The organism is Bradyrhizobium sp. (assembly GCF_030646015.1).
Taxonomy (GTDB): Bacteria; Pseudomonadota; Alphaproteobacteria; order Rhizobiales; family Xanthobacteraceae; genus Bradyrhizobium.
Genome location: NZ_JAUSLT010000128.1, coordinates 1 through 57,671, shown reverse-complemented (window position 1 = coordinate 57,671; position 57,671 = coordinate 1). Strand labels below are relative to the sequence as shown.

General features: G+C 64.5%; 47 protein-coding genes and 3 pseudogenes. 22 read left to right on the top strand and 28 right to left on the bottom strand.

The features are described from left to right. Positions 1-52 precede the first annotated feature (52 nt). On the top strand, positions 53-907 hold the full coding sequence (locus tag Q7T45_RS19880; RefSeq protein ID WP_304872896.1) for a sulfite exporter TauE/SafE family protein: 855 nt from the start codon (positions 53-55) through the stop codon (positions 905-907). A 169-nt stretch (positions 908-1,076) separates the two neighbouring features. Here the strand turns inward: Q7T45_RS19880 and Q7T45_RS19875 are convergent, their stop codons facing one another. Then, a complete protein-coding gene (locus tag Q7T45_RS19875; RefSeq protein WP_304872894.1) occupies positions 1,077-2,603 on the bottom strand; it encodes a malonyl-CoA synthase in 1,527 nt (508 codons plus the stop codon). A gap of 86 nt (positions 2,604-2,689) precedes the next feature. On the opposite strand from Q7T45_RS19875, the gene Q7T45_RS19870 reads away from it, so the two are divergent. The 4 genes from Q7T45_RS19870 to Q7T45_RS19855 all read left to right on the top strand — a co-directional run bounded on the left by Q7T45_RS19870 (position 2,690) and on the right by Q7T45_RS19855 (position 6,039). Then, positions 2,690-3,451 (top strand): SDR family oxidoreductase, encoded by a 762-nt coding sequence (locus Q7T45_RS19870; protein ID WP_304872892.1) that lies wholly within the window; start codon positions 2,690-2,692, stop codon positions 3,449-3,451. Positions 3,452-3,813: 362 nt separating this feature from the next. Next, positions 3,814-4,401 carry a fasciclin domain-containing protein gene (locus Q7T45_RS19865; RefSeq protein ID WP_304872891.1) on the top strand — a complete coding sequence of 196 codons (588 nt, stop codon included), beginning with the start codon at positions 3,814-3,816 and terminating at the stop codon, positions 4,399-4,401. Between the two features lie 195 nt (positions 4,402-4,596). Further along, positions 4,597-5,229, top strand: coding sequence for a cytochrome b/b6 domain-containing protein (locus tag Q7T45_RS19860; protein ID WP_304872889.1), 633 nt, complete (start codon positions 4,597-4,599; stop codon positions 5,227-5,229). 24 nt (positions 5,230-5,253) lie between these two features. After that, the gene (locus tag Q7T45_RS19855; protein WP_304872888.1) at positions 5,254-6,039 is read left to right on the top strand and encodes a molybdopterin-dependent oxidoreductase; all 786 of its coding nucleotides are present in this window, start codon (positions 5,254-5,256) and stop codon (positions 6,037-6,039) included. A gap of 188 nt (positions 6,040-6,227) precedes the next feature. On the opposite strand, the pseudogene Q7T45_RS19850 reads toward Q7T45_RS19855, so the two are convergent. From Q7T45_RS19850 to Q7T45_RS19840, 3 genes and pseudogenes are all read right to left on the bottom strand, one after another. After that, positions 6,228-7,103 (bottom strand): annotated as a pseudogene (locus tag Q7T45_RS19850) (shikimate dehydrogenase); the annotation flags it as partial. Between the two features lie 44 nt (positions 7,104-7,147). Next, the gene (locus tag Q7T45_RS19845; RefSeq protein ID WP_304872887.1) at positions 7,148-8,338 is read right to left on the bottom strand and encodes a YbfB/YjiJ family MFS transporter; all 1,191 of its coding nucleotides are present in this window, start codon (positions 8,336-8,338) and stop codon (positions 7,148-7,150) included. A gap of 101 nt (positions 8,339-8,439) precedes the next feature. Then, entirely contained in the window at positions 8,440-9,303 is an 864-nt protein-coding gene (locus Q7T45_RS19840) for a DMT family transporter (protein WP_304872886.1), read from the bottom strand. Between the two features lie 218 nt (positions 9,304-9,521). Here Q7T45_RS19840 and leuB point away from each other — a divergent pair, with 218 nt between their 5' ends. Beyond that, positions 9,522-10,634, top strand: coding sequence for a 3-isopropylmalate dehydrogenase (leuB, locus tag Q7T45_RS19835; RefSeq protein ID WP_304872884.1), 1,113 nt, complete (start codon positions 9,522-9,524; stop codon positions 10,632-10,634). A gap of 114 nt (positions 10,635-10,748) precedes the next feature. Here leuB and Q7T45_RS19830 read toward each other — a convergent pair whose 3' ends face one another. Both Q7T45_RS19830 and Q7T45_RS19825 read right to left on the bottom strand, forming a co-directional pair. Next, positions 10,749-11,129, bottom strand: a complete 381-nt coding sequence (locus Q7T45_RS19830) for a hypothetical protein (protein ID WP_304872883.1) — start codon at positions 11,127-11,129, stop codon at positions 10,749-10,751. Between the two features lie 302 nt (positions 11,130-11,431). Next, positions 11,432-12,136, bottom strand: a complete 705-nt coding sequence (locus Q7T45_RS19825) for a hypothetical protein (protein WP_370691320.1) — start codon at positions 12,134-12,136, stop codon at positions 11,432-11,434. A 206-nt stretch (positions 12,137-12,342) separates the two neighbouring features. On the opposite strand from Q7T45_RS19825, the gene Q7T45_RS19820 reads away from it, so the two are divergent. Further along, the gene (locus Q7T45_RS19820) at positions 12,343-13,377 is read left to right on the top strand and encodes an aspartate-semialdehyde dehydrogenase (protein ID WP_304872881.1); all 1,035 of its coding nucleotides are present in this window, start codon (positions 12,343-12,345) and stop codon (positions 13,375-13,377) included. Positions 13,378-14,435: 1,058 nt separating this feature from the next. Here Q7T45_RS19820 and Q7T45_RS19815 read toward each other — a convergent pair. Beyond that, the gene (locus Q7T45_RS19815; RefSeq protein WP_304872879.1) at positions 14,436-15,083 is read right to left on the bottom strand and encodes a carbonic anhydrase; all 648 of its coding nucleotides are present in this window, start codon (positions 15,081-15,083) and stop codon (positions 14,436-14,438) included. A 98-nt stretch (positions 15,084-15,181) separates the two neighbouring features. On the opposite strand from Q7T45_RS19815, the pseudogene Q7T45_RS19810 reads away from it, so the two are divergent. Then, positions 15,182-15,730, top strand: a pseudogene (locus tag Q7T45_RS19810) (CoA ester lyase); the annotation flags it as partial. 24 nt (positions 15,731-15,754) lie between these two features. Here the strand turns inward: Q7T45_RS19810 and Q7T45_RS19805 are convergent. Continuing rightward, positions 15,755-17,449: an AMP-binding protein gene (locus Q7T45_RS19805; RefSeq protein ID WP_304872878.1), complete on the bottom strand. Its 1,695-nt coding sequence runs from the start codon at positions 17,447-17,449 to the stop codon at positions 15,755-15,757. Between the two features lie 126 nt (positions 17,450-17,575). Next, a complete protein-coding gene (locus Q7T45_RS19800; RefSeq protein WP_304872877.1) occupies positions 17,576-18,775 on the bottom strand; it encodes a serine hydrolase in 1,200 nt (399 codons plus the stop codon). A gap of 361 nt (positions 18,776-19,136) precedes the next feature. Between Q7T45_RS19800 and Q7T45_RS19795 the strand changes: the two genes are divergently transcribed. Both Q7T45_RS19795 and Q7T45_RS19790 read left to right on the top strand, forming a co-directional pair. Further along, complete coding sequence (locus tag Q7T45_RS19795; protein ID WP_304872876.1) at positions 19,137-19,457, top strand: hypothetical protein; 321 nt, start codon at positions 19,137-19,139, stop codon at positions 19,455-19,457. Positions 19,458-19,542: 85 nt separating this feature from the next. Beyond that, entirely contained in the window at positions 19,543-21,039 is a 1,497-nt protein-coding gene (locus Q7T45_RS19790; protein WP_304872875.1) for an NAD-dependent succinate-semialdehyde dehydrogenase, read from the top strand. 147 nt (positions 21,040-21,186) lie between these two features. Here the strand turns inward: Q7T45_RS19790 and Q7T45_RS19785 are convergent, their stop codons facing one another. The 4 genes from Q7T45_RS19785 to Q7T45_RS19770 all read right to left on the bottom strand — a co-directional run bounded on the left by Q7T45_RS19785 (position 21,187) and on the right by Q7T45_RS19770 (position 26,459). Then, the gene (locus tag Q7T45_RS19785; protein ID WP_304872874.1) at positions 21,187-23,385 is read right to left on the bottom strand and encodes an SLC26A/SulP transporter family protein; all 2,199 of its coding nucleotides are present in this window, start codon (positions 23,383-23,385) and stop codon (positions 21,187-21,189) included. A 150-nt stretch (positions 23,386-23,535) separates the two neighbouring features. Beyond that, positions 23,536-24,336, bottom strand: coding sequence for a crotonase/enoyl-CoA hydratase family protein (locus Q7T45_RS19780; protein WP_304872873.1), 801 nt, complete (start codon positions 24,334-24,336; stop codon positions 23,536-23,538). Between the two features lie 228 nt (positions 24,337-24,564). Beyond that, a complete protein-coding gene (locus Q7T45_RS19775) occupies positions 24,565-25,479 on the bottom strand; it encodes a phosphoribosylaminoimidazolesuccinocarboxamide synthase (RefSeq protein ID WP_304872872.1) in 915 nt (304 codons plus the stop codon). 62 nt (positions 25,480-25,541) lie between these two features. Beyond that, positions 25,542-26,459 (bottom strand): pirin family protein, encoded by a 918-nt coding sequence (locus Q7T45_RS19770; protein ID WP_304872871.1) that lies wholly within the window; start codon positions 26,457-26,459, stop codon positions 25,542-25,544. Positions 26,460-26,800: 341 nt separating this feature from the next. Between Q7T45_RS19770 and Q7T45_RS19765 the strand changes: the two genes are divergently transcribed. The 4 genes from Q7T45_RS19765 (at position 26,801) to Q7T45_RS19750 (ending at position 31,891) form a co-directional block, all read left to right on the top strand. Continuing rightward, positions 26,801-28,549: an ATP-binding protein gene (locus tag Q7T45_RS19765; RefSeq protein ID WP_304872870.1), complete on the top strand. Its 1,749-nt coding sequence runs from the start codon at positions 26,801-26,803 to the stop codon at positions 28,547-28,549. 40 nt (positions 28,550-28,589) lie between these two features. Then, complete coding sequence (locus Q7T45_RS19760; protein ID WP_304872869.1) at positions 28,590-29,162, top strand: GNAT family N-acetyltransferase; 573 nt, start codon at positions 28,590-28,592, stop codon at positions 29,160-29,162. Positions 29,163-29,251: 89 nt separating this feature from the next. After that, positions 29,252-30,310 carry a helix-turn-helix domain-containing protein gene (locus Q7T45_RS19755; protein WP_304872868.1) on the top strand — a complete coding sequence of 353 codons (1,059 nt, stop codon included), beginning with the start codon at positions 29,252-29,254 and terminating at the stop codon, positions 30,308-30,310. A 147-nt stretch (positions 30,311-30,457) separates the two neighbouring features. Further along, the gene (locus Q7T45_RS19750) at positions 30,458-31,891 is read left to right on the top strand and encodes a serine hydrolase (protein WP_304872867.1); all 1,434 of its coding nucleotides are present in this window, start codon (positions 30,458-30,460) and stop codon (positions 31,889-31,891) included. A gap of 164 nt (positions 31,892-32,055) precedes the next feature. On the opposite strand, the gene Q7T45_RS19745 is transcribed toward Q7T45_RS19750, so the two are convergent. The 12 genes from Q7T45_RS19745 to rpsT form a co-directional block, all read right to left on the bottom strand. Next, complete coding sequence (locus Q7T45_RS19745) at positions 32,056-33,426, bottom strand: MmgE/PrpD family protein (protein ID WP_304872865.1); 1,371 nt, start codon at positions 33,424-33,426, stop codon at positions 32,056-32,058. 81 nt (positions 33,427-33,507) lie between these two features. After that, a complete protein-coding gene (locus Q7T45_RS19740) occupies positions 33,508-34,023 on the bottom strand; it encodes a hypothetical protein (RefSeq protein WP_304872864.1) in 516 nt (171 codons plus the stop codon). A 55-nt stretch (positions 34,024-34,078) separates the two neighbouring features. Then, positions 34,079-34,732, bottom strand: coding sequence for a 2-hydroxychromene-2-carboxylate isomerase (locus Q7T45_RS19735; protein ID WP_304872862.1), 654 nt, complete (start codon positions 34,730-34,732; stop codon positions 34,079-34,081). Between the two features lie 90 nt (positions 34,733-34,822). Further along, positions 34,823-35,296 carry a DUF2867 domain-containing protein gene (locus Q7T45_RS19730; RefSeq protein WP_304872909.1) on the bottom strand — a complete coding sequence of 158 codons (474 nt, stop codon included), beginning with the start codon at positions 35,294-35,296 and terminating at the stop codon, positions 34,823-34,825. 9 nt (positions 35,297-35,305) lie between these two features. Next, complete coding sequence (locus Q7T45_RS19725; protein ID WP_304872861.1) at positions 35,306-36,727, bottom strand: MATE family efflux transporter; 1,422 nt, start codon at positions 36,725-36,727, stop codon at positions 35,306-35,308. A gap of 60 nt (positions 36,728-36,787) precedes the next feature. Further along, positions 36,788-38,089, bottom strand: a complete 1,302-nt coding sequence (gene murA / locus Q7T45_RS19720) for a UDP-N-acetylglucosamine 1-carboxyvinyltransferase (RefSeq protein ID WP_304872860.1) — start codon at positions 38,087-38,089, stop codon at positions 36,788-36,790. A gap of 11 nt (positions 38,090-38,100) precedes the next feature. Beyond that, positions 38,101-40,542: a DNA topoisomerase (ATP-hydrolyzing) subunit B gene (gyrB, locus tag Q7T45_RS19715; protein ID WP_304872859.1), complete on the bottom strand. Its 2,442-nt coding sequence runs from the start codon at positions 40,540-40,542 to the stop codon at positions 38,101-38,103. A 261-nt stretch (positions 40,543-40,803) separates the two neighbouring features. Continuing rightward, entirely contained in the window at positions 40,804-41,943 is a 1,140-nt protein-coding gene (gene recF / locus Q7T45_RS19710; RefSeq protein WP_304872858.1) for a DNA replication/repair protein RecF, read from the bottom strand. A gap of 84 nt (positions 41,944-42,027) precedes the next feature. Continuing rightward, a complete protein-coding gene (locus tag Q7T45_RS19705) occupies positions 42,028-42,393 on the bottom strand; it encodes an endonuclease domain-containing protein (protein WP_304872856.1) in 366 nt (121 codons plus the stop codon). An 86-nt stretch (positions 42,394-42,479) separates the two neighbouring features. Further along, entirely contained in the window at positions 42,480-43,598 is a 1,119-nt protein-coding gene (gene dnaN / locus Q7T45_RS19700) for a DNA polymerase III subunit beta (protein WP_304872855.1), read from the bottom strand. Positions 43,599-43,878: 280 nt separating this feature from the next. After that, positions 43,879-45,309: a chromosomal replication initiator protein DnaA gene (dnaA, locus tag Q7T45_RS19695; protein ID WP_304872853.1), complete on the bottom strand. Its 1,431-nt coding sequence runs from the start codon at positions 45,307-45,309 to the stop codon at positions 43,879-43,881. Between the two features lie 1,207 nt (positions 45,310-46,516). Next, on the bottom strand, positions 46,517-46,783 hold the full coding sequence (gene rpsT / locus Q7T45_RS19690; RefSeq protein WP_213775729.1) for a 30S ribosomal protein S20: 267 nt from the start codon (positions 46,781-46,783) through the stop codon (positions 46,517-46,519). Positions 46,784-47,138: 355 nt separating this feature from the next. Between rpsT and Q7T45_RS19685 the strand changes: the two genes are divergently transcribed. The 4 genes from Q7T45_RS19685 to Q7T45_RS19670 all read left to right on the top strand — a co-directional run bounded on the left by Q7T45_RS19685 (position 47,139) and on the right by Q7T45_RS19670 (position 50,490). Then, on the top strand, positions 47,139-47,456 hold the full coding sequence (locus Q7T45_RS19685; protein WP_304872849.1) for a hypothetical protein: 318 nt from the start codon (positions 47,139-47,141) through the stop codon (positions 47,454-47,456). Between the two features lie 158 nt (positions 47,457-47,614). Next, on the top strand, positions 47,615-48,271 hold the full coding sequence (msrA, locus tag Q7T45_RS19680) for a peptide-methionine (S)-S-oxide reductase MsrA (protein ID WP_304872847.1): 657 nt from the start codon (positions 47,615-47,617) through the stop codon (positions 48,269-48,271). Positions 48,272-48,582: 311 nt separating this feature from the next. After that, entirely contained in the window at positions 48,583-49,287 is a 705-nt protein-coding gene (locus Q7T45_RS19675; protein WP_304872846.1) for a polysaccharide biosynthesis/export family protein, read from the top strand. Positions 49,288-49,551: 264 nt separating this feature from the next. Continuing rightward, positions 49,552-50,490, top strand: coding sequence for a tripartite tricarboxylate transporter substrate binding protein (locus Q7T45_RS19670; protein WP_304872844.1), 939 nt, complete (start codon positions 49,552-49,554; stop codon positions 50,488-50,490). Positions 50,491-50,677: 187 nt separating this feature from the next. On the opposite strand, the gene Q7T45_RS19665 is transcribed toward Q7T45_RS19670, so the two are convergent. From Q7T45_RS19665 to Q7T45_RS19655, 3 genes are read right to left on the bottom strand one after another with little or no spacing between them, the layout of a single operon-like run. Then, complete coding sequence (locus Q7T45_RS19665) at positions 50,678-51,349, bottom strand: dienelactone hydrolase family protein (protein ID WP_304872843.1); 672 nt, start codon at positions 51,347-51,349, stop codon at positions 50,678-50,680. Between the two features lie 57 nt (positions 51,350-51,406). Next, entirely contained in the window at positions 51,407-51,757 is a 351-nt protein-coding gene (locus Q7T45_RS19660; RefSeq protein WP_304872841.1) for a hypothetical protein, read from the bottom strand. Continuing rightward, positions 51,754-52,542, bottom strand: a complete 789-nt coding sequence (locus Q7T45_RS19655; protein ID WP_304872840.1) for an alpha/beta fold hydrolase — start codon at positions 52,540-52,542, stop codon at positions 51,754-51,756. The genes Q7T45_RS19660 and Q7T45_RS19655 overlap by 4 nt, the downstream gene beginning before the upstream one ends. Positions 52,543-53,037: 495 nt before the next feature. Here Q7T45_RS19655 and Q7T45_RS19650 point away from each other — a divergent pair, with 495 nt between their 5' ends. From Q7T45_RS19650 to Q7T45_RS19635, 4 genes and pseudogenes are all read left to right on the top strand, one after another. Beyond that, complete coding sequence (locus Q7T45_RS19650) at positions 53,038-53,529, top strand: (2Fe-2S)-binding protein (RefSeq protein WP_304872838.1); 492 nt, start codon at positions 53,038-53,040, stop codon at positions 53,527-53,529. Further along, positions 53,526-55,817 carry a molybdopterin cofactor-binding domain-containing protein gene (locus Q7T45_RS19645; RefSeq protein WP_304872837.1) on the top strand — a complete coding sequence of 764 codons (2,292 nt, stop codon included), beginning with the start codon at positions 53,526-53,528 and terminating at the stop codon, positions 55,815-55,817. The genes Q7T45_RS19650 and Q7T45_RS19645 overlap by 4 nt, the downstream gene beginning before the upstream one ends. Positions 55,818-56,113: 296 nt before the next feature. After that, positions 56,114-57,097: a putative zinc-binding metallopeptidase gene (locus tag Q7T45_RS19640; RefSeq protein ID WP_304872835.1), complete on the top strand. Its 984-nt coding sequence runs from the start codon at positions 56,114-56,116 to the stop codon at positions 57,095-57,097. After that, positions 57,094-57,671, top strand: a pseudogene (locus Q7T45_RS19635) (D-alanine--D-alanine ligase); the annotation flags it as partial. The gene Q7T45_RS19640 and the pseudogene Q7T45_RS19635, both read left to right, overlap by 4 nt.

Here is a 57,671-nt window from a genome sequence, read left to right as displayed (position 1 = left end):
AAGCACGATTCATGAACGCGCGCAGGCGGGCCGCGAGGCAAAGGAACCAGAGATGGCAATCGGCGGGCTTGGTGTCTCGGAACTTGCCGAACTGGCGCTTTTATTGGTGGCGGTGGGCGCGCTGTCGGGCTTCCTCGCCGGCCTGTTCGGGATCGGCGGTGGCGCCATCCTGGTCCCGGTATTTTACGAATGCTTCCGGCTGGCCGGCGTCCCTCTCGAAGTGCGGATGCCGCTGTGCATCGGGACATCGCTCGCCATCATCATTCCGACCTCGATCCGCGCCTGGCGCGCCCATCATGTCAGGGGCACGGTGGACCTTGAGATCCTCCGGGCATGGTGGCTGCCGGTGCTCACAGGCGTGATCGCCGGCGCTGTGACCGCGCGCTACGCGCCGGAGCGGCTGTTCAAGATCGTGTTCGTGATGGTGGCATGGTCGGCCGCGACGCGGCTGCTGCTGGCGCGCGAGGGCTGGAAGCTCGGCGACGACCTGCCGAAGGGGCCGCTGATGAAACTCTACGGCTTCGTCGTCGGCCTGCTCTCGACGCTGATGGGGGTCGGCGGCGGATTGTTCTCCAATCTGCTGCTGACGTTTTACGGCCGGCCGCTGCTGCAGGCGGTCGCGACCTCCTCGGCGCTGGCGGTGCTGATCTCGATTCCCGGCGCGCTCGGCTACGTCTATGCCGGCTGGCCGGCCGCCATGCGTTATCCCGAGGTCGCAGCACTTCAGCTGCCGTTCGCGCTCGGCTATGTCTCGCTGATCGGCGCCGTGCTGGTCATGCCGACCAGCCTCCTGACCGCGCCGCTCGGCGTCAGGGCAGCCCATGCGGTATCGAAGCGCACGCTGGAGGTGGCGTTCGGGTGCTATCTGTTCATCGTCGGCGGAAGGTTCGTGATCAGCCTGCTGTGAAGTGCTCAAGGCGGGGACGGCGCTAGACGCCAGCTTCCTCAACCCGTCGTTCCTGCGAACGCAGGAACCCATACCGCGTGATTCATCGTTCGAGAATGCTGTTGGACGACGTCTCGTCACCACAGATGACCGGGATTATGGGCCCCTGCGTTCGCAGGGGCGACGACAATTACTTCGCGTAGATCTTCGCGTAGGTATCGCGCAAGATGTTCTTCTGCACCTTGCCCATGGCATTGCGGGGCAATTCCTCGACCACGATCACCCGCTTCGGCATCTTGAACTTTGCCAATCGGCCGTCGAGCGCCTTCAGCACCGAGGCTTCGTCGATCTTGGCGCCCTTGTCGCACACCAGCACCGCGGTGACGCCCTCGCCGAAATCGGCGTGCGGCACGCCGATCACGGCGGATTCGATCACGCCCGGCATGGCGTCGATCTCGCTCTCGATTTCCTTCGGGTAGACGTTGAAACCGCCTGAAATCACCAGGTCCTTGCCGCGGCCGAGAATGTGCACATAGCCCTTGGCGTCGATCTTGCCGAGATCGCCGGTGATGAAAAACCCGTCGTCGCGGAATTCGGCTTTTGTCTTTTCGGGCATGCGCCAGTAGCCCTTGAACACGTTGGGGCCCTTGACCTCGATCATCCCTATGGTTTCCGGCCCCAGGATCTTGCCGGTTTCGGGATCGGTGACGCGCACGGACACGCCGGGGAGCGCATGGCCGACCGCCCCGGGCACGCGATCGCCGTCATAGGGGTTTGAGGTGTTCATGTTGGTCTCGGTCATGCCGTAGCGCTCCAGCACGGCGTGGCCGGTGCGCGCAGCCCATTCGCGGTGGGTGTCGGCAAGCAATGGCGCCGAGCCCGAAACGAACAGCCGCATATGCCTGGTCGACTCCTTGGTCAGCGCCGGGCTTTGCAGCAGTCGCGTGTAAAACGTCGGCACGCCCATCATCACCGTGGCGCGCGCCATCAGCTTGATGATGAGTTCCGGATCGAATTTCGGCAGGAAGATCATCGCGGCGCGCGCGAACAGCGTGACGTTGCTGGCCACGAACAGGCCGTGGGTGTGATAGATCGGCAGCGCGTGGATCAGCACGTCCTTGTCGGTGAAGCGCCAGTAATCGACCAGCGAGAGCGAATTCGACGCCAGATTGTCGTGCGTCAGCATCGCGCCCTTGGAGCGCCCCGTGGTGCCCGAGGTGTAGAGAATGGCGGCGAGATCGTCGTCGGCGCGCTCGACGGTTTCGAATTCCGCCGTCACCGTGGCTGCGGCCTGCGTCAGGGATCCCTGGCCATCGGCGCCCAGCGTCTCGACCCTGGCACCGACTTTTGCGGCGATCGCGCCGATGCCATCCGCCTTCGAGGGGTCGCACACCACCAGCGACGGCTCGGCGTCGCCGATGAAATATTCCAGTTCGTTCAGCGTATAGGCGGTGTTGAGCGGCAGATAGACCGCGCCGGCGCGAACGGTGGCGAGATAGAGCACCAGGCCCGCCACCGACTTCTCGGTTTGCGCTGCAACGCGGTCGCCGGGCTTGACGCCCCTGGACACCAGCACATTCGCCATCTGCCCGGCGCGGGCCATCAGGTCGCCATAGCTGATGTGCTGCCCGTCGGGCGTCTCGATCGCGAGGCGCGAGGGATCGTCGAGGCCGTCGAACAGGCGGGAAAACAGGTTGGCGTTGGCGGTGGTGTTCATGCAACATTCCCTGAGGGGCGATGGCCGGTCAGTCTGAGCGCTGCATTAGCAAAAACGCCCTTCAAAAAGCAACGGAGACAGTTTGCATGTCAAATAACGGGAAACGCGTAGCCTGGGTGACCGGCGGCGGTAGCGGCATCGGCGAAGCCGGTGCGGAAGCCCTTGCCGCGGATGGCTGGACGGTGGTGGTTTCGGGGCGCCGCAAGGATGCGCTGGATGCGGTGGTGGCGAAGATCGCCGCAAGCGGCGGCAAGGCCGAGGCGATCGCGCTCGATGTCAGCCGGTCCGATGACGTGACCAAGGCCGCCGAACAAATTCTTGCCAAGCACGGCCGCATCGATCTCCTGGTCAACAGCGCCGGCATCAATGTGCCGAAGCGCAGCTGGGCCGATATGGAACTGGACGGCTGGAACAAACTGGTCGAGATCAATCTCAACGGCGTGCTGTATTGCATGCGCGCGGTGTTGCCGGCGATGCGCAAGCAGAAGGACGGCTGCATCATCAACGTGGCGTCGTGGGCGGGCCGTCACGTCTCGAAAATGCCGGGGCCGGCCTACACCACGACAAAACATGCGGTGCTGGCGCTGACCCATTCGTTCAACATGGATGAATGCGTCAACGGCCTGCGGGCCTGCTGCCTGTCGCCCGGCGAGGTCGCGACCCCGATCCTGAAGCTGCGGCCGGTGGTGCCGAGCGAGGCCGAGCAGGCGAAGATGCTGCAGCCCGAGGATTGCGGCCGCACCATCGCCTTCGTAGCTTCCATGCCGCCGCGGGTCTGCATCAACGAAATCCTGATCAGCCCGACGCATAATCGCGGATTCATTCAGACGCCGAATAACCGGGATTAGTCACGGCGCCTTTCTTACCTCTCCCGCTTGCTTGCGGGGGAGGTCGACGCGCTCGGCAGCGCAATTGCGCGCCGGAGCGCGGCGGGTGGGGGAATGCCTCAACAGGCACTGCGCCCGCGGAAGCGCCCCCACCCCAACCCTCCCCCGCAAGAGCGGGAGAGGGGGCGCAGCGACGTATGCCCCCCACGGATGGGGCCGAAAATAGTTTCAGACATCACGATAAAGTTTTGATCGAAACCCGCCCGAAGCCCTCCCGTAACTCGGCCCAACGGCGACGCAGTCTGACCAACCGGGCAAGCGTCGTTGTTGCCCCTTCAACGCCGGCGAACCGCCGGTCACCTCAATCATCGGGAGACGTTTCCATGTCCAAGCGTATTGCACTTTTCTCCGCCGCCGCCTTCGGCGCCCTGGCCCTGACCGCTGTTGTCATCGCGTCCGCCAGCGCTGAAGACAAGAAGATGATGAAGAGCGAAATGTCCGGCGAGAAGACCGTGATGGTCGGTGGCGCCGCGATGTTCCCCTCGAAGAACATCGTCGAGAACGCCGTCAACTCCAAGGATCACACCACGCTGGTGGCCGCGGTGAAGGCCGCCGGTCTGGTCGATACCCTGCAGAGCAAGGGCCCGTTCACCGTGTTCGCGCCTACCAATGCGGCGTTCGGCAAGCTGCCGGCCGGCACCGTCGACACCTTGGTGAAGCCCGAGAACAAGGCGACCCTGACCAAGATCCTGACCTACCACGTGGTAGCCGGGAAGATGGATGCCGCCAGCCTGACCGACGGCAAGAAGCTCAAGACCGTCGAAGGCGAAGAGCTGTCGGTCAAGCTGAAGGACGGCAAGGTCTGGATCGTCGACGCCAAGGGCGGCACCTCGATGGTAACGATCGCGAACGTCAATCAGTCAAACGGCGTGATCCACGTGGTCGACACCGTCCTGATGCCGGCGTCGTAACAGTCCGCGCCTGCCCCGCCCCGGACAGGATGCGCGACGGAGGAGCGAGCCGGGGCAACCCGGCTCGCTTTTTTGTGACCGCCATAGGCTCCAGGCATCAACCTGATAGCGCCTTGGCAGTAACGAACCGCCTGTAACCGGCGTATAAACCTGTATCGGCCTCCCTTTAGCACAGGAAAAGCCAGGGGAATCATCATGTCCAGCCTCGCCGTCAACGAACAGCCCACTGCCGCCGCCACATCGACAAAGGTCATCCAGCCGGCCTGGGTCCGCACCGTGCACTGGATCAACGCGGTGGCGATGGTGCTGATGATCATGTCGGGCTGGCAGATCTACAACGCCTCGCCGCTGTTCGACTTCACGTTCTCGAAGTCGATTACGCTGGGCGGCTGGCTCGGCGGCGCGCTGCTCTGGCATTTCGCGGCGATGTGGCTGCTGATGGTCAACGGCCTCGTCTACCTCGCGCTGGGTCTCGCCACCGGCCGTTTCCGCAAGAAGCTGCTGCCGATCACGCCGGAGGGCGTGATCGCCGATACCAGGGCTGCACTGACCGGCAAGCTCTCGCATGCCGACCTGACAAAATACAATTACGTCCAGAAGCTGCTCTATGCCGGGATCATCGTGGTCGGCATCCTTGTGGTGCTGTCGGGCCTGGCGATCTGGAAGCCGGTGCAGCTGCAATATCTGACGGCACTGTTCGGTGGTTATGATTTCGCGCGCTACGTCCACTTCTTCTGCATGGCGGCGATCGTCGCATTTCTGGTGGTGCACGTCGCGCTGGCGCTGCTGGTGCCGAAAAGCCTGCGCGCCATGATCATCGGTCGCTGAACACATTTTCGAGGAGGATACGTCATGGGCCGACTTCGCTCGCTTCTGATCCCCGGCGTCGACAAGCAGTTGCTGGTCAGGGACGCCACAAGGGTGATGCCCGATCTGGCGCGGCGGCGTTTCATCGCCGGCGGCGCCAGCCTCGGCGCGCTGACGCTGTTGACCGGCTGCGACGTGACCGACAGTTTTTCGGCCGAGTCGATGCTGAAGCAGATTTCGAAATTCAATGACGGCGTGCAGGCCGCGATCTTCAATCCCAACGCGCTGGCGCCGACCTTCCCGGAAAGCGCCATTACAAAGCCGTTCCCGTTCAACGCCTATTACGCGCTGGACGACGCTCCCACCATCGACGGCAAGGAGTGGAAGCTCGAGGTGCGCGGCCTCGTCGACAACAAGAAATCCTGGACACTGGAGGAGCTCTACAAGCTGCCGCAGGTCAAGCAGGTGACGCGCCATATCTGCGTCGAGGGCTGGAGCGCGATCGGAAGCTGGACCGGCACGCCGCTGCGCGATTTCCTCAAAATAATCGGCGCCGACAGCCGCGCCAGATATTGCTGGTTCCAGTGCGCCGATGCGGAAGGCTACAACTCACCGCTCGACATGGCCACCGCGCTGCATCCGCAGACCCAGATGACCTTCAAGTTCGGCGACGAAATTTTGCCGCGGGCCTATGGCTTCCCGATGAAGATCCGGGTGCCGACCAAGCTCGGCTTCAAGAATCCGAAATACGTGGTCTCGATGGAAGTCACCAACGACTACAAGGGCGGCTTCTGGGAAGACCAGGGCTATAATTCGTTCAGCGGGAGCTAGCTTCCTTCTCCCCTCCCTCCGCTGTGTCCGCCGAAGCCACTGGGCGAAGGCGGGCGCAGCGGCGGGGAGGGGTCGGGGGTGGGGGGTGCCTCCGCAAATTCGCTGTCAGTCGAATGCGCTGATAGACCCCCCACCCCCGACCCCTCCCCGCCACGCGCAAGGGCGCGTGGAGGGAGGGGAGACGATGAAGCGGCGTATCTTCCTGCCATCACGCCGTCGAATGCCATTCCCAGTTCGGCGATGGACGGCGCCAGTCCCGTGAAAAGTTCGAAGGCGTCCGCCGCCTGATGGATCGCGAGTTCTCGTCCGGTCATGACACGGGCGCCGCGGGCCTTCGCGGCGGTCAACAGCGGCGTCCAGAGCGGCGAATACACCGCATCGGCGACCCACAGCCCGGCATGCAGCAGCGTATCGGGAACCGGCGTATCGACGTTGGGCAGCATCCCGACCGGCGAGCCGTTGACCACGCCCGCCACACCCCGCAACGCATCCTCGACGCTCGTCGTAACGCATGCTGTTGCCTGGCCCTCAAGCCGGGCCGCCAGCTGCGCGGCCTTGGCGTGATCGCTATCGAAGATCCGCAATTCGCGGACGCCCAGCCCGGCCAGCGCAAATGCAATCGCCTTGCCGACGCCGCCGGCGCCGATCACGGCGACGGCGCCATGCGAGGAGGCGGCGACGAGGCCGGTGATGGCGCGCGCGAAACCGGTCGCATCGGTGTTGTGGCCGATCAACCTGTTGTCGCGGACGACGACGGTGTTGACGGCGCCGATCAGGGCGGCGCGCGGCGACAGTTCGTCGAGCAGGTCGAGCACGGCTTCCTTGTAGGGAAAGGTGACGTTGATGCCGGCGAACCCCAGCCGCCTGATACCCTCGAGCAGGATCTTGAGTTCTTCGTGCCCGGCATTGGCGACTTCGATCAGCTGATAATGGCAATGTACGCCCAGCGCTTTGGCCGCTTGTTCGTGCATCGCCGGCGAAGCCGACTGCGCGATCGGCGCACCGAGCAAGCCGGTGAGAAAGCGACCGTTTGTGGAACGCGGGCTGGGCGTCGCGGAATTCATCGTCCTGATCTCATTGGCGTCGGCACAAAGCACCTTAGCCTGGCCTATGATTTGCGCGCCAGCCTGGGCTGAAACGCCGATGCCACCGCGCCGATTGCCAGCATCGCCGCCGAGACGTTCAACGCATAGGACAGGCTGCCCATGGCATCGGTGATGGCGCCGACCGCGATCGGCCCGAGGGTCTGGCCGATGCCGAAGGCGATGGTCATCGCCGCGATCGCGGTCGGCCAGGCGGCCGGCGGATAGTTGAGGCGCACGAAGGCGGTGGTCGATCCCACCACGGCAAAGAACGCGACGCCGAACACGAGCGCTGATATCGCCAGCAGCAGCGGCGAATGCCCGAAGATCGGCAACGCCGCGCCGATCGCGTTGACGCCGAGAATGATGGTGGTCGAGAGTCCGCCGCGGTCGAGCGCCAGCACGCGGCGCCACACCCAGGGTGTTGCGAAGGCGCTGAGGCCGATCAGGCTCCAGAACGCGCTCTGGGCCGCGGCACCGCCGCCGGCGTCGCGCACATAGGCGATCATGAAGGTCATGTAGGCGATGTAGCCGGCGCCGAACAGGAAGTAGCCGCCGAGATAGAGCAGCACCGGCCGGATCGCGAAGGGGGCCGTCGCCGCATCGGCGACGCCGGCATTGGTGTCGATCGGCGCCAGCAGCAGCGGAAAGGTCATGGCGGTGGCGAGCAATGTTAGCGCCCACCACACGATCCACCATGACCCCGGCCCGAACGCCTGCAGCACGTAAGGCGCGATCAGCCCGGATAACAGAATGCCGCTGCCAGGTCCGGCATAGAACAGGCTGAGCAGGAAATTGGCTCGCTCCGGCCGCGACTGCGCGATGGTCGCCGCCAGCGCGCCGCCACCGACGAATCCGAGCGCGGCGGCAAAACCGGCCAGTAACCGGGCAAAGCTCAAGACGACAAAATTGCCGGAGACGGCGCAGAGCGCCAGCGAGACCACGCAGGCCAGCGTTCCCCAGCGCACCGAAGCCGCCAGCCCAAAGCGCCGGATCAGGCGCGAGGCCAGCAGCGCGCCGGCGAGATAGCCCGCCGCATTGATGGTGTTCATGAAACCCGCGGCCGAATACGACCAGACCAGCGCGTCGCGCATGTCCGGCAGCACCAGCGCATAGGCGAAACGGCCGATGCCGAGACCGACCGTGGGCGCCAGCGACAGGATGAGAATCAGCCGCGCGGGATGCGCAGGGGCCGAGGGGCGGTCGGGGGCGTGCAAGGGGTTACTCCGGCTGGCCGGCATTCTGGCAGGCCAGGCGGCGGTTGCACAGGCACAGCCTGGCAATGGTGTCTTGCCGATCGCGCAACGCCGCTCCTGCTTTACCCGATCAGCACCAGGGCGACGCCCGCCACCGTCAGCGCGGTTCCGGCAAGGATCCGCCCCGTGATCAGCACCTGACGCAGCAGGATGGCGCTCAGCAGCACGGTCACCAGCGGATAGACCGCCACCAGCGGCGCCACCAGCGTAATCGGCCCGTGGCGCACGGCGGCAAACAGCGTCAGCGCGCTCAGGCCATTGAGAATCCCCGTGACGGCAAACCACAACCGGCCGGACCATGGCGCTGCGACCACAAAACTTCCCCGGCGGACGCGCTGAACGATCAGCACGACCAGCGACGACATGACGTAACCGATCAGGCAGGCCCACAGCGGGCTGGGCCAGACCTCGAGCCCGAGCTTGACCACCGGCGGGATGACGCCGCGCAGCACCGCGCCGCCGAGCGGCAGCAGCAGCGCCCAGGTCCGCCAGCTGCCGAAGTCGCGCGGGCGCGTCACGGTGATGATCACCGCACCGCTCACCGCGATGACGAGGCCCGCGAGCTGCAAGCCCCGCAGCGGTTCCTGCAGCACCATGATCGCCAGCGCCACCGCGAACAGCGGCGCGAGATTGCCCAGCGTCGAGGTGACCACAGGCCCCAGCGCCCGGTTGGATGCAAAGGTCATGAGGGTGAGCAGCGCCGGGAAAACCAGGCCGATGGCGGCGAAAATCGGCACCCCGCGCCACACCACGGGCTCGCCATACAGAAGCAGCGGCGACAGCAGCAGGAACAATAGCGTGAAGGCGGGAACACTGATCGCGGCGCCCGAGATCGGCTCGACGCTGCGCAACCCGAATTGCGTCGTGACCACGCCCGCGCCGAGACAGGCCGCGGACGCAAAGGCAAACAGGATGGCTGGGGTCATGAGGTCCGTCTTGGCGGTCCGTCTTGGGGCGGGCTTGCGCGCAATTGTCGCTGAAGCGTGCCGCCTTGCCAATCCGCCCCGCGCGCATTAGCACTCCCGCCGGACCTTCCTCCCTCGTCATTGCCGGGCTTGACCCGGCAATCCAGCGTTTTCCTGAGTGATGGATGCCCGGGTCAAGCCCGGGCATGACAAGCAACAAAGCCTCTGAGGTATCGACCATGGCGACCCACAAACTGCTGCTTCTCCCCGGCGACGGCATCGGCCCCGAAGTGATGGCGGAGGTGAAGCGCCTGATCGACTGGCTCGACGCGCAGGGCATCGCGCATTTTACGACCGAACCGGGCCTGGTCGGCGGCTCGGCCTATGACGCCAGCCAGCAGAGCATCACCGACGCCACGATGGCGATGGCGATGGCCGCCGATGCGGTGATTTTCGGCGCGGTCGGCGGTCCGAAGTGGGACAGCGTGCCCTATGACGCGCGGCCCGAGGCCGGGCTGTTGCGGCTGCGCAAGGACATGGCGCTGTTCGCCAATCTGCGCCCGGCGGTGTGCTATCCGGCGCTGGCGGACGCCTCCAGCCTGAAGCGCGAAGTGGTCGAGGGCCTCGACATCATGATCGTGCGCGAGCTCACCGGCGGGGTCTATTTCGGCGAGCCCAAAACCATCACCGATCTCGGCAACGGCCAGAAGCGCGCCATCGATACGCAAGTGTATGACACCTACGAGATCGAGCGCATCGCCCGGGTCGCGTTCGATCTGGCGCGAAAACGCCGCAACAAGCTGACCTCGATGGAAAAGCGCAACGTCATGAAGTCGGGCGTGCTCTGGAACGAAGTGGTCACCCAGGTGCATGCGCGCGAATACAAGGACGTGCAGCTCGAGCACCAGCTGGCCGATTCCGGCGGCATGAACCTCGTCAAATGGCCGAAGCAGTTCGACGTCATCGTGACCGACAACCTGTTCGGCGACATGCTCAGCGATATCGCGGCGATGCTGACGGGCTCGCTCGGCATGCTGCCCTCGGCGTCGCTCGGCGAGATCGACGTCAAGACCAAAAAGCGCCGCTCGCTGTTCGAGCCGGTGCACGGCTCGGCGCCGGACATCGCCGGCACCGGCGCCGCCAATCCGATCGCGATGATCGCCTCATTCGGAATGGCGTTGCGCTATTCGTTCGACATGGGCGAACTGGCCGACAAGCTCGATGCCGCGATCGCGGCGGTATTGGCAAAAGGCCTGCGCACCGCCGACATCAAGTCGGAAGGCACCATTGCGGTGAATACGACCGAGATGGGCGAGGCGATCCTGAAAGAGCTGCAGGCGCTGCACGCTTAGGCGCAGCGAATCCGTAGGGTGGGCAAAGCGCGAGCGTGCCCACCATCAACTCGATCCTGTTTTGAATGGTGGGCACGGCGCAAAAGCGCCTTTGCCCACCCTAAATTTTCGCAATCAATACAGCGGGAAGCGCTGCGGATAGCCACCCATGTCCGACGGCGGGTTCAGCGGGTGCCGGTCGATCGGGCGGTTCAGGTTCTCGCGGGCGAACGAGGGGTAGCCGAGCGCCGGCGGGAATGCGTAGTCCTGGAACTTGCGGTCGCCGGGCAGCACTTCGGTGCCGGCGTCGAGCCAGGAGCGCGTGGTGACGTAGACGCGCGTGCGCGGGCCCTGCTGGTAGGAACGGTTCGGGCCCTGCTTGCCGTAATAGGGCCGGCCGTCGCGGTCGTATCGGGTCTGGGCATCAGCCGGAGCGACGCCAAAGCTGATCGCGACGACGGCGGCTGCGGCAAGCAACGCCGCGAGCTTGGTCGCGGCAGGGAATTTCAGGGTCATCAGGTCCTCACGGGCGGCCGGACCGCCATATCCGATTTGCAGCCATCTTAGCTGCACCGGGTATATCGTCGCTAGGTCAATTGGGCCACACCACATCACAATAATGCAGAGGTGACCGAAAAAGTTTCATAAAAACCAAAGCCTTGGGCTTTCTGCTCCCCTCCTCCCACGCGCCTCTTGCGCGTGGTGGGGAGGGGTCGGGGGTGGGGGGTCTATCGGCGTATTCGATTGCCAGCGAGTTTGCTAAGCGCCCCCCACCCCCGGCCGCTCCCCACCGCTACGCGGGAGGAGGGGAGAAGAAGCTAGAGCCGGCCGCGCAGCAGCGGGTTTTGCGCGGCGGTGACCCAATCGGCCGATGTGGCTGAGGTGGCGCTGGCACAGGTGCTGCGCTTGAGTTCGGCGCGGGCGAACAATTCGGCCAGTTTCGGGTCATTTACGGCCGTCAGCAGCATCAGCCGGTTCAGCATGCAGGAGATCGCGACGCGCCGCGCCGGCAGGGCCTCCCCCTGGCAGGACCAGCCGGAGATCTGCAGGCCGGGTTCGTCGATACGCCTGACGAAGCCAAGGCAGGCGCGCGCGTCGTCGGCGAGGCGGAGCAGCGTCACATGGCCGAATTTGCTGTCGATGACACCGGCGGCCTCGATATCGGATGGGTCCTGAGCCCCCATGCGCTCGGCCAGGTCGGCCGTGACGGGTCCGGATTGGCCCAGTTCTGCGCCGAAACGATAGATTTCGAGCTCGGCTGCCGGCCATATGCCGGGGGGGCCCCAGCGGAAGACATCCTTGCGGCCACCCCCGGGATGCCGAAGAATCTCGTAAGACTCTGTCTTATCTGACGAATCGGTCCGGCTGACGGCAAACGCCGGGTGCGCGCGCGCAGCCACGTCCCAGCCCGTCTGTGCCAATGGTTCGGCGTCGGCGATCTCGGGCAATCGGTCCCACAGATGAACACCGACGATGGCAAGCAGCGCCAGCGTCCCCACATAGGCCATCAGACGCGCCAGCATGCCGCAACATTCATCGGCAAAGCTGGTCAGCGCCGGATGTATCCTGGTCGAGTAATATGAGTTGGCAGGGGAAGCCAAAAACGATTGCATCAAACGCCCGGACAAACGGTGTAACGTTGTATTGAGGGCGTTTCTCGCATAGAAGCGCTGCCTCTTCCCTTTCCGCCTCGGGCGGAGGGTGAGCATTTTTCGTCGGAGAGTGAACGATGGGTTACAAAGTCGCGCTGGTCGGAGCGACCGGCAATGTCGGGCGGGAAATGCTCAACATTCTGGACGAACGCAAATTCCCGGCTGACGAGGTGGTGGCGCTGGCCTCACGCCGCAGCATGGGCGTCGAAGTGTCCTATGGCGACCGCACCCTGAAGTGCAAGGCGCTGGAGCATTTCGATTTCTCTGACGTCGATATCTGCCTGATGTCGGCGGGTGGTGCGGTGTCGAAGGAATGGTCGCCGAAGATCGGCGCCGCCGGTGCCGTCGTGATCGACAATTCCTCGGCGTGGCGGATGGATCCGGACGTGCCGCTGATCGTGCCCGAGGTCAACGCGGATGCGGTGGCGGGCTTCACCAAGAAGAACATCATCGCCAACCCGAACTGCTCGACCGCGCAGCTCGTGGTCGCGCTGAAGCCGCTGCACGATCGCGCCGTCATCAAGCGCGTCGTGGTCTCGACCTATCAATCGGTGTCGGGCGCCGGCAAGGACGCCATGGACGAATTGTTTTCGCAGACCAAGGCGGTCTACACCAACAGCGAACTGATCAACAAGAAATTCCCCAAGCGTATCGCCTTCAACGTGATCCCCGAGATCGACGTGTTCATGGAGGACGGCTACACCAAGGAAGAGTGGAAGATGATGATGGAGACCAAGAAGATTCTTGATCCCAAAATCAAGCTGACCGCTACCTGCGTTCGGGTGCCGGTGTTCGTCGGCCATTCCGAAGCCGTCACCATCGAATTCGAAAACCCGATCTCGGCCGACGAGGCGCGCGACATCCTGCGCAACGCGCCGGGCTGCCTCGTGATCGACAAGCACGAACCGGGCGGCTACGTCACGCCCTATGAAGCCGCCGGCGAGGACGCCACCTATATCAGCCGCATCCGCACCGATCCCACGGTGGAGAACGGCCTCGTGCTGTGGTGCGTGTCGGACAATCTGCGCAAGGGCGCGGCGCTGAACGCGGTCCAGATCGCCGAATGCCTGATCAACCGCAAGCTGATCAGCGCGAAGAAGAAGGCCGCGTAGTCCGCAGGGTGGGCAAAGGCGCATTTGCGCCGTGCCCACCAGCAATTGCCGCGGCATGGAAAGACGATGGGCACGGCGCGAGAGCGCGCCTTTCCCGTCCTGCCAGGTGACGGAACGACCCGACGGGCAAATCACTTCGGTTTATCAGAAACAAAAGTCAAGCCCGGAAATCAAAAATATTCCGCTTAACATGTCGGGCAAATCACCTTTAGTGATTCGCCCGTCCCGCCCGAACGAGGGGCGTGCGCACGTCACGAACGCGCGGCGGGATGCGATGGACGCGACAGCGTCGGGCGCGCAAGGGATTGCAGGGCGGTTTTCCCCGTGAGCGATCGTCCGGCGCGCGGACGAACGGCGCTGAAAAACCGCCTTCGACGAAACTCGCCGGATAGGGACGAGGTCCGGCGAGAGCTTTGGCGAGGCGGGCGTGGACGGCGAAGTCGTGTTGGCCTGACGCCCCGACGCTGGCGTCAAGTCCCGTGGAGATGTTTCGAGCCCAACCGGGCTTCGCAGGCATCATCAATCCGCAGGGCGATGGTGGCAAGAAAGCCCGGTCACCAGGGTGATCACGTATAAGCCGTAAACCGTTGCGCGGGGAAAGCCGGATGATCCGGTTGCCCTGTGGTCTACTCGTGCGCTTCTTGTGCACGACCGCGGGTGCGATCGGCGCCCGGCTTTCCCCGCGCCCTCTCTTCTTTGCAGAGGGCGAAACTGAAGCAAGCCTCGGGCGCTTCGCGCCGCGGGAGCCAGACGCATGTCTTGCAATGCCCTCCGCTGTCATCGCCCGCGCAGGCGGGCGATCCAGTATTCCAGAGACGCCAGCGATGGAGCCGAAAAGCCGCGGCTTACTGGATCCCCCGCCTGCGCGGGGGATGACGGTCACTGGGTGGGGCGCATGGCGCCGCGGGAATGCGGACGTGTATCCGCGAGATGTTTGAAATGTGAATGCGACGTTTCAACCGTCATTGCGAGGAGGCGTTAGCCACGACGCAATCCATGCCTCAGCGAGCGGATAGATGGATTTCGTCGCTGACGCTCGCAATGACGATGCCAGCGCCTCACTCCGCCGCTTGATTCCCCACGCTGCGAAATTCCTTCGCTTCCTGATCGAGCAGGAACAGCGAGCCCTCGGCGACGCCGAAATAGGCGCCGTGCAGGTGCAGCCCGCCGCGTTCCACCAGCGTCCGCACGAACGGAAACGTCATCAGGTTCTCCAGGCTGCGATGGATCGCGGCCTTTTCGATCCGGATGGTGAAGTCCTGCCTCGATTCCTGGTCCCGTTGCTCGACCACTTCGCCCGGCTTGACGAACATCGCCATCCACCGGCCGATGAAATCGCCGGGTGAGAGGGGCTCGATGTCGTCGATGAAGGCCCGGATGCCGCCGCATTGGGCATGGCCGAGCACGACGACGTGCTGGATGCGCAGCACGTTGACCGCGTATTCCAGCGCCGCCGAGACGCCGTGGGCGCCGCCGTCGGGCTGATAGACCGGCACCAGATTGGCGACGTTGCGCACCACGAACAATTCGCCGGGACCGGCATCGAAGATCACTTCGGGCGATACCCGGGAATCGCAGCAGCCGATCACCATCACCGCGGGCGACTGGCCGCGCTCGGACAGTTCGCGGTAGCGCGTCTGTTCGGTCGGCAGCCGTTGCGAGGTGAAGTTCCGGTAGCCCTCGAGCAGATTTTTCGGGAATGACATGCGAGTTGCTAACCATATGGCGCAGGCCGGAACAAGCCTTTCGGTGGCCCTGCTGAAATGTTATCGCGGGGGGCTCAAGAACGCCAAGGGAACCCGCCATGATCCGTCCGCGCCGCAGCCTGCTGTTCATGCCGGGATCAAATGCGCGGGCGCTGGAAAAGGCCCGCAATCTCCACGCCGACGGCCTCATCCTCGATCTCGAGGATTCGGTTGCGCCCGACGCCAAGGCGGTGGCGCGCGACCAGATCGCCGCGGCGGTCGCCGCCAGAGGGTTCGGCAAGCGCGAGGTGCTGATCCGCGTCAATGCGCTGGATTCGCCGTGGTGGATCGATGACGTCGCGATGGCCGGCAAGGCGCGGCCGGACGGCATTCTGGTGCCGAAGATTTCCAGCGTCGAGGATCTCAACACCATCGCGGATCGCCTCAGCGATATCAACGCCGATATGTCGATCCGGGTCTGGGCCATGATCGAGACGTCGCGCGCGGTGCTGCATGCCGAACAGCTCGCCGCCGCCGCGCGCGAGGTGCGGCTCGCCGGCTTCGTGTTCGGGCCGAACGATATTTCGCGCGAGACGCGGATCCGGATGCTGCCGGGCCGCGCGGCGATGATCCCGATGATCACGCATATCCACGTCATTGCGAGGAGCGCTTGCGACGAAGCAATGACGGACTCACGCCGTCTTCGCCGCCTTCAGCCCCAGCTTCGCCTCCACCGTCTCGCGCATCAAAAACTTCTGCACCTTGCCGGTCACCGTCATCGGAAACTCCTCGACGAATTCGACGTAGCGCGGGATCTTGTTGTGGGCGATCTGGCCCTGGCAGAAGGCGCGGACCTCGTCCGCTGTCAGCGCCTCGCCGGGGCGCACCCTGATCCAGGCGCACAGTTCCTCGCCGTAGCGGGCGTCGGCGACGCCGAAGATCTGCACGTCCTGGATTTTGGGGTGGCGGTAGAGATATTCCTCGATCTCGCGCGGATAGAGGTTGTCGCCGCCGCGGATCACCATGTCCTTGATGCGGCCGACGATGTTGCAATAGCCCTCGGCATCGATGATGGCGATATCGCCGGTGTGCATCCAGCCGCTCGCGTCCAGCACCTCGGCAGTCTTCTCGGGCTCGTCCCAATAGCCCAGCATGACGCTGTAGCCGCGGGTGCAGAGTTCGCCGCGCTCACCGCGCGGTACGATGCGGCCCTCGCGATCGACCACCTTGACCTCGACATGCGGATGAATGCGCCCGACGGTGGAGACCCTGCGCTCCAGCGGATCGTCGGTGGCGCTCTGGAAACTGACCGGGCTGGTCTCGGTCATGCCGTAGGCGATGGTGACGTCGCGCATGTTCATCTGCTCGTTGACGCGCCGCATCACCTCGATCGGGCAGGGCGCGCCGGCCATGATGCCGGTGCGCAGCGATTTGAGGTCGAACTTTGCAAAGTCGGGATGGTCGAGCTCAGCAATGAACATGGTGGGCACGCCGTACAGCGCGGTGCATTTCTCCCGCTCGACGGTCTGCAGCGTCGCCAAGGGATCAAAACCCTCGCCGGGATAGACCATGGCGGCGCCCGAGGTGACGGAGGCCAGATTGCCCATCACCATGCCAAAGCAGTGATAGAGCGGCACCGGAATGCAGATGCGGTCGGCCTCGGTGAGGCGCATGGCGCGGCCGACGAAATAGCCGTTGTTGAGGATATTGTGGTGCGTCAGCGTGACGCCTTTGGGCGATCCCGTGGTGCCGCTGGTGAACTGGATGTTGACGGCATCGTCGAACTGCAGGGTCCTGGCGAGGCTTGCGAGTTCGTCGCGGTGGCGCGCGCCACCCATGCCGGCGACGGCGTCGAACGGTATGGTGCCTGATGCGGCCGGGCCACCGATCTGGATCACCGCGCGCAATTGCGGCAGCCGCGCCGCCTGCAGCTCGCCCGGTGTTGCCGTCGCCAGTTCCGGCAGCAGCGTATTCAGCATTCCCATGTAGTCGGAGGTCTTGAACGCGGTCGCCGTCACCAGCGCGGCGCAGCCGACTTTTGCCACTGCGAATTCGAGTTCGCTGAGGCGATAGGCCGGATTAATGGTGACGAGCACGAGGCCGGCCTTGGCGGCGGCAAACTGCGTCAGCGTCCATTCCGGCCGGTTCAGCGACCACACCCCGATGCGGGCGCCGCGTTCCATTCCCAGCGCAAGAAAGCCCGCCGCCAGCGCATCGACCCGCTCGGCCAGTTCCTTCCACGTCCATCGGACGTCATGGCTCGGCGACACCAGCGCCTCGCGCCCGGCCCAGCGCCGCGCCGCCTGATCCAGCGTGCGCCCGATGGTATCGCCCAGCAACGGCGCATCGGCGACGCCGCACACGTAGCTATCGGCTGTTTCAGTCAAGTCGGTCTCTCCATGCGCCGAAGGGCGCTCATGTCCATCAACGTCATTGCGAGGAGCGTAGCGACGAAGCAATCCATCGCGCCAAAAAGCAAGAATGGATTGCTTCGCTTCGCAATGACGGCTCGCCTACGCCGCGCGCTGCGCCGCATCCAGCCCGGCATAGACGCCGCGCTCGAGGCCCGCAAAAGCTTCCAGGCACTTTTGGTCGGCGAACGGCAGCACCTGCATCAGGATCACGCCGGCGACGTTACGCGCCGGATCGATCCAGAAATAGGTGTTGGCAAGGCCGGCCCAGGCCAGGCTGCCGGGGCTGCGGCCTTCCGGCGTCTTGCCGGTATTGATCAGGAAGCTGAGCCCCCATTTCTTGTCCATGCCGGGATAGAGGTCGACATCGTTGGTGTAGGCAGGCGCCACCGAAATCATCTTGCCGACGTTGAGGTCGCCGATGTGATTCTGGCTCATCAGCGCGACGGTCTCGGGCTTCAGCACCTGGTTGCCGTTGCCCTTACCCTTGTTGAGAATCATCTGGGTGAATTTGATGTAGTCGCCGGCCGTGCCGTACAGGCCGCCGCCGCCCATGTGGAATTCCGGATTCTGCTCCAGTTCGAACGGGATCGCGGCCAGCTTGCCGTCCTCGCCGCGGGCGTGCATGCCGACCAGCCGCTTGCGCTGGGCGTCGCCGATCTTGAACGCGGTGTCGCTCATGCCGAGCGGCGCCAGCAGGTGGTCGCGCAGATAGGCATCGAGCTTCTTGCCGCTGACGGCTTCCACCGCCTTGCCGACAAAGTCGATGTTGGTGCCGTATTCCCAGCGCGTGCCCGGGTCGCTCGCGAGCGGCGTCTTCAGCGCGGCGTTCTGGCAGGTGGTGATGGCGGGAATGCCGGCCTTCTCCAGATAGGTCGCCATGTCGCCGTTCCACATATTGTAGACGAAGCCGGCGGTGTGGGTCATGAGCTGGCGCAGCGTGATCGGCCTCTTCGCCGGCCGCAGTTTTGGTTCGCCGCTGGCGTCAAAGCCTTCCAGCACCTGCGGCGAGGCGAGATCGGGCAGGATCTTGCCGATGGGGTCGTCGAGCGAGAGCTTGCCCTGTTCGACCAGCTGCATGCCTGCCGCCGTGGTGATCGCCTTGGTCATCGACGCGATCCAGAACACGCTGTCGGTGGTCATGGCGTTATCCTTGGCGTCGTCCTTGGCCAGGTCGCGTTTGCCGAACGCGCCCTGGTAGATCACCTCGTTGCCGTTGGCCGCCATCGCGACCACGCCGGGAATTTCGCCGGCGTCGCATTTCTGCCGCAGTACCTGATCGATCTGAGCCTGGCTCTGCATGGGTCACCTCCCGATGTATTTTTTTGAAGTCGCCGATCATCCTCCCGCCGCCCGTTTCCCGCAAGCGTGCGCCGCGCACCGGGACGGGGATCGCGCGCTCGTGATGATGGCGGGTGTGACAAGCCATCGGCGGTGGCCCATAAGCATGCGGGAGGGGCCGAACGGCAACACAAGGTCAGATTTTACGGTGGACGGGTTGCAATTCCGATGACCGCCCCTGATATCCGCGATATGTTGAAAAGACACTGCGCCGCGGAACTTTTTGACGACAAAGTGTTTGAAATGCAGCGGAATTTGATGCTGTCAGCCGCCCATTTTGATGCAATTGGGTGCGACTTTTCCTAGATACGAGGGGGCGAAGATGATCTCGACCTGGAGCGAATGGAAGCGGTATCCCCGGGCCGGGCGCGGCGAGAATATCGAGGCGCCGATCACCCCGGGCATCTATGAAGTCCGCGTGGCCGGTACCGGCGCGCTGCACTCGTTCGGCGCGGTCGACAATGTCGCACAGGCACTGGCGCTGCTGACCGTCGGTTCAAAATCATGGTTCGGGCGCCGTGATCCGGACAAACTGCCGGATCTCGAATACCGCACCTGCGCAACCTCCTCCAAGGCCGCCGCCAAGGCCGCCGCGGAGCGCATGATCGGCCGCCGCGAAACCTATATGAGCGGCGCGGCCTGAATCGTTGCGATGGCCGTTGATGCATCCCGGTCCGTTTGCGCCTATATTCGGCTCCAAGGCCAAAAGCATCCCAAGGAGCAACGCCATGACCCCGACCGCCGCCGCAGCCCGTTCCACATCCTCCACGCCATCGTTGCGCGACCGCCTGAAGGACCCTTCGCTTCTGCGCGAGCAGTGCTACATCGATGGCGCCTGGACCGGCACCCCGGCCAATCCCGTGACCAATCCGGTCAACGGCGTCGAATTGGCAAAGGTGCCGAAGCTGAGCACCGCGGAAGCCACGCTGGCCGTCGAAGCCGCCGAGCGCGCGTTTCCGGCCTGGGCCAAATTCACCGCCAAGCAGCGCTCCAATATCCTGCGCAAATGGTTCGACCTGATCATCGCCAACCGCGAGGACCTCGCGCTGATCCTCACCTCCGAGCAGGGCAAGCCGCTCGCGGAAGCGCTGGGCGAAGTCGACATCGGCGGCGCCTATGTCGAGTTCTTCGCCGAGGAGGCGCGGCGCGTCTATGGCGAAACCATTCCGACGCAGCGGGCTGATGCGCGGCTGCTGGCGATCAAGCAGCCGATCGGCGTTTGCGGCGCGATCACGCCGTGGAATTTTCCCTGCTCGATGATCACCCGGAAAGTCTCGCCGGCGCTGGCCGCCGGCTGTACCGTGGTGCTGAAGCCCGCCAATGAGACCCCGCTCACGGCGCTGGCGCTGGTGGCGCTGGCGGAGAAGGCCGGCGTGCCCAAGGGCGTGTTCAACATCCTCACCGGCAATTCCTCCGCGATCGGCAAGGTGCTGTGCGAACATCCCGCGGTGCGCTTCGTCGGCTTTACGGGTTCGACCGAGGTCGGAAAGATCCTGTATCAGCAGGCGGCGGTCGGCGTGAAGAAGCTCGGGCTCGAGCTCGGCGGCAACGCGCCGTTCGTGGTGTTCGACGATGCCGATATCGACGCCGCGGTGGATGGCGCCATGGTCTCGAAATACCGCAACATGGGCCAGACCTGCGTCTGCGCCAACCGCCTCTATGCGCAGGAAGGGATCTACGACCAGTTCGTCGAAAAGCTGTCGAAGAAAGTAGCTGCCATGAAGATCGGCGACGGCACCGAGGCGGGTGTGACGCAGGGCCCGCTGATCAACATGGACGCGATCGACAAGGTTGAGAAGCACATTGCCGATGCGGTCAAGGGCGGTGCGAAGATCGTCACCGGCGGCAAGCGCCACGCGCTCGGCGGCAGTTTCTTCGAACCGACGGTGCTGTCCAATGTCGCGCCCGACGCGCTGGTGGCGCATGAAGAAACCTTCGGGCCGCTGGCGCCGGTGTTCCGCTTCAAGGACGAGGCCGACGTCATCGCGATGTGCAACGCCTCGCCGTTCGGTCTGGCGTCGTATTTCTATTCGCGCGATCTCGGCCGGGTCTGGCGGGTCGCCGAAGCCCTGGAGTCCGGCATGGTCGGCGTCAACACCGGCCTGATCACCACCGAGGTCGCCCCCTTCGGCGGCGTCAAGGAATCAGGCCTCGGCCGCGAAGGTTCGCATCACGGCATGGAAGAATATGTCGAGATCAAATACGTGATGATGGCGGGGATTTAGGCGCCGCGGAGCAGAGCACTCGTAGCCCGGATGGCGCTGACGGTCGGCGCAAAGCGCCGCCCGTTTGCGTAATCCGGGGCGGATGTGAGACGGGCCCCGGATTTCGCAAGTGCTCCATCCGGGCTACGGGCTCTATCCGCAGCGCGCTCAGCGCCGCAACACCGCGATCATTCGATTGGCGAAGGTCAGTCGCTCGGCCATGACCGAGACGAAATAGGTCAGGAGCTTCTGGCCGAGCGCGGGATCGTCGGCCTTGATGGCCTCGAATTGCTGGGCCTCCAGCACGTAGAGAATGCTGGCGACTTCGGCCTGGATCGTGGCGTTGCGTGGCGCGCGCGAGACGAGGCCCATTTCTCCGATGGTGGTGTAACGGCCGAGGCTTCGCACCCTTGTGGTGCGGCCTTGATCCGCCGGGACCATGATCCCGACGCGCCCATCCAGGATGAAATGCATGGAGTCGGCGGCATCGCCGGCGCGAACGATGGTTTCGCCGGCGTCGACCTCGATACGCTGGCAGCGGTGAATCAATGAAGCCGCGTCCTGCTCGGTGCCCAGAATCTGGGTGAACCAGTCGCGCAAGGAGGCTTCTTCCTTCGCGAGGTCCTGATGCTGCGCAATGATCTCGTTCTCGCACCACTCCAGCGCGTGATCCAGTTCCGGCACGATGCTGACCTCGTCCGAAATGAATCCGCTGGACCGCAGCGCTTTTTGCGCCGCCGGCGAAAGGTGCACCAGCACCGGCCTGATGCCGAGATCGAGCGCGGCGCGCTTGATCTGCGCAAAACTGTACGCGGCCGACGAATCGATGCCGGTGACGAGCTTGAAGTCGAACACCAGAAACCGGCATTCCGGATGACGCGCCAGCAGCGCCTTGACATGCTGGTACAGCCGGTTGGCCGAACCGAAGAACAAATAGCTCTGCAGGTTCAGGCCTTGGATTTTCCGGCCATGCGCGGCAAGCAAGGCCTGATCGTCGCGCGAGCGGTCCAGCGAACTGCGGTACTCGGAGCCGTCGAAACTGAACTTGATCGAAGCGATGCGCGATGCGCTCAGTGCGAAAGTCGCGCAACCGATCACGATGCCGATCAGAACGCCGGGGACGAAACCCCATTGCAGGATGATGACGATGATCGCCAGCAACGACACATACTCGGTCTTCGATAGCCGTCGCCGCGACTGCACGATCCATTTGTGCAGCTGATCCGCGCCCAGATAGATCAGGAGGCCGCCGAGGACGAATTTCGGCATGTAGCCGAGCAGCATCGGGGCCGCCCCCAGCATCAGCACGGAGACCGCGGCAACGATCAGGCCGGAGAGGCGGCCGGTGCCGCCGCCGTTGAAATTGAGCAGGGTTCGGCTGAATGAAATGCAGCCGGCAAAGCCGCCGGCCGCGCCCGACAGGATGTTGGCGATGCCGGTGACGTTCAGCTCCCGTTCCAGATCGGCCTCGCGATGCACCGCGACTTCGATGCCGGTGGTGTTGAACAATGCGCTGGTCGCGGTGACGAAGACGACGGCGATCAAATTGCCCAGCAGATCCGGCAAGGCATACCATGGATAATGGCCAATCTCCGTGGAACTCCACGGCAGCATGAAGGTCACCTGCGGGGGCGCCTGAAAGGTCCAGCCCCATGCCTGCGCCTCTGCCAGCGAGATCCCGGCGATCCAGAACACCGCATGGGCGGCGATTATCCCGCCAATCAAAATCAACGGCAATCCAAACGGACTGCGCGAGCGGTGCCAGGTCAGATAAAGGATCACTGCCATGGCACAGGCAGCGCCCAGTTCGGACAGCACCAGCATGTTGATGAACCCATCGAGCGTCGCGAATTGAAGGCGCTGGCCGGTGATGACTTCGACGGCACCCAGAACGATCAGGCAGCCGGTGGCGCCGAGGAAACCGCCGACCACCGGGTAAGGCACGTAACGGATCGCACGGCCCATCCGCGTCACGCCGAAGCCGCACAGCACGATGCCGGTGGCGATGGCCGAAACTGCCAGCGTGATGAGAACCGGGGCGAGCAGGGGGGTCGACGGGTCGACCGCGATCATCCGTTCGACCAGCGATGAAGCCAGTATTCCGTTTATCGCCGCGGTCGACGTATCCACGCCACCGACCGCGAAGCGCAACGAACTTCCGAGTGCCAGGACGACAGCGAGAATCGTCGATGAAATGAAGATGGCTGCAACGCCGTAGGACAGATACGGCGACAGCGGTCCTGAGAAGATCAGCAGCGCGTAGGACAGCCCGAACGTAACGGTCAAAACGCTGGCGGCGCTGCCGCCGAGAACATCATTGAACGCGGCCCGTGCCCTCGGACCGAAACTTGAAGAAAGATTGACCACGCGCGGATGTGTCCCTGCCACCGACCATCAGTGGTAGACGACCGCGGCGCGGGGGGACAACAACATTTTTATGACAGATCGAAGCCGCGATGGAAGTCGTGCGAGCAATCGATCAGCAGCCGTTCCGGCGAGCGCTTGGCCGATGGCCAGTCAGTCCGGTTTGCCTCCAAATGCACCGTGCCGTCCGACGCCGGAGGCAAAGCGCGCCGCGCCGGACAGTGTTTCGCCCGAGGCGATGACCGCAAGACCGCCGCGCATTTCGTTGGCGATGGCGGCTTCCTCTTCGAGGTCCCACTGCTGCAGCGCCGACAGCCGGTCGGCGCGCAGGCAGGTTTGCGGAAAGGCCGCGATCTCCCTCGCCAGCGCAATCGCCTGTGCGCGGGTTTCGCCTTTGGGCACCAGGCGATTGGCAAGGCCCATGCGCAGCGCCTCGGCTCCGCCGACCGGGCGTCCGGTCAGAATGAGATCGATCGCCTGCGAATGCCCGATCAGCCGCGGCAGCCGGATGGTGCCGAGATCGATCAGCGGCACGCCGAAACGGCGGCAGAAGATGCCGAAGGTGGCGTCCTCGGCGACCACGCGCATGTCGGCCCACAGCGCCAGCTCCATGCCGCCGGCCACCGCGAAACCTTCCACCGCCGCGATCACGGGCTTTGTCAGCCGCAGCCGGCTCGGGCCCATCGGGGCGATCGAATCGTGGCCGCCGATCTCCCGCTTCTTGTTGGGATCGCCCGATGCCACCGCCTTGAGGTCGGCGCCGGCGCAGAAATGACCGCCGGTGCCGGTGAACACCGCGACCGATGCCTCGGCGTCAGCGTCGAACGCGAGGAAGGCATCGAACAGCTTTCGCGCGGTGGCGCCATCGACGGCATTGCGGCAATGCGGGCGATTGATGGAGACGATGGTCACCGGTCCATCGCGTTCCACCAGAACTGTCTCGGTGTCGGTCATGGCTTGCTCCCCTGAACAAAACTGGAGTTTGGCAAGGTGACCGCTACAATCAACACTGTCATCGCCCGGCTCCGACCGGGCGACCCAGTACGCTGCGGCCTCTCGGTTCTATCTCAAACGCCTCTGGAATACCGGGTCGCCCGGTCGAGTATACGGGCGACGACACTGGTGTTCGTTTCATTCATCAGCATCGGCTCCCAGGCCGGCAACAAACTCCCAATGACGAGCCTAAACGACGAGTTCGCTCCCGGTCACGCGGCGATAGGCTTCGAGATAGCGCTTGCTGGTGGCGTCCACCACGCTGGCCGGCAGCGGCGGGGGCGGGGCGTCGCCGTTCCAGCGCCCGGCGCGGCGCTCGACATCGAGATAATCGCGCAGCGGCTGTTTGTCGAAGCTCGGCTGCGGCTGACCGGGGTGATAGGCATCCGCCGCCCAGAACCGCGAACTGTCGGGGGTCATCACCTCGTCGATCAGAATGATGCGGCCGTCCTTGTCGCGGCCGAATTCGAACTTGGTGTCGGCGATGATGATGCCCTGCTCGCGGGCGATCTTTTCGCCGAGCGTATAGACGGCGCGGCTCATGCTCTCCAGTTCATACGCGACTTCGTCGCCCAGGACCTCGCGCATGCGCGCGATCGTGATGTTCTCGTCGTGGCCGGTTTCGGCCTTGGTGGCCGGACTGAAGATCGGGGGCTCCAGTTTGGCGCTCTCCAGCAGGCCGGAGGGGAGCTTCTCGCCGGCCAGCGTGCCCTCTGCGGCATATTCCTTCCAGGCCGAGCCGGAGATGTAGCCGCGGACCACGCATTCGATCGGGAATACCGTGGTGCGTTTGCACAGCATCGCGCGGCCGGCGAGCGAGGCGCGGTGGCCCTGTAGCGCCGGCACCTCGCCGATAATCTCATCGGCGTCGGCGCTGATCATGTGGTGATGCACCACGCCCTCGAGCAGCCCGAACCACCACGCGCTGATTTGCGTGAGCACCGCGCCCTTCATCGGGATGGTCTCGGCCATCACCACGTCGAACGCGCTGATGCGGTCGGTGGTCAGCAGCAGCACGCGGTCGGAGCCTACGGCGTAGATATCGCGAACCTTGCCGCGGCCGATCCGGGGAAGGGGCAGGTCGCTGGCGAGCATGGTGGTCATCGGGGTACTTTCAAAGGGGAACGATCGCGCTTGAGCGCGAGAGGCGCACGAAGAGAGATACCTCACTCCGGCAGCGGAATGAACTCATGCTCGTTGGGAACGTGGGCAAAACGGCCGGTTTTCCAGTCCTGCTTGGCCTGCTCGATCCGCTCCTTGCTGGAAGAGACGAAATTCCACCAGAGATGACGCGGTCCTTCCAGCGCGTCGCCGCCGAGGAACATCATCCGCACCGGCGTTATCGTCCTGACGGTGATGCGGTCGCCGGGCCGGAAGATCAGCAGCCGTGGCCCCTCGTAGCGGTCATCAGCGATTTCGATTTCGCCGTCGACCACGTAGATCGCACGTTCCTCATGGTCGGGATCGAGCGGCACGCGGATGCCGGCCTGCGCCGTGACCTCGGTGTAGAACCACGGCGACACCATCGCCACCGGCGACGTCGCCCCGAACGCGCTGCCCGCGATCACCCGGGCGGTGAAGCCGCCATCCTGAACCGTCGGCAGGTCGGCGGCGGCGTAATGCTGAAACGACGGGGCGATTTCTTCCGATGCGGCCGGCAATGCGATCCAGCTCTGCAGGCCGAGCATCTTCTGGCCGCTCGCCCGCTGGACATCAGGCGTCCGCTCGGAATGCGCGATGCCGCGTCCGGCGGTCATCAGGTTCATGGCGCCGGGCTGGATTTCCCTTGTATTGCCCTCGCTGTCGCGGTGCATGATGCTGCCGTCGAACAGATAGGTGACGGTGGCGAGCCCGATATGCGGATGCGGGCGAACGTCCATGCCCTTGCCGGACATGAACTGCACCGGCCCGAAATGGTCGAAAAAGATGAAGGGGCCGACCATCTGCCGCTTGCCATGCGGCAGCGCGCGACGCACCTCGAATCCATCGCCGAGGTCCCGGGTGCGCGGCACGATGACCAGCTCGAGCGCGTCGCAGGAGAGGGGGTCGCCGAGAACGGGATCGTTGGAGGGAAGCCAGCTCATGAAGTCTCCAGAGGTTTGGGCCATTATCTTGCGCCGGCGCCGCAGTGACAAGCCGTCATCCCCTCGCGCCGCCTGCCCAGGGGGGTGATGCAGGACGTTGGAATCGGGGCAAAATTCGACGTCAACGGACCGACGCAAATCCAACGCTATTGCGTGGCACAGCCCGGCGGACCACACGTCCTCCATGGTCAAAATTGCTCACATTCTCGTGGGCTGCATGGCAGATAAGCGTTCTGCGACGCTGCGACCGATCGAATCCCGTGAATCTACCGATATAAGTCGATTTCCGGCCGGACCATGCTGATTCTGGCCATCCGCGACAACGCAGTCGAATCGCCCGCATGACCGACGCCGCCGCACAAGTCCAGAAACTGCTGCTCCAGCAGGCGTCGATCGCCAGGTTTGGCAGCTTCGCGCTTCGCGAGCGGGATCTGGGCAAGATCCTCGCCGAAGCGGTCCGGGTCTGTGCCGAAGGCCTCGGCGCTCCCTTCTGCAAGATCTGCCGCTACCGTGCCGAAGAGAACGATCTGCTCATCGTCGCCGGCTATGGCTGGCAGGATGGCGTGGTCGGCAACGTGGTGTCGCGCGCCGACATGAGCTCGCCGCAAGGACGCGCCTTCACCACCGGCCTGCCGTCGATCATCGACGACGTGCAGGAGGTCGCTGGCTTCAAGCTGCCGCCATTTTACGCCGCGCACGGCATCGTCTCGATCATCGACGTCATCATCAAGGGCATCGACGATCAGCCGTACGGCATCCTCGAGGTCGACAATGACAAGCAGTACGATTACGACCAGTACGACATCAATTTTCTGACGGGGTTCGCCAACGTGCTGGCCGAGGCGGTCTTGACCGCTGCGCGGGGGGCAGCCCTGCAGGTTACCGTTGATCAGATGAAGGCCCTGGTCGAGGAAAAGGACCGGCTGCTCTACGAGAAGAATGTCTCCGATCTGCAGCTCATGCAGGCCCAGAAGATGGAAGCGGTCGGTCAATTGACCGGTGGCGTCGCGCACGACCTCAACAATATTCTCACCGTCATTACCGGAACCATCGAAATCCTCGCCGAAGCCGTCGCGGATCGCCCCGAGCTTCTGGCGATCGCGAAAATGATCGACGACGCCGCGGCGCGCGGCGCCGATCTGACCCAGCGCCTGCTCGCAGTCGCCCGCAAGCAGCCGCTGCAGCCGCGTGAGGTCGACGTCAATGCGCTGGTGACCCAGGCAGCCAATCTGCTGCGGCCGACGCTCGGCGAGCAGATCGAGATCCACATGATGCTCGCCGGGGATACGTCGCGCGCGCTGATCGATCCCAGCCAGCTTACCAATGCGGTTCTCAATCTCGCGCTCAACGCCCGCGACGCGATGCCGGACGGCGGCAAACTCACCATCGAGACCTGCAACGTCGTCCTCGACGAGGAATACGCCAGCAAGGTCAGCGATGTCACGGCCGGCAATTACGTGCTGGTCGCCGTGACCGATTCCGGACACGGCATTCCCGCCGCGATTCTCAACAATGTGTTCGAGCCCTTCTTCACCACCAAGGACGTCGATAAGGGGTCCGGCCTCGGCCTCAGCATGGTCTATGGATTCGTCAAGCAGTCCAATGGACACATCAAGATCTACAGCGAGGAAGGCCACGGCACGACGGTGAGAATCTACCTGCCTCAAGCGACAGGCGTCGCTCCGTCGGCCGAGTTGGTGAGCGAACCGAACATCGAAGGCGGCCATGAGACCATATTGGTCGTTGAGGACGACAGTCTGGTGCGAACCTTCGTGATCGGCCAAATTCAAAGCCTGGGCTACGCCACGCTGGCGGCGGTCAACGCCAGGGAAGCCATGGCCGTTATCGATGGCCCGGAGAAAGTCGATCTGCTGTTCACCGACATGATCATGCCGGGATCGATGAACGGTCGCCAGTTGGCGGACGCAGCCCTTCAACAAAGGGCCTCGCTGAAGGTATTGTTCACGTCGGGCTATTCGAACGAGGCCATCATTCACCACGGCCATCTCGACGCCGGGGTGCTGCTGCTCGCAAAGCCCTATCGCAAGTCGGATCTTGCCCAGATGATCCGCGCCGCGCTTGCTGACTGACATCAGGTAGCGGATACTGTTCCATGAAAATGGAAGCGGTATGATTGCTCCCCTCAAGCCCGGCGTTACACTTGCGCAACCGAACGGTCCCGTCGTCGAGACCGCGCGTCTGAGACTGCGGCAATGGCGCAGCGCCGATATCGCGCCATACACAGCGATGCTGGCCGATCCTCCCACCGCGCGGTTCATCACCGTCGACGGCAATCCCGTGATCGACGCGATGACCGGCTGGCGACACAGCGTCGTCATGGCCGGACACTGGTCGCTGCACGGCGCCGGCATGTTCGCGGTCGAGGAAAAGGAAAGCGGAAAATTCATCGGCCGGGTCGGGCCGTGGTTTCCGCCGGCCTGGCCGGAGTTTGAAATCGGCTGGGGCATTGCCAGGCAAGCCCAGGGCAAGGGTTACGCCGTCGAGGCGGCGCGCGCGTCGATCGATTGGGCCTTTGCCACGTTCGAGATCGAGCGGGTGATCCATTGTATCGACCGCGAGAACACCGCGTCGCAAGGCGTGGCGCGGCGGCTCGGAGCCGAAAAGGACCGCGAGATCGAACTGTTCGGCCATGTCGCGGATGTCTGGGTGACGTCGCGCGACAAATGGCAAGACCCGCGATGAACAGGCTGCGCCAGATGCTGCGAATTGAAACCGGCGATGGCCGGCGTTAGGTTCGACCCTGTCATCGCCATCAGGGAAATCGTGATCTCATGCAGTCGCCAATCGATCTAGCGCTGGTGGCGGGGACGACAACGCTGCTGGTATTGCTGGCGGCGCTGCTGTTGCGCGATTTCGGGGCCGTTGCCGCCGGCCGGCTGGCCGCGGCTTTTGCGCTGGGCTCCGCGGCCCATGCCCTGACGGCAACGATCGGCTTCGCCGTGCCGGTGACACCGTGGCACGCGGTCCTGATCGCGGTTTCCACCGCCAATGCCGTCATATTCTGGCTGTTCGCCCGGGCACTGTTCGACGATTCGTTTCAGTTGCGGCGCTGGCATGCGGTGCCATGGGCCGCCGTTGCGAGCTTAAGTCTCCTCAATTGTCTCGTGCTGGCGCCCGCGCACCTGTTGGACCCGCAAATTCCCGCCATCGCCATGACCGTGATTTCGCTGGCTTTCGTCGGGCTCGCGGTCGGCCAGACCATTGCGTCCTGGTCGGCCGATCTGGTCGAGGACCGGCGGCGCCTGCGGGTGTTCGTCGTGGTCGCGACCGCGATCTATGCCGCCGTCAATGCGGGATTGCAGCTCCTGGTGTCCGGCAACGGCGCGCCCGGCGCTATCGCCACCGCGCACAATGCGATTCTCGCGGCCGTCGTGATTGCCCTTGCCTGTTCGCTGATGCGCATCAGGGGCGAGACGTTATTGCCTGCGGCCGCGACGCCAGGCGCCGTGGCCGCGCCTGCCAGCGAGTCGGGCGCCACCGATCGGAAGCTGCTCGATGCGCTGACGCGGCTGATGGCCGACGAGCGCATCTATCGCCATGACGGCATCACCATCGGGACGCTGGCGACCAGGCTCGCCGTGCCCGAATACAGATTGCGGCGGCTGATCAATCAGCAGCTCGGCTACCGCAATTTCAATGTCTTTCTCAACAACCACCGGATCGAGGAGGCGAAAGCCGCATTGGCGGACCCGTCGCAGGCCGAGGTGCCCGTGATCACCATTGCGATGGATGCCGGTTTTCAGTCGCTCGGGCCGTTCAACCGGGCCTTCAAGGCCACCACCGGCGTCACACCGACCGAATATCGCAGGCTCAACGAGATCAACGCCTGATCGGCAGGCTGTTGTAATTCCTCCGGTTTTTCGGAATCGGCGAGGCTCTTCCAGTTTCGGCCAGCGCGATTTCAATTCCGGCGAGCCACCGCCGCCTGGTTAGGGCTGATGGCCGGCACGCGCTCATGCGTCATGCCGGAGGCAGAAGTGACCAACCGACGTCTTATCCTCACCCTCGCCGCGACCACCGCCCTCAGCGCTCTGGCGCTGACGGCCGTGTGGGCCCGCGACATTCCCAAGGTCGCGACTGGTTTCGTCGCCAATGTGCTCTGTTCGGAGACCTTCGTTACCGGTGCCGATCCCGCCAGGATATTCGCCGAGACGACGGCCGCGATGCCCGGTACCGGCCTGATCGGCTGGGCGCTGGATTACAAAATCGACCGGGCGCGCAGGGATGTCACGGTGACGCTGCTTGGCCTCGGCCGCAGCCACGCCGTCTATCGCGAAGGTCTTGGCTGCCATCTCGATCATGGCGGCGCGGTCGCGGATATCCTGCTGCCCGCGACGGAAGCCAAGCCGTCGCAGCCGCTCCTGCCGGAGATTGCCGGACCTTCCGTGGTCGCGCCGCAGAGCCCGCAGCTCGCCGCAGCCCTCGACCGCGCCTTCGCCGAGCCGGAGCAGCCGCCATTCCGCCGTACCAAGGCGATTGTGGTGGCGAGGGATGGCCGCGTCGTCGCCGAACGCTATGCGGAGGGCTATGGCGTTGAGACTCCAGTCCTCGGTTTCTCCGCGACCAAATCGGTGATGTCGGCGCTGACGGGCATTCTCGTGCGCAAGGGCAGACTGACGCTCGATCAGCCGGCGCCGGTCGCCGCGTGGCAAGGCGCAGGCGATCCCAGGCAAGCGATCACGGTCGATCATCTGCTGCGGCATACCGCGGGCCTGGCGCTCGGCAGTTCGCTGTCGGCTTCGCTCGCATCGGTGCTGGAGCCGGTCAATCGAATGAAGTTCATGGAGCCCGACATGGCGGCATATGCCGAGAGTGTCGCGCTCGAGACGCCACCCGGCACCGCCTGGAATTACAATGACGGCAACACCGTCATCCTCTCGCACCTGATCCGCAACGCGGCGGGAGGTCGTGCATCCGACGTGCTGCGGCTGGCGCGGCAGGAATTGTTCGACCCGCTCGGCATGCGCCATGTGACACTCGAATTCGACGCCGCGGGCACGCCGGAAGGATCGAGCCAGATACTGATGCCCGCGCGCGACTGGGCGCGGTTTGGCATGCTCTACCTTAATGACGGCGTCGCCGGTGCAAAGCGAATCCTGCCCGAAGGCTGGGTGAAATATTCGGCCTCACCGACGCCGAACGCCTGGGTCGGCATCGGTGCCGGCTTCTGGACCAACCAGGGCGACAGCTTTGGCGCCAACTACCGCACCGAGCGCGGCTGGCCGCGCGATGCCTTTTTCGCCAAGGGAACACTCGGGCAGTATGTGATCATCATTCCCAGCGAACGGCTGGTGATCGTCCGGCTCGGCCGCTCGCCGAACGGGCCGCCGGAGGCAGACGGCGTGTTCGAATTAGTCAGGGATGTGGTCGCGGCGACCGGCAAAAAGGCTCATGCGGCTGTCGGAAACTGAAACTTCGAGGTGAAGTTCAGTGCCACTGCGACGGCGGTGCGCCCCCTCTCCCATGGGGAGAGGGTTGGGGTGAGGGGGTACGGTCTATCGGAAAGTCGTAACCCCTCACCCGAATTGCTGCGCAATTCGACCTCTCCCAAAGGGAGAGGTGAGAAGAACCGCCGCTATTGCCGGCCGAGCTGCGTCGCCTTCGCGACCCGGTCGAATTTTTCCAGCGACAGGATGGCGTCGGCGAACTGGTCGGCGCGGCCGTTCAGCACCGGGCGGGCCAGCGTCAAGAACTTCTGCTGCATCGCCTGGGCGTCCGGAAACGAATTCGGCTCGCCGGAGGGATCGGCATAGAGCCGCTCGTGCACGCCATCCTCGGTCGTGATCGAGACGCGGGCGCCGAACGGATGCGTGCGGCCGATTTCAAGACGATCGTCCTGCACCACCTCGAACTTGTCCGCCAGCGCATCGACGGCGGCGTCGCCGAGCCGCTCATAATCGTCCCACCCGAAGCGGCCCTGATCCAGCGCTACCGCGCCGGTGAAGAACATCGAGAACTGGCCGCCGACGATCGAGGTCGGATGCCGCTTGGTGGCGGCGTCGCCGGTCAGCGTGATGCCGTTGCGATGCAGGCCGATCTCGACCTTGCTGATCTGGTCCGGCGTCAGATTGTGCTCGCGGCGCATCGCGATCAGCGCATCGAGGGCGGCGTGGGTGTAGCGGCAGCTCGGATAGGGTTTGACGCCGATCTTCATGGTCTCGTAGATCTGGCCGAGGCCGGCGACCGCCTTGTCGGGATGGGCGTTGTCGCTGTAGCCGACCAACAGGCCATGCTTGCCCTCGACCGATTCGGACGAACCGATGAAATCATTGCGCGCCAGCGTGGCTGCGATCACGCCGTTCATCGCGGCGGCGCCGACCTGGTAGCGCTTGTTCCAGGCGCCGTTGAACAGGAACTGGAGCGAGCCTGCGGCCTGGCTGCCGGAGACGCCGAACGCCGCGATGATCTGTTGCTGCGATAGCCCGAATAGCTTGGCGGCCGCCGCGGCCGCGCCATAGGTTCCGGCGGTCGCGGTGGGATGAAAGCCGCGCGCGTAATGCGAGGTCGGATCGAGCGCGTTGCCGAGCCGGCAGCACACTTCATAGCCGGCGACGATCGCGGTGAGCACGTCGCGGCCCGAGGCGCCGACCATCTCGCCGATCGCGAACGCGGCTGGAACCACCGGCGCGCTCGGGTGCAGCGAGGAATCCGCATGGGTGTCGTCGAAATCGAGGGAATGGCCGAGCGCGCCGTTGAGCAGCGCCGCCACCGCCGGCGTCCAGGTTTTGCTGTCGCCGAACACGGTGGAGTCGCCCTTGCCGTCGAGCGCCAGCGTTTCGAGCATCTTGAGCAGTGACGCGGTGGATTCGGCGTCGCGCCGCGCCCGGATGGCGCTGCCGAGAAAATCCAGCGTCAGCACCTTGGCGCGCGCCAGAACCTCATCCGGGATATCGTCGAATTTCAGGTTGGCGACGTAGGCGGCGAGGGTTGCAGTTTCATTGGCCATGTTATTTTGTTCCTTGGACCCGGACCGGCAAACTATTCGCATGATGGCGATCGTTCAAGCCGGATGACCTGAAGGCCGCCGCTATTGTCGGGCCTTCAGCGCATCGAGCGCGTGAAGGCGCAGGCGCTCGGAATCGCGCTCGCCGCGCGAAGCCTCGTCGAGAATGCTGCTCGACAGCAGTTTCAGCGCGTCCGAGGGGATCCGGAACGGCAATTCGTCGAGGCAGCGATCGAACGCCGCCGACATCGCTGCGATGGTTTCAGGCGTAAACGCATGGCCGCCCTGCGCCCCCGGGGCGTCCTGCGCCCCCGGGTGGGCGGCTGCCGCGAACGCCGTTTCAGGGCTATCGCGACCGCCGAGGCGGGCGGCTTCTGCGAGCACGCGGAGGTGGATCAAGGCGGCCTCGACCAGTTCGTGCTCTTCGATGTCGCCGGAACGCGACAACGCGACAATCCGTGTGGCGAGCCGCGCGCGATTTTCAGCGGTATCGGCTTCATCCCCCTCGATCGCAAGAAACCGTTCCCAGACCGCATCGAAAGCGCGCGCCAAAGCCGCTTTGGTGTCGTCGCTGTCGGGAGGGATGTCGATGGATGTCACCAGCGGTAACCGCCGGGGACACCCTTGGTTCCGGCCGTCGCGATCACTTGCGACATCAGGTGCGGCGGGTCAGGCCCTTGCTTTCCATCCGCCAGATCAGCATGTCGATGCGGTCCTGGCCGAAGAACGGTTCGTTCTCGAACACGAAGGTCGGCACCCCCCAGTGGCCGGAAGCCGCGTGGGCCGCTTCGTTGCCCGAGATCACCCGTTCGTAACGATCGGGATCGGCGGCAACCGCCGCGTCCATCGCGGCAAGGTCGAAGCCGGCGGCGCTCGCGGCATTGGCGAGATGATCGCCCTCGTTCCAGCCCTTGACCGTGCCGTCCCACAGCACCCGGCTGATCGCTTCGGTAAATTCCAGCGAACGGCCTTCCAGCTGCGCGGCCGCGCCGAGGCGGGTCAGGCGATGGATGTGGGGCTGGTTCTCGGCGACATCGAGCGTCGTCATGTCCTGCACGATCGGGTCGGGACGGGGAAACCGGAACGGGATGTTTTCGTGCTTGGCGACGCGGCTGGAATCCAGCACGACGTAGCGGGCAAATTGCGGATTGGCGCGTTTGAAGAATCCGGGCACCCGCACCGCCAGCGGATAGACCGGGCGCAGGTTCAGCGTCACGTCGTAATCGTCGATCATCTTGCGCGTTTTAGGCAGCGCGAGATAGCTGTAGGGACTGCGGAACGAAAAGAACAGGTCGATGGATAATGTCATGGAGCCTCGTCACGCCATTGATTGACGGAACAAAGCACGGGCGCAGCCGGGCGTCCATGCAGGCCGGAAGATACAAGCGATGCGTCGCTTTCAGGCCGCAACCTGGCGCAGCATGGCGCGGACCACGAGCCGGTGAAACAGCAGGATGATCGCAAGATAAGTCCGCCCGAGCCAGTTGTGCGTCTTCACCAGCGTGGTCGCGGTGACCTGCTGGCCGGCGCCACGGGTTGCGACATCGACCACGACGCGGAAATCCAGATGGAGGTCGTTGAAGCCGGCGACCAGGCGGTCCGGCGTCTGGCTGATCACGGGGAACATGCCGATCATGTCCCGCGGCGTGGTGGCGCTGGCGCCTGATGTTTTCAGGCCGAACGGCGCGACCAGGATATTGCGCAGGCTCACCAGCGCGTCGATCCATCGCGGTGCGCGGCCGACCATCCGCTCCGTGGCCTGCCGTGCATCGAGCGTGTGGCCATCGACTTCGAGGCCGAAAGCATCCGCGAATTGCGCGCCGGCCAGCAGCGCATCGGCATCGACGGTCGGCTTGATCTCGCGGATTTTCATCATCACCTCCTATCGCACCTGACCCAGCCGGTTTGCCAGCCGCCGGAAGCGCAGCACCAGTAGCACGGCATAAACCGCGGTGCCGCAGGACAGCCCGATCCAGACCCCGATGGCGCCCCATCCGGTCCAGAAGGCGAGCCCGTAGGCGGCGGGAAATCCGATCAGCCAGTAGCTGATCGCGGCAAACAGCAGCGGTATCCGCGTGTCGTTCATGCCGCGCAACGCGCCGGCGGCGACGGTCTGGATGCCGTCGGCGACAAAGAACGTGGCGCCGACCATCAGCAGTGTGGCGGTGAGCTCGATGACGAGACCGCCGCTCTCGACCGCCTCGCCGAAGAAGAACCGCGCAATCGCAAACCGGGCGAGGATCACGGCCAGCGTCAGCGCGGAAACCAGCGCCATGCCGAGCAGCGTGGCGACGAAACCCGCCCGCCTGACGGCCGCCGCATCGTTGCGGCCGACGGCATGCCCGACCCGCACGGTGGCCGCGATGCCGATGCCGAACGGCACCATGAACAGGATGGCGGTCACCTGCAGCGCGATCTGATGCGCCGCCAGCGCGGTGGTGCTGATCAGGCCCATCAGCAGGGCTGCCGCGGAGAACAGGCCGTATTCCAGCAGGAACGAGATCGAGATCGGCGCGCCGATCACGACCAGCTGCCGCATCAGCATCCAGTCGATGCGCCAGATCCGGCCGAGCACGTGATATTTCCGGAACGGCCGGCGGCGATGCGCGAACCACAGCGCCGCCAGGAACATGCCGAAATTGATGATCGTGGTGGCGAGGCCGGCGCCGAACAATTCCAGCCGCGGCAATCCCCATTCGCCGTGGATCAGCAGATAGACCAGCATCGCATTGGCCGGGATCGCCACCAGCGTGATCCACAACCCCGGCTCCGGCCGGTTGACCGCGCCCATGAAGCCGCGGATGGCGAGAAACCACAGCGCCGGCGCAATGCCCCACGCCAGGCCCAGCAGATATTCCTGCGCCAGCCGCGCCGTCGCCGGCGCCTGACCCAGCGCCAGCAGGATCTGTTCGCCATACAGCGGCGGCAGGATCATCGGCAGCGAAATGATCAGCGCGGCCCACAGCCCGACGCGCAGCGCGCGGCGCACCATCCGGGGATTGCGCGCGCCAAAGGCCTGCGCCGCCAGCGGCGCCACCGCGGACACCAGCCCCATGCCGAAGGTGAAGGTGATGAAGAACACCGAACTCGCCAGCGCCGCGGCGGCGACAGCCCCGTCGCCAAGCCGTCCGACCAGCGCCAGATCGGTGGTCATCATCGCGATCTGTCCGAGCTGCGTCAGCGCGATCGGCACCGCGAGCTTCAGCGTCTCGGCAAGTTCGAGCGTGAGGCGATGGCCGCGCGTGCTGGGGTCGGCCGGCGCCTGCTCGATTTCATCAAGGGATGTCTTGTCAAGGGAAGTCATGGGGACTGACTAGCACGGCCGCCGGGACGAAATGGTGGCGACAGGGTCGCAGTCGCTTGCTTACGCGTCGCGCGACCGCTCCGGCACGCGGGTGATTTTCGCGCCCAGCGCGTTGAGGCGCTCGTCGATGCGTTCATAGCCGCGCTCGATCTGGTCGGCGTTGTTGATGGTGCTGACGCCCTTGGCGCAGACGGCGGCCAGCAGCATCGCCATGCCGGCGCGGATGTCGGGTGACGTCATCTCCGCGCCGCGCAGCCGGCTCGGCCCCGCCACGATGGCGCGGTGCGGATCGCACAGCACGATGCGTCCGCCCATCGCGATCAGCTTGTCGACGAAGAACATCCGCGACTCGAACATCTTCTCGAACATCAGGATCACGCCGTCGCACTGGGTCGCGGTAACGATGGCGATCGACATCAGATCGGCCGGGAACGCCGGCCACGGCTGGTCCTCGAGTTTCGGCACGTGGCCGCCGAAATCATCATGGATCTTGAGGGTCTGCTGGGCCGGCACGATGAGGTCGTCGCCTTCGACCTCGCAGACGATGCCGAGCCGCTCGAAACCCATCCGGATCGAGCGCAGATGCCCGACGCCGGCCCGCGCGATGCGCAGCGGTGAACGCGTCACCGCGGCAAGGCCGATCAGCGAGCCCACCTCGATATGATCGGGCTGGATCGTATAGCTGGCCGAGCCGAGCGTCGCCGGTCCGTGCACGATGATGGTGTTGGTGCCGATGCCCTCGATGCGGGCGCCGAGCGCGACCAGGAAAAGCGCGAGGTCCTGCACATGCGGCTCGGAGGCGGCATTGCGCAAATAAGTGGTGCCATGCGCCGCCACCGCGGCCGTCAGCGCATTTTCCGTGGCCGTGACGCTGGGCTCATCCAGGAAGACGTCGGCGCCCCGAAGCTTGCCGGCGCGGAATTCCAGCCGGTCGGTGGCGGTGACCGTGGCGCCGAGCTGTTCGAAGGCCAGAAAATGCGTGTCGAGCCGGCGCCGGCCGATGACGTCGCCGCCGGGCGGCGGCAGCATCACTTCGCCGCAGCGGGCCAGCAGCGGTCCCGCCAGCAGGATCGAGGCGCGGATCCGCGCGCACAGCACCGGATCGAGGTCGGCGGCACGAATCTCCTTGGCGTGAATGGCCAGCGTGTTGCGCGCCTTCCATTCGGCCGACGCGCCGACCGAGCGGATCAGTTCGACCAGCGTTTCGGTGTCGCGAATCCGCGGCACGTTTTCGAGGGTAACCGGATGCTCGGTGAGCAACGCCGCCGCGATGATCGGCAAAGCGGCATTCTTGTTGCCCGACGGCTCGATGGTGCCGGACAGCCGGCGGCCGCCCTCAACGATGTATTGAAGCGGTGGCACCGAATCGTTGCTCACACGTCAACATTGGCGCTGAGGGAATTATCCTGGATGAATTCGCGGCGCGGCTCGACCACGTCGCCCATCAGCTTGGTGAAGATGTCGTCGGCCTCGTCGACTTCCTTGATCTTGACCTGCAACAGCGAGCGCTCGTTGGTGTCGAGGGTGGTTTCCCAGAGCTGGCTCGGGTTCATCTCGCCGAGGCCTTTGTAGCGCTGCAGCGCCACGCCCTTGCGGCCGGCGTCGGTCACCGCCTCGAACAGGCTGACCGGCCCGTGGATCGCGGTCTCGGTATCCTTGCGGCGCAGCAGGCCCGGCTTCGGATAGGCTTCCTGCAGCCTGGCCGCGTAATCGTCGAGCTTGCGCGCATCGGCCGAGCCGAGCAGCGCGTCGTCGATCATGGCGACGTCCTTGACGCCGCGCACGGTGCGCTCGAAGTGGAAACCCTGGCCCTCGGTGAAGCGTCCGGTCCAGCCGCGCTCGACCTCGTCGGCCAGCGCGTCGAGCCGTCGCGCGATATAATCGGCGGCGGCGTTGGCGGTGGGGAGGTCGCCGGTGATCTTCGGGTTCATCACCCCGGCGATCGCCGCCTGCTCGATCACCTTGCGGTTATAGCGGCTGTGCAGATTGTGCAGCGTGCCGCGAATGGCGCGGGCATCCTCCACCAGCGCCAGCAGATCACGTCCGGCGCGGGTTTCGCCCGACGCCAGCTTGAACACGCAGTCGTCGAGGCCGGTCGCGATCAGATAATCTTCCAGCGCGCGCTCGTCCTTCAGGTACTGCTCGGACTTGCCGCGCGTCACCTTGTAGAGCGGCGGCTGCGCGATATAGAGGAAACCGCCCTCGATCAGCGACGGCATCTGGCGGAAGAAGAAAGTCAGCAGCAAGGTGCGGATGTGCGCGCCGTCGACGTCGGCGTCGGTCATCAGGATGATCTTGTGATAGCGAAGTTTTGACAGATCAAAGTCGTCGCGGCCGATGCCGGTGCCGAGTGCCGTGATCAGCGTGCCGATCTGCTCGGAGCCCAGCATCTTGTCGAAGCGCGCGCGCTCGACGTTCAGAATCTTGCCGCGCAGCGGCAGCACCGCCTGGAATTCGCGGTTGCGGCCCTGCTTGGCGGAGCCGCCGGCGGAATCGCCCTCGACGATGAACAGTTCCGACTTGGCCGGGTCTTTCTCCTGGCAGTCGGCGAGCTTGCCGGGAAGCGAGGCGATATCGAGCGCGCCCTTGCGCCGCGTCAGCTCGCGCGCTTTTCGCGCGGCTTCGCGGGCGGCTGCGGCTTCCACCACCTTGCCGACGATGACCTTGGCTTCGGAGGGATGTTCCTCGAACCACGCCGCCAGCGCCTCGTTGAGAACGTTTTCGACTACGGGGCGCACTTCCGAGGACACCAGCTTGTCCTTGGTCTGCGAGGAGAATTTCGGATCGGGCACCTTGACCGAGAGCACCGCGGTCAGGCCCTCGCGGCAGTCGTCGCCGGTCAGCGCGATCTTTTCGCGCTTGGCGATGGCGTCGGCATAGCCATTGACCTGGCGCGTCAGCGCGCCGCGGAAGCCGGCCAGATGGGTGCCGCCGTCGCGCTGCGGAATGTTGTTGGTGAAGCACAGCACGTTCTCATGATAGCTGTCGTTCCACCACAGCGCCGCCTCGACGCCGATGCCGTTGAGCTCGGCATTGATCATGATCGGCGCGGGCACCATCGGCTTCTTGTTGCGGTCGAGATATTTCACGAACTCGTTGACGCCGCCGTCGTAGCGCATCTCCTCACGCTTCTCGACCGCGTGGCGCATGTCGGACAGCACGATATTGACGCCGGAATTCAGGAAGGCGAGCTCGCGCAGGCGATGTTCCAGCGTCGCGAAGTCGTATTCGACGTTGGTGAAGGTCTCCTTGGAGGCGAGGAAGGTCACCTCGGTGCCGCGCTTGCCATTGGCATCGCCGACCACCACGAGCGGCGCCACCACGTCGCCATGGGCGAATTCGACGAAGTGCTCCTTGCCGTCGCGCCAGACCCGCAGCTGCAGCTTCTCCGACAGCGCATTGACGACGGATACGCCGACGCCGTGCAGGCCGCCGGAAACCTTGTAGGAATTCTGGTCGAATTTTCCGCCGGCATGCAGCTGGGTCATGATGACCTCGGCGGCGGAAATGCCTTCGCCCTTGTGAATGTCGACGGGAATGCCGCGGCCGTCGTCGCGCACGGTGACCGAGCCGTCGGCGTTGAGCACGACTTCCACCGCGCTGGCGTGGCCGGCGAGCGCTTCGTCGATGGCGTTGTCGACGACTTCGTAGACCATGTGATGCAGGCCGGAGCCGTCATCGGTGTCGCCGATATACATGCCCGGCCGCTTGCGCACGGCGTCGAGGCCCTTCAACACCCGGATCGATTCCGCACCATATTCGATAGGAATGGAATGCTCAGTGTCGGCGATGGTTTGCCGGGCAGGTTCTGTCATGTGAGGCCTTCGAGGATGTCCCGAATCAGCGGCGCAAAAGGGGCGCTGATTAGTCTATTTGTGCCATGAAAGAGGCATTGCGCCTAGCGCAAAGTCTCTATCAGCAAGCTATTGAATAAATAGGATTTTTTGAAGGTTTTTCAAGGCGGCCGGAAGCCGATTCGGAGGCTTCGCAAAAGCGCGATTCGGCAGCCGATTCTCCATCCCCGGAGCCCGGATTTTCAGCACCTTGCGCACCCGGCGCGATGAGCGCCGCTGCCGTCAGGCGCGGCGGGTGATCTGGCCGGAATCGACCTCGAAAACCTCGCCCGACGCGCCGATGTCGGCGAATGCCGCGGGGTCGGCGCCGGTCATCCAGACCTGTGAACCGAGCTTGGCGAGTTCTTCGAACAGCGATCTGCGCCGGCCGGGATCGAGATGCGCGACGACTTCGTCGAGCAGCAAGAGCGGCGTGATGCCGGTCATGTCCGCGACCAGGCTGGCATGCGCCAGCACGAGGCCAATCAGCAGCGCCTTCTGTTCGCCGGTGGAGGCGTCGCGCGCCGGCATGTTTTTCGGCGCGTAGATCACCTGCAGGTCGGTGAGATGCGGGCCGTCGAGGGTGCGGCCGGCGGCGGCGTCGCGGGCGCGGCCGGCGCGCAGGATTTCGCGGTAGCGATCCTCCACCGCGGTGGCGGGTTCGTTGACCAGCGCGTTTTCCATCCAGCCGTCGAGCATGATCCTTGCGGAAGGAAACGCCGACGCGTCACCGCGCGCGCGCAGCATCGCGGCCAGCCGTGTCACGGTCTGGCCGCGCATCGCCGCCACGGCAACGGCAAGCTCGGCCGTCTCACGCTCGATCGCGTCACACCAATGGTCGTCGTAATTGCGCACCTCCAGCAGGCGGTTGCGCGAGCGCAGGGAGCGGTCGAGCGCCGACACCCGGCTGGAATGCTCGGAGTCGATCGCCAGCACCAGCCGGTCGAAAAACCGCCGCCGCTCGGATGCTGCGCCGAGAAACAGCCCGTCCATCGTCGGCGTCAGCCATACCATGCGCAAATGATCGCCGAAGGCGGTGGCGGAGCTGACCGGCTCGCGGTCGATCCGGCAACGCCGGCTGGTGGCGGCACCCTCAGTGCCTGGCGGGTCGATGCCGGTGCCGAGCGTGGCTAGACCGAGCGCGCCTTCAACCTCGGCGGACACCGCCCAGGAACCGTCGCCCTGGATATCGGCGACGTCGTCGAGCGTGGCCCGGCGCAGCCCCCGGCCGGGCGTGAGAAACGAGATCGCCTCGATGCAGTTGGTCTTGCCGGCGCCGTTCGGCCCCACCAGCACCACCACGTCGCCACGGGTCTGCAAACTCGCGCTGCGATAATTGCGGAAGTGCGTCAGCGTCAGGCGGTGGATGCGGGAAGCGGTCATGTCAGAAGAGCGGCGATCTTTCTTCCCTCTCCCCTTGTGGGAGAGGGTGGCGCCGAACGAAGTTCGGCGACGGGTGAGGGGTTCCTACGGCTCGGCAAGCTTTGCGAAAATGTCCTCCAATACAGCGGAGGGTTGCAGCAACACATCGTTATTCCAGTAACGCGCGACGCGAAAACCTTCCGCCATCAAGACAGCGTCTCTCGCCGTGTCGCGCTCGGAATCAGCATGCTGACTACCATCGATTTCGATGATGAAGTGCTTTTCGAAACACACAGAGTCGAGAATGAAGTTCTGAAAGGGGACTTGGCGGCGAAACTTGAAGAGCGCCAGTCGCCGACCGCGGAGCAAGCGCCACATCGCCGTTTCAGCGTCGGTCGGCTCGCGGCGTAGCTTTTTCGCGAAACCGCGGATGCGCTTGGCGGTGGGCCGATGGTGTGGGGTCTGCGGCACGAACCCCTCACCCGTCGCCTCACTTCGTGAGGCGCCACCCTCTCCCACAGGGGGAGAGGGGAGGTCTGAGTGTTTTTTGCCGCTCGTCACACCCGCATCGGCATCAGCACATACAGCGCGCCCTTGGAATCCTTGTCCTGCACCAGCGTGGGCGAACCCGGATCGGCCAGCCTCAGGACCGCGACTTCACCCTCGATCTGGGCGGCGATATCCAGCAAATAGCGCGAGTTGAAGCCGATATCGAGCGCGTCGGAGGCGTATTCGACCTCGAGTTCTTCGGTCGCACTGCCGGAATCCGGGTTGGTCACCGACAGGATGAGCTTGCCGGCGGACAGCGCCAGTTTTACCGCGCGGCCGCGCTCGCTGGAGATGGTCGAGACGCGGTCGACGGCGGCCTCGAAATCCTTCTTGTCGACGATCAGTTCCTTGTCGTTGTTTTGCGGGATGACGCGGCCGTAATCCGGAAACGTGCCGTCGATCAGTTTCGAGGTCAGCACCACATGGCCGATGGTGAAGCGGATCTTGCCCTGCGACAGTTCGATGCCGACTTCGCCCTCATTGTCGTCGATCAGCCGCAGCACTTCGCCGACGGTCTTGCGCGGCACGATCACGCCGGGCATGCCGTCCGCGCCCTTGGGCAGGGGCAGATCGACCTGCGCCAGCCTGTGGCCGTCGGTCGCGACCGCGCGCAAGGTCGCCGCCTTGGCGCTGCCGGCGGCGTGCAGGTAGATGCCGTTGAGGTAGTAGCGGGTCTCCTCGGTCGAGATCGCAAATTGGGTGCGGTCGATCAGCCGCTTCAAATCGGCGGCGGCCAGCGTGAACGAATGGGTCATGTCGCCGGCGGCGAGATCCGGAAAATCGTTTTCGGGCAGGGTCTGCAGCGTGAAGCGGGAGCGGCCGGCGCGGATCGCCAGCACCGAGCGGTCGCCGTCGCCTTCCAGCACGATCTGCGCGCCGTCGGGCAGCTTGCGCACGATGTCGTAGAACATGTGCGCCGGCACGGTGGTCGAGCCGCCGGTGGCGGTTTCCGCCGCCAGCGTCTCCGTCACCTCGAGGTCGAGGTCGGTGGCCTTCAGCGACAGCCGGGTGCCTTCGGCGCGGACCAGCACGTTGCCCAGGATCGGAATGGTGTTGCGGCGCTCGACCACGCGATGGACGTGGCCCAGCGATTTCAGCAGTTGCGCGCGTTCGACGGTGACCTTCATTGCAATACCCGCCTGATCCCTAAGATGGAAAAGCCGGGCGGCCCAAAAGGCGCGCCGCGGCATTTGAAACCCGAAAAGCCTGATCGAAGCTGGATTTGACCAAACCCGCGGGGGGACCGCAAGGTGGCTCGGATGGCCCGCCAGCGCAAGCGGAACGCGGGGTCGTTCCCCACGTTTTGCCTTAAAATCCGTAGCATTGCCCCGGCGACTGCCGGCCCCCGACCCCGGCTTGCGCCGGGGCGGCAGAATGAAGCTCCTCCGTCACGGAACGGAGAAAATTTCACTCCTGCAGTTGGCGCTTGAGCGATTCGACCTCTTCGGAGAGCGCCACATCCTTGGAGACCAGGGCCTCGATCTTGCGCACGGCGTGCAGCACCGTGGTGTGGTCGCGTCCGCCGAACCGGCGGCCGATTTCCGGCAAGCTGCGCAGCGTCAGGGTTTTCGCCAGGTACATTGCGACCTGGCGCGGGCGCACCACATTCGCGGTACGCCGCGACGACAGCAGGTCGGAGCGGCTGACATTGTACTGCCGGGCCACCACGCGCTGGATGTCCTCGATCTTGATGCGCTTGGGTTCCTGCGGGCGGACCAGGTCGCGCACTTCGCGCTCGGCCATCTCCAGCGTCACCGGCTGGGCGTTGAGCTTTGAGTGCGCCAGCAGGCGGTTGATGGCGCCTTCGAGGTCGCGGCCATTATGGGTGATGGTGCGGGCCAGATAATCCAGCACCGGCGCCGGCACGTCGAAGGTGGCGTGATGCGCGCGGGCTGCGGCGACGCGTGACTTCAGGATACCGAGCCGCAGTTCCTCGCCGAGCGATCCCATCTCGACTACCAGGCCGCCGGCAAGGCGCGAACGCACGCGGTCGTCGAGGCTCTCGAGGTCGGAGGGCGGACGATCCGCCGCAATCACGACCTGGCGGCCGGCGTCGATCAGCGCGTTCAGGGTGTGACAGAATTCGGCCTGGGTCGATTTGCCCTGCAGGAACTGGAGGTCGTCGATCACCAGCACGTCGATGCCGCGCAGCGCTTCCTTGAAGGCGAGAGCGGTCTGCGTCTTCAGCGCGGCGACGAAGCCGTACATGAATTTTTCCGCGGTGAGGTAGAGCACCTTGCGTTCGCTGCCGGAATTGCCGGCCCAGGTCACCGCCTGCAGCAGATGGGTTTTGCCGAGGCCGACGCCGGCATGGATATAGAGCGGGTTGAACATCACGCTGTCGCCGCGTCGTCCCTCCGCCACCTGGCGCGCTGCCGCATGGGCCAGCGTATTGGAGCGGCCGATGACAAAACTTCCGAAGGTCAGGCGCGGATCGAGCGGCGAGCCGCCGAGCGCGTCATGGCTGGCGGACACCGGCGCGATCGCGGTGGCGCGCAGTTCCGGCGCCGGCCGGCCGTCGGTCCGCTCGGGGCGGCGGGCATCGAGCGGGGCGGCGGCTTCCTTGGCCGGCGCCGCGCAGCGCATCGCGGTGCGCACGGTAAGGTCGATGCGGTGCACTTCCGGCATCTCGGCCTGCCAGCAGGTGAGAACGCGCTCGGCATAATGCGCCTGGATCCAGCTCTTGAGAAACCGCGTCGGCACCGAAAGCCGGACGCTTTCGTCCTGCACGCCTTCCAGGTCCATCCGCGCAAACCAGCTCGTATAGACGTCTTCCCCCACGCTCGAGCGCAGCCGACCCTTCACGCGTGACCAGCGATCCTGTTCGATATTTGTCATTTTCTGACGACTTTTCTGATGGAGTAAAGTTCCCGGCGATGCCGCCGTGCGCATGTTCCGCAGGTCGTGACCTCAAGCGAGACTTGGTCTCCAGCCATAGACCGGCCGTTCGGCGAGATGCCGTTGGCTACGTCGTCGGCTGGAAAAGAAGCGTTCGCGAGGTCAGCGCGTACTCAGCGGTCTGCCCGGAGTTCGCGCGGGAGGCCGCATGCAGGCGGCGACTAAGGCGTCCAATACGTCATCGGTTGAAACTGGCACCTGGTCGATTACCGAGATGATCCCGTAAAGCATACAGCCTCCCCCTCCCGCCACGATTGCTCGCGGCGAGGTGTCATTCCACGCATGTTTCAAATTCAGCCGGCAGTGCCTGAAGCTTGGAATCGTTCAGACCCCATGCCGATTCGTTCAGCCCGTTTTTTTAACCCGTTCGGGTGCTTCGCCTTGCGCTTCCCGGTTGGCCCATTTCGTATTTCTCTTGTTCGAAGCGAGCGGGACACGAATGCCCCACCTCGAGAAATTTCGACACAGACCCACATTCCCCATATCGCTATGAGGTTTACTCCGACAATCGCTTGGAAAGCGTCGCCAACGCGCACACCGCCGCCGATTTGCACGTCCGCCCCGTTTCTTAAACCGCGCTGGTCTGAAGAGCCGTGGGCGCCGCGAACGCCCTAAGAGATACATCATGCCCTATTTCCCGCAACGAAAATGATTCAGCGGGAGCACCGGCAAAAACCACTTCGCACTCGCGAAATCAGCCGTCATGTTTCGCAGCGAGCGCCAAGGTTTTGAATCTGCGCACAGATTCGAAACCCGGAAGCGCTGTGACATTTCTGACAATCGCTCAAAATAAATTCATAATTTGTTTACGAATGGGCGAGGTGGAAATCCATTTTCCAACAAGCGGTCGCCACTATGCCGATAAGTGACTACGCAAGCGCCATTTTTTTTGATCGTCGGAAGAGGGTAACCCTGAAACGTTTTGCGACGCGCTCGCTTGCTATTTGCAAAGTGTGGCCGAGCACTGACTCGCATCAATGCAGCTCGTGCGCTGGCGAAGTACATAAGCCCGGCTTCCTACATAGGCCCAGTAAAATTACGGGCGCGCCAGTTTGTCGCTTGGGGCCAACTGCAGTGCGGTGCAAATACAAAAAGAAAAAGCCCGGCGTGGCCGGGCTTTCCTGACGATTATTCTTTTCGATCAGTTTTATTTCGCGAGCTTGGCGATCTGATGTGCGAGCCGCGAAACCTTTCGGCTCGCATTGTTCTTGTGAATGATGTTGCGCTGCGCTGCCTGCATCAGTTCCGGTTCGGCGCGCGTCATCGCCTTCAGCGCCGCTTCGCGGTCGCCGCTCTTGATCGCTTCCTCGACGGTGCGAACCGCGCCGCGCATCTGGGTGCGGCGCGACTTGTTGATGATGGTGCGGCGGGCAATCTTGCGGGTCGCCTTCTTGGCGGAAGTCGTATTGGCCATGTTCTCAAATATCCTTCGGCGGTGACCGGTCGCTGAGTGGTCGGGCTTGAGCGCGCCGGCCGTTCAACCGCCTGATCGAAGCTGGTGTTTTCCGGATGCTCCCGAGATGCCATAGCAGGCCAAGCGAATATGCTGACATGACGGCGTCGTTCAAAGAACAGCGGCGGCGGGATTGCGCCCGCCGCCATTGCCGGTCTTATAGAGGGCGCGCTCTGCAGCGTCAACGCCTTCCGGGCCCCCGGGGGCCGGAAGGCCGGCCTGGAAAGGTCGGATAAGCTGCTGAAGTGGTTGAATTTCTCGAGGGGGCCCGTTAATCCCTGACCGCGTTCGGGGCGCGACAGACATAAGGTGACGCATGATCCGCGGTTTCTTCCGACTTGTGGGCCTCTTGCTGCTGGCCTGCGGATTCATCTTCATGGTCTATGACGGTGCCCGCTGGGTCGCCGATCAGACCCTGCAATTTACCCGGTTTGGCCAGTTCTGGAACGATATCCACCAGTCCAGCCAGCAGGCGTTCCGGGCCTGGCTCGAGGGCACCGCGCCCTGGCTCTGGAGCAGCGTCGTCCGGGTGATCCTGGACCAGCCGGTTTTTGCCGTGCTGGGCGTGCTGGGCATTCTGCTGATGCTGCTGTTCCGGCCACGCAAGCCGCTGATCGGCTATTCCCGGGACTGAACGGGCCGCTCCTCAGCCTGCGCTTGTGTTCAACGCGACCGGCGTAACAGGGCTGCGGTGGCGAGCGTAAAGACATATAGTAGAGCCACAGATGATGCGTTCGACTGGCGGATCCGGGATTGCCCGGAACCCGCCTTCGACATCGAAAGGTGATCCCGATGTTCTTCATGCGCAAAACCACCGCATTGCCTGATGCAGCCGAGGCACTGCCGGGCCGTTCGACACCGATCCCCACCGCCAAAACCCATTTTGTGAACGGCCGTCAGTTGCAGCCGCCTTATCCTGCGGGCCTGGAGCAGGCGGTGTTCGGGCTCGGCTGCTTCTGGGGCGCGGAGCGCAAGTTCTGGGAGCTCGGCGACGGCATCTACACGACAGCCGTGGGATACGCCGGCGGTCATACCCCGAACCCGACCTATGAGGAGGCCTGCTCGGGCCGCACCGGCCACACCGAGGCGGTGCTGGTGGTGTTCGATCCGAAGAAGATCTCCTATGGGCAGTTGCTGAAGACGTTCTGGGAAAGCCACAACCCGACGCAGGGCATGCGGCAGGGCAATGACGTCGGCACCCAGTATCGCTCCGCGATCTACACCTTCGGCGAGGCGCAGCGCAAAGCCGTCGACGCGTCGAAATCGGCCTACCAGAAAGCGCTGGCGGCGAAGGGCCTCGGCGCCATCACCACCGAGATCGCGCCGGCGGGCGAGTTCTATTTCGCCGAGGACTATCACCAGCAATATCTCGCCAAGAATCCGGCCGGCTATTGCGGGCTTGGCGGCACCGGCGTGTCCTGCCCGATCGGCGCCGGCGTCAGCGCGTGAATTTCTTCACCCTCCCCTGAAGGGGGAGGGTCGCTCGCGCCCGGCGATGCGTAGCATCGTCCGTAGCGAGCGGGGTGGGGTGAAAGTCTCTCATCCCCGCACTGTTCGATACGAGAGACCGTCACCCCACCCCGTCTCACATTTCGCTGCGCTCAATGTGAGCCGACCCTCCCCCTCCAGGGGAGGGTGAAGACACACCCCCGCGCCAACGGTTTGTTAACCATAACCGGTGCAAGACTTAGGCTGTCTCGCGATGAGGGATGGCTCCGGTGCGGGTTGCGCGCGCGTTTCGAATACCGATCACTGCCATCATGACCGCGCTCGCTCTGTCGGGCTGCATGCGTACGCCGGGTCCCGTCGCGATCGCCCAGCCGCAAGCCGATCTCGATTCGATGGCGTACGGCCAGCCTTACAATCCCCCTCCGGTCGTCGTCGCCGATTCGGGCGGCGGCGCCATCGCAGCGCTTCGCAGCAGCTTTGCCGGACCCGGCCGGGCCTATGGCCCGCCTCCCGTCGTCTACGCCGCCGCGCCGATGCCGGTGCCCGTAGCGTATGACACCGCCTATCATCTCGACGCCGGCGACAAATTGCGGGTCGTGGTCTACGGCCAGGAAGGTCTCACCAACACCTATGCCATCGATGCCGGCGGCTCCATCACCATGCCGCTGATCGGCTCGGTGCCGGCGCGCGGCAAGACGCCCGCGCGGCTCGCCGCCGACATCACCGCCAAACTGCGCAACGGCTTCATCCGCGAGCCGTCGGTGGCGGTGGAGGTCGAGGCTTACAGGCCGTTCTTCATCCTCGGCGAAGTCGCGGCCCCCGGCCAATATCCCTACGTGCCCAACATGTCGGTCGAAAGCGCGGTGGCGATTGCCGGCGGCTTCTCGCCGCGCGCCCGCCGCGACCGCGTCACGCTCACCCATACCGACGCATCGGGATCGATGCGATCAGTGGTGCCGCTCGGCACCGCCATCAGCCCCGGCGATACCGTGCTGGTCGGCGAACGCTGGTTCTAGTCGATAGCATTCCCTTCTCCCTGAACAAGTCAGACGCCGATGCTGCTACGATCATTCCGTGCGGCGGCATTGTCATGGCTGGCTGTGGTGAATCAGCGCGTTCGGCGTGATGCGCCCGACAGGAGACTTGCTTCGATCCAGCCGGGAGCATATGCCCGACAAACTCAATCCATCGAAATCTACCAAGGGGAAAAGATGAGCATCCGTTCGCCAATCAAGGTCGTGCGCACCGCAATTTCAGCTGCAACGATCGCAGGCATCGCCATGACGGCCGTATGTGTGTCGGCAGATCAGGCGGCGGCGCAGTCCTATCCGGAACGGCGAATAACCTTCGTCGTGCCCTATCCCGCAGGCGGAGCCACCGACGTATCGGCCCGCCTGTTGGCCAACAAACTGTCGGAAGCGTGGAAGCAAACCGTCGTCGTCGAAAACAAGTCGGGCGGCGGCGGTGTGGTCGGCAATGATTTCGTCGCCAAGGCGCAGCCCGATGGCTACACCGTGCTGGTCGCCATCACCCAGATCATCCAGGCGCCCAGCCTCATTTCAAAGCTGCCCTACGACGTCTTCAAGGATCTCGCGCCGGTGACCCAGGTCGGATTGTCGACGATCGTGCTGACGGTCCCCGACGCGCAGCCGATCAAGTCGGTCAAGGAACTGATCGACCACGCCAAGGCCAACCCCGGCAAGGTACCCTACGGCTCGTTCGGCAACGCGACGACGTCGCATCTCTACGGCGAATTGCTAAAGAAGAACGCGGGCATCGACATGACCCATGTTCCCTATCGTGGCGCGGCGCCGCTGGTGAATGATCTGCTCAACAACACCGTGACCGCAGCCTTCGTCGATCTGACCACGGCCAACCCTCAAATCCAGGGCGGCAAGATCAGGGCGCTGGCGGTCGGCGGCGAAAAGCGCAGGACCCAGTTGCCGAACGTGCCGACGATGGCTGAACTCGGCTTCCCCGGCTTCGAGGCCGAGGGCTGGATCGGCGTCTTCGTGCCCGCCGCTACGCCCAAGGACATCGTCGCGAAACTTTCCGCGGAACTGTCGCGCATCATCGCTTCTCCCGAGGGGGTCGCAGGGCTCGAGACGGTCAGTCTCATGCCGGTCGGCGGATCGGCGGAAACGTTCGAAGCCACGCTGCGCCGCGACTACGCTCGCTGGGCGGATGTTGTGAAAGCCACGGGCGTCAAGGGCGAGTGAAGCGGCGCGCCGGCGTTATCTAGACACCGTCATTCCGGGGCGGAGCGAAGCGACGAGCCCGGAATCCATAACCACGATCGTGAGTATGGATTCCCCGATGCGCAATTGCGCATCTGAGGCCTGCGCCTCAGGTCGGCAACTGCCGACCGAGGGCGCATCCCGGAATGACGTCGGGGTTTCGTTGGCGTCACTTCAAATGCTTCGCCAGGAAAGCCATGCTGCGCGGCCAGGCGATATCGGCGCTGGTCTTGTCGTAGCTGGCCCGCTCGTCGCAGTGAAAGCCGTGCTGCGCGCCGGGATAGACATGGATCTCGACCTCGGGCCGTTTTGTCCTGATGGTCTCGACATCGGCTAGCGGAATCCCCGCGTCCTTCTCGCCGAAATGCAGTTGCGTCGGCGCCTTCGGCTTGTCGTCGGCGAAGCGGACGATGGCGCCGCCGTAATAGCCGATCGCAGCCTTCAGGCCCGACAGTCTGGTCGCGGCGGCATAGGCGATGCTGCCGCCGAGGCAGAAGCCGATGATGCCGACCGGGCCGACATTTTTCACCGCATCGATCGCGGCCTGGGTGTCGCGCAGCATTGCTTCCCAGTCGGGACTGGCGATGAACTTGCGCGCTGTCGCCACCTCGTCCGGCGAATAGCCGCACTGGAAATCGGGTTCGGTGCGATCGAAGATCGCGGGCGCGATCGCGACATAGCCTTCGCCGGCGAGACGGTCGCAGACCGATCGGATGTGGTGATTGACGCCGAAGATTTCCTGGATCACCACCACCGCCGCCTTCGGCGCGCCTGATGGCTCGGCGCGGTAGCCGCCGAGTTGAAAATTGTCCGAAGCCGTCAGTTTTATCTGTTGTCCCACGGGTCATCCCTTGGTTGCGAGTGGATCTTTTCGAGAAAGGAAACGGCGCGCCCGCCGCTATTGCCACATCCAGTTATGGCCCCAATCGCCTTTCCAGCCCGCCAGGCGGCCGCCGCGGAATTGCAGATAGAGCCGGTGGCGGTGCGGAAACAATCCGCTGCCGCCGATGTCGCGGAACGCCAGGAAGATTTCGTTGCCCGGGCGGCCCTTGATGTAATTGAGCGGCACGCCGAGAGCGCGCGCGGCATCCGCGGCCTCCATGCCGAAGGCCAGCGGCACATTGTTCGACAAGGTCGCGACAAACGGCGGCGGGTAGGGACCGCCTGATGGCGGCAGGCCTTGCGCATGGACGGGAGCGGGCGTTCCACTCAGCGCCGCAAACAAGGCTGCTGCGAAAAATACCTTCATGACGCCGCCTTCTGCGTTGCTTTGGCGTCGAGGCTGTCGAGGAAGGGCAGCACCGCGTCGATGAAGGCCTGCGGTTGGTCGATGTTGACGGCGTGGCCGGCGCCGGGGATCACCACCTTCGCCGCTCCCGGAATCTTTGCTGCCATATAGTCGGAGGCGGCGAGGAAAGGCGCGTCATCGGCGCCGACCACGACCAGGCTGGGCACCTTGATATCCGGCAGCGATTCGATCACGCGGGCATCGCGCTGGGTCAGCATGCCCCGCGCGGCGCGCGCCAGTCCTGAGGCATCGCGGTGGCTCACATCGGAGCGTTCGCGGCTGGCCGACTTCAGCACAGCGAGGCCTTCGCGCTCAAAACGGTCGCCGGTCTCGCGCGCGCGCTTGTTCCAGGCCTCGCGGGCCTCGTCCTTTTTGAATCCCGGTCCGGTATCGATGATCAGCAGCGCGCGCACCCGCTCCGGATGCGCGCGGTAAAATGCCAGCGACATGTAGCCGCCGAGCGAAAGCCCGCCGACGATGGCGCTTTCAGCGCCGACCTTGTCGAGCAGCGCGGCCATGTCGGCCACCGTTGCCGCCTCGCTGTAGGCGGCGGCATCGTCGGGATAGTCCGAGCGGCCGTGGCCGCGCATGTCCCACAACACCAGTTGGTGATGCCTCGACAGCGCCTCGATCTGGCCCTGCCACATCTCGCCGGTCGATGAATAGCCGTGGGTCAGCAGCAGCGGCGGACCGGAGCCGTGGACCTCGTAGTAGATGTCGACCCCGTCACGGTTGAGCTTTGGCATCGCGATGTCCTGAATGTATCTCGTGACCTTAGTCTAATCATAAACGGGTGTTGCTGCCCATCCTTCGAGACGGCCACTTCGTGGCCTCCTCAGGATGAGGATAACTTGTTGAAACACAACAACCTCATGCTGAGGAGCGAGCATGCGCGAGCGTCTCGAAGCATGGGCAGCAAGCGCCCTGCCGATCTCATATGGTCAGTACTAGCGCGATCCGTTCGCCGAGGGGAAATGCCCAATTCTGCAATCGCCCGCGATCCCTCCGCCTGGCGTGGGCATCGAACCCTTCGGCGAGTTTGTGGCGAGGCGTTGCCGCAACGCACAAAGGTTGCATCGGAAAAATTTTCCCTTCGACCAATTCCAAACTGGATTGCCTCCAGATTGGATCGCGATCATTCTGCTCGCCAAGGTCGGCATCGGCCCGGTGGGTGTCAGACCATGAGCCAACGATATGAATGGCCGCCGTAAGCGGCGTCATGCACCGGCGGGGAAGAGACCATGCCTAATCTCAACATCAACGGACGGAATATGTCCGTCGAGGCGCCGGCGGATACGCCGCTGCTCTGGGCCATCCGCGAACAACTGCAGATGACCGGCACGAAATTCGGCTGCGGCGCCGGCCTGTGCGGCGCCTGCACCGTGCACGTCAACGGCGAGGCGGTGCGATCCTGCCAGACGTTGCTCAGCGACGTCGCCGGCAAGAAGATCACCACCATCGAGGGCCTCAGCGCCAAGGGCGACCATCCGCTGCAGAAGGCATGGATCGCCGAGCAGGTTCCGCAATGCGGCTACTGCCAGTCCGGCCAGATCATGCAGGCGGCCTCGCTGCTCGCGAAAAATCCCAACCCGAGCAAGGACGAAGTGGTGGCGCACATGGACGGCAATCTCTGCCGCTGCATGACCTATTCGCGCATCCAGAAGGCGATCATGCGCGCGGCCTCTGAAATGCGCACCGCCTCCAACGCCGGAACCGAGCGGAGGGCAACATGAATACGCACGTGAAGGTCACCTCGACCGCATCCGCCGATCTCAGCCGGCGCTCCTTCCTGGTCGGATCGGCCGCCGCCGGTCTCGCGCTCGGCTATTCGGCCGTGCCCGGAATGCTCGGCGGCGATCAGGCGCTCGCCGCACCCGCCAGTTTCGATCCAAGCGTCTGGTATTCGATCGCGCCGGACGGGCTGGTCACGGTCACCTGCGGCAAGGCCGACATGGGCCAGCACATTGCCTCCACCATGGCGCAAATGGTGGCCGAAGAACTCGGCTCGTCCTGGAAGGACATGCGGGTCCAGCTCGCGTCCAACGATCCGAAGTTCAACGATCCCGTGCTCGGCGCCCAGATCACCGGCGGCAGCTGGAGCACGATGATGAACTTCGAGGCGATGAGCCGCGCGGGAGCCGCGGGGCGCATGGCGTTGACCGACGCGGCAGCCAAGGCGATGGGCGTGCCCGCGGGTGAGCTGATTGTCAGGGATTCCGTGATCTCGCATCCGAAGTCGAAGAAGTCGATGACGTTCGCCGAGATCGTCAAGAGCGGCAAGATCACCAGGACCTTTACGCCGGACGAACTCAAGGCGATCAAGCTGAAGACGCCGGATCAATACACCCTGATCGGGGTTTCGGTGCCGCAGCTCGATATCCCCTCGAAGACCAACGGCACGGCCAAATTCGGTATCGACGTCATGCTGCCGGGCATGGCCTATGGCAAGATCATCACGCCGCCGGTGCGCTACGGCGCCACGGTCAAGTCGGTCGATGATTCCGCGGCGAAGAAGGTGCCGGGCTTCATCAAGGCCGTCACCCTCGACGACAAGACCGGATCGACCACCGGCTGGGTGGTGGCGGTGGCCAATACCTACGCCAATGCCGCGAAGGCCGCCGCCGCGCTGAAGATCAGCTATGACGGCGGGCCGAACGCCAAACTGTCGAGCCAGTCGCTGCTCGACGAGGCCAAGCGGCTGCAGGCCCTCGACGATTCCGGGCAGTTCTTCGTCAAGGACGGCGATACCGCCGCGGCCTTCGGGACGGCGGCGAAGGTGCTGGAGGCGGAGTACACCACCAGCATCAACATCCATGCGCCGCTGGAGCCGATGAACGCCACGGCCGAGTTCAAGGGCGACATCCTGCACATCTATTCCGGCAACCAGTTCGCGACGCGCTCCGGCGCCATCGCGGCGGGTGCGGCCGGGATCGATCCCAAATTCGTCGTGATGCACCAGATGTGGCTGGGCGGCGGCTTCGGCCGGCGTCTCGACGCCGACATGATGGTGCCGGCGGTGCAGGCGGCGAAAGCCGTCGGCAAGCCGGTCAAGGTGATCTACTCACGCGAAAACGACATGACCATGGATTATTCGCGCCCGCTCACCTTCCAGAAGGTCAAGGCGGGTCTCGACGCCGATGGCAAGTTGATCGCGCTCAACCACGACGTGGTCTCGGCGTGGCCGACCAAGCGCTGGGGCATCCCCGACTTCCTGTCGCCCTCGGTCGACAAGAAGGGTCCGCTCGATGCCTTCACCGTGAACGGCGCGGACTTCTTCTATTCCGTGCCCAATCACAACGTCCGCGCCATCCTCAACGAGATGGCGCATAACGCCACCCCGTCGGGCCAGTTGCGCTCGGTCGCGCCGGGCTGGACCTTCTGGGCGGTCGAAAGCATGATCGACGAACTGGCGCACGCCGCCGGCAAGGATCCGGCGCAGTACCGGATCGCGCTGCTGGACGGCAAGGGCAAGAACGACGGTGGCGCGCAACGCCTGCGCAACACCCTGCTCGCCGCGATGGGCATGGCCGGCTATGGCGCCACCAAACTGCCGAAGGGCGAGGGCATGGGCGTGGCCTGCGTCTCGTCGCAGGAACGGGCGACCGCGAGCTGGACCGCCTGCGTGGCCCATGTCGCGGTTTCGCCGTCGGGCGAGGTCAAGGTCAAGAAGCTGACCGTGGCCACCGATGTCGGCACCCAGGTGCACCCCGACAACATCCGCGCCCAGGTCGAGGGCGCGGCGCTGTGGGGGCTGTCGCTCGCGATGTACGAGAAGGCGACGCTGAAGGACGGCGGCATCGAGCAGACCAACTTCGATACCTACAAACCGTTGCGGATGTCACAGGTGCCGGAAATCGCCATCAACGTCATCGCCAACGGCGACAAGGCCACCGGCGTCGGCGAGCCGGCGGTGACCGTGGTCGCGCCCGCACTCGGCAACGCGATCTTCAACGCCTGCGGCGCCCGGGTCCGCGCGCTGCCGATTACCGCGGAAGCGGTGAAGGCGAACATGAAGGCGTGAGGCGAGGGCGTCATCGATGATAACGATCCGCCGGAGTTTTTCTCCGGCGGATTTTTTCTTGGCTCGCAATGACGATGGTGGGAGGCGATCGTAGGGCGGGTTCTCTTTAACCCGCCGCTCGGTTACGACATGGCGGTTTAAAGAGAACCCGCCCTACGCGAGCTATGGAACACCGCGAAGACTCGCCGGTTGTTGCCGGCAGCATCCTGTGACACCATCCAGGCACCGTTCTCGGTTACGTCTGGATGCCCATGCCAACCCGGAAATTTCCTTGGGAAGATCTGTCGGATGAGGAGTTGCTCAAGCAACGCCTCAGTAGTCTGAAGGTTAAGATCGAAGGCACCTGGCTCGAGGATTGTCTCGGCACGCTGAATGAAGAGCTGCAGGCGAAGGGCATCCGGCTGCGGCCACATGCATGGATATCGAGCGAATGGTTCAGTCCGGCGGATGTGCCCGGCATCGCGATTCCCTTCTATCTCGCCCATCCCCGCCTGATGAAGCTCGAGAAGAAAATGATGCTCGACGTCGAGGGCGGCACCTGGTCCGAGTGCATGGCCATTCTCCGGCACGAGGCGGGTCATGCCGTGCAGCACGCCTGGCAGCCGCAACGCCGCCGGCGCTGGCAGCAATTGTTCGGCTTGTCTTCAAAACGCTACCCGCGCCACTACCGGCCCAATCCGGCCAGCCGGCGTTTCGTCCAGCATCTTCGGCTCTGGTACGCGCAGAGCCATCCGGACGAGGATTTTGCCGAAACCTTCGCGGTGTGGCTGCGCCCGCGCTCGAACTGGCGGACGCGCTATGCCGGCTGGCCGGCGCTGCAGAAGCTGGAATATGTCGACGAGTTGATGGCCGAGATCGGAAGCGCGCGGCCGCCAGGCCTGTCGCGGGAGCGCGTCGATCCGCTGCATCAGCTCAGCCAGACGCTGGGCGAGCATTACCGGAAAAAGCAGGCGTTCTACGCCTTCACGCCGCCGAAAACCTACGACCGCGATCTCTCCCGTCTGTTCTCGGCCGATCCACGGCATCAGCGGGCGCCGGCGGCCTCGGCCTTTATCCGGCGGCACCGCTCCCAGATCAGGCAGCTGGTCGCGCGGTGGACCGGCGAGAACCAGCTCACGCTCGATGCCGTTCTCGACGACATGATCCAGCGCTGCCGCGAACTCGATCTGCGTGCCGCCGGCTCGGAACGCAAGCTCGCGACCAACTTCACCATTCTGTTGACCGCCAAGACCACGCAAATGATGTTCGGCCCGTCGCGGCGCAAATGGATCGCGCTATGAGACGCCTGCGCATTCTGGTGTTGATGCATCCGGACTGCGTGCCGCCGGACTCGACCGACGGATACACCGCGCAGGAGATCAATGGGTGGAAAACCGAATTCGACGTCGTGAGCACCTTGCGTGCGGCCGGCCATGACGTTCGCCCGCTCGGCGTGCAGGAGGAGATCAAGCCGGTGCGCGACCAGATCGAGAGTTTCAAGCCGCATGTGGTGTTCACGTTGCTGGAGGAATTCCACTATCAGTCCATGTATGACCAGCACATCGCGAGCTATCTCGAACTGATGAAGGTCCCGTATACCGGGTGCAACCCGCGCGGCCTGATCCTGGCGCGCGGCAAGGATCTGTCCAAGACGTTGGTGCACCATCGCCGGGTCGCGGTGCCGGCCTTTGCCGTGTTTCCGATGCGCCGCAAGGTCAAACGGCCCGCGCGCCTTGCGCTGCCGCTGATCGTCAAGAGCCTGAGCGAGGACGGATCCTTTGGCATCTCGCAAGCGTCCATCGTCGATACGGACGAGAAGCTCGCCGAGCGCGTCGCGTTCGTTCACGAGCGGCTCGGTACTGCCGCGATCGCCGA

Excerpts from the sequence above, each read along its gene's own strand:
- Q7T45_RS19755 (WP_304872868.1), top strand. The coding sequence starts at position 29,252 with ATGCAGTCGCCAATCGATCTAGCGCTGGTGGCGGGGACGACAACGCTG.
- Q7T45_RS19670 (WP_304872844.1), top strand. The coding sequence starts at position 49,552 with ATGACGGCCGTATGTGTGTCGGCAGATCAGGCGGCGGCGCAGTCCTAT.
- Q7T45_RS19820 (WP_304872881.1), top strand. The coding sequence starts at position 12,343 with ATGGGTTACAAAGTCGCGCTGGTCGGAGCGACCGGCAATGTCGGGCGG.
- msrA (WP_304872847.1), top strand. The coding sequence starts at position 47,615 with ATGTTCTTCATGCGCAAAACCACCGCATTGCCTGATGCAGCCGAGGCA.
- Q7T45_RS19660 (WP_304872841.1), bottom strand. The coding sequence starts at position 51,757 with ATGAAGGTATTTTTCGCAGCAGCCTTGTTTGCGGCGCTGAGTGGAACG.
- Q7T45_RS19865 (WP_304872891.1), top strand. The coding sequence starts at position 3,814 with ATGTCCAAGCGTATTGCACTTTTCTCCGCCGCCGCCTTCGGCGCCCTG.
- dnaA (WP_304872853.1), bottom strand. The coding sequence starts at position 45,309 with ATGACAAATATCGAACAGGATCGCTGGTCACGCGTGAAGGGTCGGCTG.
- Q7T45_RS19840 (WP_304872886.1), bottom strand. The coding sequence starts at position 9,303 with ATGACCCCAGCCATCCTGTTTGCCTTTGCGTCCGCGGCCTGTCTCGGC.
- Q7T45_RS19645 (WP_304872837.1), top strand. The coding sequence starts at position 53,526 with ATGAATACGCACGTGAAGGTCACCTCGACCGCATCCGCCGATCTCAGC.
- Q7T45_RS19795 (WP_304872876.1), top strand. The coding sequence starts at position 19,137 with ATGATCTCGACCTGGAGCGAATGGAAGCGGTATCCCCGGGCCGGGCGC.
- recF (WP_304872858.1), bottom strand. The coding sequence starts at position 41,943 with ATGACCGCTTCCCGCATCCACCGCCTGACGCTGACGCACTTCCGCAAT.
- Q7T45_RS19730 (WP_304872909.1), bottom strand. The coding sequence starts at position 35,296 with ATGAAAATCCGCGAGATCAAGCCGACCGTCGATGCCGATGCGCTGCTG.
- Q7T45_RS19860 (WP_304872889.1), top strand. The coding sequence starts at position 4,597 with ATGTCCAGCCTCGCCGTCAACGAACAGCCCACTGCCGCCGCCACATCG.
- Q7T45_RS19800 (WP_304872877.1), bottom strand. The coding sequence starts at position 18,775 with ATGCAGAGCCAGGCTCAGATCGATCAGGTACTGCGGCAGAAATGCGAC.
- leuB (WP_304872884.1), top strand. The coding sequence starts at position 9,522 with ATGGCGACCCACAAACTGCTGCTTCTCCCCGGCGACGGCATCGGCCCC.
- Q7T45_RS19875 (WP_304872894.1), bottom strand. The coding sequence starts at position 2,603 with ATGAACACCACCGCCAACGCCAACCTGTTTTCCCGCCTGTTCGACGGC.
- Q7T45_RS19870 (WP_304872892.1), top strand. The coding sequence starts at position 2,690 with ATGTCAAATAACGGGAAACGCGTAGCCTGGGTGACCGGCGGCGGTAGC.
- Q7T45_RS19725 (WP_304872861.1), bottom strand. The coding sequence starts at position 36,727 with ATGACTTCCCTTGACAAGACATCCCTTGATGAAATCGAGCAGGCGCCG.
- Q7T45_RS19815 (WP_304872879.1), bottom strand. The coding sequence starts at position 15,083 with ATGTCATTCCCGAAAAATCTGCTCGAGGGCTACCGGAACTTCACCTCG.
- dnaN (WP_304872855.1), bottom strand. The coding sequence starts at position 43,598 with ATGAAGGTCACCGTCGAACGCGCGCAACTGCTGAAATCGCTGGGCCAC.
- Q7T45_RS19825 (WP_370691320.1), bottom strand. The coding sequence starts at position 12,136 with ATGCTGGCGCGTCTGATGGCCTATGTGGGGACGCTGGCGCTGCTTGCC.
- gyrB (WP_304872859.1), bottom strand. The coding sequence starts at position 40,542 with ATGACAGAACCTGCCCGGCAAACCATCGCCGACACTGAGCATTCCATT.
- Q7T45_RS19685 (WP_304872849.1), top strand. The coding sequence starts at position 47,139 with ATGATCCGCGGTTTCTTCCGACTTGTGGGCCTCTTGCTGCTGGCCTGC.
- Q7T45_RS19855 (WP_304872888.1), top strand. The coding sequence starts at position 5,254 with ATGGGCCGACTTCGCTCGCTTCTGATCCCCGGCGTCGACAAGCAGTTG.
- Q7T45_RS19790 (WP_304872875.1), top strand. The coding sequence starts at position 19,543 with ATGACCCCGACCGCCGCCGCAGCCCGTTCCACATCCTCCACGCCATCG.
- Q7T45_RS19775 (WP_304872872.1), bottom strand. The coding sequence starts at position 25,479 with ATGACCACCATGCTCGCCAGCGACCTGCCCCTTCCCCGGATCGGCCGC.
- Q7T45_RS19655 (WP_304872840.1), bottom strand. The coding sequence starts at position 52,542 with ATGCCAAAGCTCAACCGTGACGGGGTCGACATCTACTACGAGGTCCAC.
- Q7T45_RS19735 (WP_304872862.1), bottom strand. The coding sequence starts at position 34,732 with ATGACATTATCCATCGACCTGTTCTTTTCGTTCCGCAGTCCCTACAGC.
- Q7T45_RS19765 (WP_304872870.1), top strand. The coding sequence starts at position 26,801 with ATGACCGACGCCGCCGCACAAGTCCAGAAACTGCTGCTCCAGCAGGCG.
- Q7T45_RS19745 (WP_304872865.1), bottom strand. The coding sequence starts at position 33,426 with ATGGCCAATGAAACTGCAACCCTCGCCGCCTACGTCGCCAACCTGAAA.
- Q7T45_RS19780 (WP_304872873.1), bottom strand. The coding sequence starts at position 24,336 with ATGACCGACACCGAGACAGTTCTGGTGGAACGCGATGGACCGGTGACC.
- Q7T45_RS19650 (WP_304872838.1), top strand. The coding sequence starts at position 53,038 with ATGCCTAATCTCAACATCAACGGACGGAATATGTCCGTCGAGGCGCCG.
- Q7T45_RS19880 (WP_304872896.1), top strand. The coding sequence starts at position 53 with ATGGCAATCGGCGGGCTTGGTGTCTCGGAACTTGCCGAACTGGCGCTT.
- Q7T45_RS19770 (WP_304872871.1), bottom strand. The coding sequence starts at position 26,459 with ATGAGCTGGCTTCCCTCCAACGATCCCGTTCTCGGCGACCCCCTCTCC.
- Q7T45_RS19760 (WP_304872869.1), top strand. The coding sequence starts at position 28,590 with ATGATTGCTCCCCTCAAGCCCGGCGTTACACTTGCGCAACCGAACGGT.
- Q7T45_RS19830 (WP_304872883.1), bottom strand. The coding sequence starts at position 11,129 with ATGACCCTGAAATTCCCTGCCGCGACCAAGCTCGCGGCGTTGCTTGCC.
- rpsT (WP_213775729.1), bottom strand. The coding sequence starts at position 46,783 with ATGGCCAATACGACTTCCGCCAAGAAGGCGACCCGCAAGATTGCCCGC.
- Q7T45_RS19675 (WP_304872846.1), top strand. The coding sequence starts at position 48,583 with ATGACCGCGCTCGCTCTGTCGGGCTGCATGCGTACGCCGGGTCCCGTC.